Source organism: Candidatus Competibacteraceae bacterium (assembly GCA_016713505.1).
GTDB lineage: Bacteria > Pseudomonadota > Gammaproteobacteria > Competibacterales > Competibacteraceae > Competibacter_A.
Genome location: JADJPA010000001.1, coordinates 2967011 through 3024681, shown reverse-complemented (window position 1 = coordinate 3024681; position 57671 = coordinate 2967011). Strand labels below are relative to the sequence as shown.

General features: G+C 55.7%; 54 protein-coding genes and 1 pseudogene (2 of these 55 running past the window's edge). 40 read left to right on the top strand and 15 right to left on the bottom strand.

Annotation, left to right across the window (positions count from 1 at the left end):
• On the bottom strand, positions 1-45 hold the 5' portion of the coding sequence (locus IPK09_13750) for an O-antigen ligase family protein (protein ID MBK7984671.1). Its footprint begins 1176 nt before the window's first position; only the first 45 of its 1221 coding nucleotides appear in the window; the start codon lies at positions 43-45; its stop codon lies off the left edge, out of view.
• Positions 23-1036, bottom strand: coding sequence for a glycosyltransferase family 9 protein (locus IPK09_13745; protein MBK7984670.1), 1014 nt, complete (start codon positions 1034-1036; stop codon positions 23-25). Before IPK09_13745 ends, IPK09_13750 begins: the two co-directional genes overlap by 23 nt.
• A gap of 151 nt (positions 1037-1187) precedes the next feature.
• On the opposite strand from IPK09_13745, the gene asnB reads away from it, so the two are divergent.
• Positions 1188-3002, top strand: a complete 1815-nt coding sequence (gene asnB, locus IPK09_13740; protein MBK7984669.1) for an asparagine synthase (glutamine-hydrolyzing) — start codon at positions 1188-1190, stop codon at positions 3000-3002.
• Here the strand turns inward: asnB and IPK09_13735 are convergent.
• From IPK09_13735 to IPK09_13710, 6 genes are all read right to left on the bottom strand, one after another.
• A complete protein-coding gene (locus IPK09_13735) occupies positions 2999-4117 on the bottom strand; it encodes a glycosyltransferase family 4 protein (GenBank protein ID MBK7984668.1) in 1119 nt (372 codons plus the stop codon). The genes asnB and IPK09_13735 overlap by 4 nt on opposite strands.
• Positions 4105-5007 carry a mitochondrial fission ELM1 family protein gene (locus tag IPK09_13730; GenBank protein MBK7984667.1) on the bottom strand — a complete coding sequence of 301 codons (903 nt, stop codon included), beginning with the start codon at positions 5005-5007 and terminating at the stop codon, positions 4105-4107. Before IPK09_13730 ends, IPK09_13735 begins: the two co-directional genes overlap by 13 nt.
• 365 nt (positions 5008-5372) lie before the next feature.
• Positions 5373-5579 (bottom strand): zinc-finger domain-containing protein, encoded by a 207-nt coding sequence (locus IPK09_13725; GenBank protein ID MBK7984666.1) that lies wholly within the window; start codon positions 5577-5579, stop codon positions 5373-5375.
• Positions 5580-5657: 78 nt separating this feature from the next.
• A complete protein-coding gene (locus tag IPK09_13720; protein ID MBK7984665.1) occupies positions 5658-6578 on the bottom strand; it encodes a branched-chain amino acid transaminase in 921 nt (306 codons plus the stop codon).
• A gap of 63 nt (positions 6579-6641) precedes the next feature.
• The gene (glnE, locus tag IPK09_13715; GenBank protein MBK7984664.1) at positions 6642-9554 is read right to left on the bottom strand and encodes a bifunctional [glutamate--ammonia ligase]-adenylyl-L-tyrosine phosphorylase/[glutamate--ammonia-ligase] adenylyltransferase; all 2913 of its coding nucleotides are present in this window, start codon (positions 9552-9554) and stop codon (positions 6642-6644) included.
• Between the two features lie 28 nt (positions 9555-9582).
• Positions 9583-11136: a YdgA family protein gene (locus IPK09_13710; protein MBK7984663.1), complete on the bottom strand. Its 1554-nt coding sequence runs from the start codon at positions 11134-11136 to the stop codon at positions 9583-9585.
• Positions 11137-11390: 254 nt separating this feature from the next.
• Here IPK09_13710 and IPK09_13705 point away from each other — a divergent pair, with 254 nt between their 5' ends.
• A complete protein-coding gene (locus IPK09_13705; GenBank protein MBK7984662.1) occupies positions 11391-11513 on the top strand; it encodes a GlsB/YeaQ/YmgE family stress response membrane protein in 123 nt (40 codons plus the stop codon).
• Between the two features lie 30 nt (positions 11514-11543).
• Positions 11544-11912, top strand: coding sequence for a hypothetical protein (locus IPK09_13700; protein ID MBK7984661.1), 369 nt, complete (start codon positions 11544-11546; stop codon positions 11910-11912).
• A gap of 151 nt (positions 11913-12063) precedes the next feature.
• Here IPK09_13700 and groL read toward each other — a convergent pair whose 3' ends face one another.
• Entirely contained in the window at positions 12064-13707 is a 1644-nt protein-coding gene (gene groL, locus IPK09_13695) for a chaperonin GroEL (GenBank protein ID MBK7984660.1), read from the bottom strand.
• A gap of 79 nt (positions 13708-13786) precedes the next feature.
• Complete coding sequence (locus IPK09_13690) at positions 13787-14074, bottom strand: co-chaperone GroES (GenBank protein MBK7984659.1); 288 nt, start codon at positions 14072-14074, stop codon at positions 13787-13789.
• 288 nt (positions 14075-14362) lie between these two features.
• Here IPK09_13690 and IPK09_13685 point away from each other — a divergent pair, with 288 nt between their 5' ends.
• The 11 genes from IPK09_13685 (at position 14363) to IPK09_13635 (ending at position 29109) form a co-directional block, all read left to right on the top strand.
• Positions 14363-14692: a divalent-cation tolerance protein CutA gene (locus IPK09_13685; GenBank protein MBK7984658.1), complete on the top strand. Its 330-nt coding sequence runs from the start codon at positions 14363-14365 to the stop codon at positions 14690-14692.
• Positions 14689-16638 (top strand): protein-disulfide reductase DsbD, encoded by a 1950-nt coding sequence (gene dsbD, locus IPK09_13680; protein ID MBK7984657.1) that lies wholly within the window; start codon positions 14689-14691, stop codon positions 16636-16638. Before IPK09_13685 ends, dsbD begins: the two co-directional genes overlap by 4 nt.
• A 595-nt stretch (positions 16639-17233) precedes the next feature.
• Complete coding sequence (locus tag IPK09_13675; protein MBK7984656.1) at positions 17234-17935, top strand: polysaccharide export protein; 702 nt, start codon at positions 17234-17236, stop codon at positions 17933-17935.
• Between the two features lie 185 nt (positions 17936-18120).
• Positions 18121-20403, top strand: coding sequence for a polysaccharide biosynthesis tyrosine autokinase (locus tag IPK09_13670; protein ID MBK7984655.1), 2283 nt, complete (start codon positions 18121-18123; stop codon positions 20401-20403).
• A 279-nt stretch (positions 20404-20682) separates the two neighbouring features.
• Positions 20683-22071, top strand: a complete 1389-nt coding sequence (locus IPK09_13665; protein MBK7984654.1) for a hypothetical protein — start codon at positions 20683-20685, stop codon at positions 22069-22071.
• 27 nt (positions 22072-22098) lie between these two features.
• Complete coding sequence (locus IPK09_13660; protein MBK7984653.1) at positions 22099-23616, top strand: hypothetical protein; 1518 nt, start codon at positions 22099-22101, stop codon at positions 23614-23616.
• 9 nt (positions 23617-23625) lie between these two features.
• Entirely contained in the window at positions 23626-24750 is a 1125-nt protein-coding gene (locus tag IPK09_13655; protein MBK7984652.1) for a glycosyltransferase family 4 protein, read from the top strand.
• Positions 24734-25807 carry an EpsG family protein gene (locus tag IPK09_13650; GenBank protein MBK7984651.1) on the top strand — a complete coding sequence of 358 codons (1074 nt, stop codon included), beginning with the start codon at positions 24734-24736 and terminating at the stop codon, positions 25805-25807. The genes IPK09_13655 and IPK09_13650 overlap by 17 nt, the downstream gene beginning before the upstream one ends.
• 180 nt (positions 25808-25987) lie before the next feature.
• Positions 25988-27100 (top strand): glycosyltransferase family 4 protein, encoded by a 1113-nt coding sequence (locus IPK09_13645; protein ID MBK7984650.1) that lies wholly within the window; start codon positions 25988-25990, stop codon positions 27098-27100.
• Between the two features lie 103 nt (positions 27101-27203).
• Positions 27204-27962: a DUF2334 domain-containing protein gene (locus IPK09_13640; protein ID MBK7984649.1), complete on the top strand. Its 759-nt coding sequence runs from the start codon at positions 27204-27206 to the stop codon at positions 27960-27962.
• A gap of 4 nt (positions 27963-27966) precedes the next feature.
• A complete protein-coding gene (locus tag IPK09_13635) occupies positions 27967-29109 on the top strand; it encodes a glycosyltransferase (protein ID MBK7984648.1) in 1143 nt (380 codons plus the stop codon).
• Between the two features lie 149 nt (positions 29110-29258).
• On the opposite strand, the gene IPK09_13630 is transcribed toward IPK09_13635, so the two are convergent.
• Complete coding sequence (locus IPK09_13630) at positions 29259-30710, bottom strand: hypothetical protein (protein MBK7984647.1); 1452 nt, start codon at positions 30708-30710, stop codon at positions 29259-29261.
• Positions 30711-31539: 829 nt separating this feature from the next.
• Here IPK09_13630 and IPK09_13625 point away from each other — a divergent pair.
• The 5 genes from IPK09_13625 (at position 31540) to prmA (ending at position 38328) form a co-directional block, all read left to right on the top strand.
• Positions 31540-32703, top strand: a complete 1164-nt coding sequence (locus tag IPK09_13625; GenBank protein ID MBK7984646.1) for a glycosyltransferase family 4 protein — start codon at positions 31540-31542, stop codon at positions 32701-32703.
• A gap of 692 nt (positions 32704-33395) precedes the next feature.
• On the top strand, positions 33396-34931 hold the full coding sequence (locus IPK09_13620; protein ID MBK7984645.1) for an undecaprenyl/decaprenyl-phosphate alpha-N-acetylglucosaminyl 1-phosphate transferase: 1536 nt from the start codon (positions 33396-33398) through the stop codon (positions 34929-34931).
• Between the two features lie 563 nt (positions 34932-35494).
• A complete protein-coding gene (locus IPK09_13615) occupies positions 35495-35971 on the top strand; it encodes an acetyl-CoA carboxylase biotin carboxyl carrier protein (GenBank protein ID MBK7984644.1) in 477 nt (158 codons plus the stop codon).
• Positions 35972-35980: 9 nt separating this feature from the next.
• Entirely contained in the window at positions 35981-37327 is a 1347-nt protein-coding gene (accC, locus tag IPK09_13610) for an acetyl-CoA carboxylase biotin carboxylase subunit (protein ID MBK7984643.1), read from the top strand.
• Between the two features lie 86 nt (positions 37328-37413).
• Positions 37414-38328, top strand: coding sequence for a 50S ribosomal protein L11 methyltransferase (gene prmA, locus IPK09_13605; protein MBK7984642.1), 915 nt, complete (start codon positions 37414-37416; stop codon positions 38326-38328).
• 32 nt (positions 38329-38360) lie between these two features.
• On the opposite strand, the gene IPK09_13600 is transcribed toward prmA, so the two are convergent.
• A complete protein-coding gene (locus tag IPK09_13600; protein MBK7984641.1) occupies positions 38361-38996 on the bottom strand; it encodes a trimeric intracellular cation channel family protein in 636 nt (211 codons plus the stop codon).
• 157 nt (positions 38997-39153) lie between these two features.
• Between IPK09_13600 and dusB the strand changes: the two genes are divergently transcribed.
• The 7 genes from dusB to IPK09_13565 all read left to right on the top strand — a co-directional run bounded on the left by dusB (position 39154) and on the right by IPK09_13565 (position 44359).
• Positions 39154-40149 carry a tRNA dihydrouridine synthase DusB gene (dusB, locus tag IPK09_13595; protein MBK7984640.1) on the top strand — a complete coding sequence of 332 codons (996 nt, stop codon included), beginning with the start codon at positions 39154-39156 and terminating at the stop codon, positions 40147-40149.
• Entirely contained in the window at positions 40146-40415 is a 270-nt protein-coding gene (fis, locus tag IPK09_13590; GenBank protein MBK7984639.1) for a DNA-binding transcriptional regulator Fis, read from the top strand. The genes dusB and fis overlap by 4 nt, the downstream gene beginning before the upstream one ends.
• A gap of 24 nt (positions 40416-40439) precedes the next feature.
• Positions 40440-41105, top strand: a complete 666-nt coding sequence (locus tag IPK09_13585; protein MBK7984638.1) for an HAD family hydrolase — start codon at positions 40440-40442, stop codon at positions 41103-41105.
• Positions 41106-41210: 105 nt separating this feature from the next.
• Positions 41211-42284 carry a 3-deoxy-7-phosphoheptulonate synthase gene (locus IPK09_13580; GenBank protein ID MBK7984637.1) on the top strand — a complete coding sequence of 358 codons (1074 nt, stop codon included), beginning with the start codon at positions 41211-41213 and terminating at the stop codon, positions 42282-42284.
• A 130-nt stretch (positions 42285-42414) separates the two neighbouring features.
• Positions 42415-42744 (top strand): helix-turn-helix transcriptional regulator, encoded by a 330-nt coding sequence (locus IPK09_13575; protein MBK7984636.1) that lies wholly within the window; start codon positions 42415-42417, stop codon positions 42742-42744.
• A 44-nt stretch (positions 42745-42788) separates the two neighbouring features.
• Positions 42789-43874, top strand: coding sequence for an ACR3 family arsenite efflux transporter (gene arsB / locus IPK09_13570; protein MBK7984635.1), 1086 nt, complete (start codon positions 42789-42791; stop codon positions 43872-43874).
• Positions 43871-44359 carry an arsenate reductase ArsC gene (locus IPK09_13565; GenBank protein ID MBK7984634.1) on the top strand — a complete coding sequence of 163 codons (489 nt, stop codon included), beginning with the start codon at positions 43871-43873 and terminating at the stop codon, positions 44357-44359. The genes arsB and IPK09_13565 overlap by 4 nt, the downstream gene beginning before the upstream one ends.
• A 16-nt stretch (positions 44360-44375) precedes the next feature.
• Here IPK09_13565 and IPK09_13560 read toward each other — a convergent pair whose 3' ends face one another.
• Both IPK09_13560 and IPK09_13555 read right to left on the bottom strand, forming a co-directional pair.
• Positions 44376-45224, bottom strand: a complete 849-nt coding sequence (locus IPK09_13560) for a fused MFS/spermidine synthase (GenBank protein ID MBK7984633.1) — start codon at positions 45222-45224, stop codon at positions 44376-44378.
• 34 nt (positions 45225-45258) lie between these two features.
• A complete protein-coding gene (locus IPK09_13555) occupies positions 45259-45813 on the bottom strand; it encodes a fused MFS/spermidine synthase (GenBank protein ID MBK7984632.1) in 555 nt (184 codons plus the stop codon).
• A gap of 259 nt (positions 45814-46072) precedes the next feature.
• Between IPK09_13555 and IPK09_13550 the strand changes: the two genes are divergently transcribed.
• Genes IPK09_13550 through IPK09_13535 form a run of 4 tightly spaced genes read left to right on the top strand, consistent with a single transcriptional unit; the run spans position 46073 to position 48762 of the window.
• Positions 46073-47029 carry a J domain-containing protein gene (locus IPK09_13550; GenBank protein ID MBK7984631.1) on the top strand — a complete coding sequence of 319 codons (957 nt, stop codon included), beginning with the start codon at positions 46073-46075 and terminating at the stop codon, positions 47027-47029.
• A 3-nt stretch (positions 47030-47032) separates the two neighbouring features.
• Positions 47033-47338 (top strand): MerR family transcriptional regulator, encoded by a 306-nt coding sequence (locus IPK09_13545; protein MBK7984630.1) that lies wholly within the window; start codon positions 47033-47035, stop codon positions 47336-47338.
• Positions 47339-47369: 31 nt separating this feature from the next.
• Complete coding sequence (gene trxC, locus IPK09_13540) at positions 47370-47807, top strand: thioredoxin TrxC (GenBank protein MBK7984629.1); 438 nt, start codon at positions 47370-47372, stop codon at positions 47805-47807.
• Positions 47808-47829: 22 nt separating this feature from the next.
• Positions 47830-48762, top strand: a complete 933-nt coding sequence (locus IPK09_13535; protein MBK7984628.1) for a cation transporter — start codon at positions 47830-47832, stop codon at positions 48760-48762.
• A gap of 72 nt (positions 48763-48834) precedes the next feature.
• Here the strand turns inward: IPK09_13535 and IPK09_13530 are convergent, their stop codons facing one another.
• Entirely contained in the window at positions 48835-50157 is a 1323-nt protein-coding gene (locus tag IPK09_13530) for a YihY/virulence factor BrkB family protein (protein ID MBK7984627.1), read from the bottom strand.
• A 235-nt stretch (positions 50158-50392) separates the two neighbouring features.
• On the opposite strand from IPK09_13530, the gene IPK09_13525 reads away from it, so the two are divergent.
• The 10 genes and pseudogenes from IPK09_13525 to IPK09_13480 all read left to right on the top strand — a co-directional run.
• Positions 50393-50869: an SUF system Fe-S cluster assembly regulator gene (locus tag IPK09_13525; protein MBK7984626.1), complete on the top strand. Its 477-nt coding sequence runs from the start codon at positions 50393-50395 to the stop codon at positions 50867-50869.
• A gap of 31 nt (positions 50870-50900) precedes the next feature.
• The gene (gene sufB, locus IPK09_13520) at positions 50901-52349 is read left to right on the top strand and encodes a Fe-S cluster assembly protein SufB (GenBank protein ID MBK7984625.1); all 1449 of its coding nucleotides are present in this window, start codon (positions 50901-50903) and stop codon (positions 52347-52349) included.
• 236 nt (positions 52350-52585) lie between these two features.
• On the top strand, positions 52586-53059 hold the full coding sequence (locus IPK09_13515) for a Uma2 family endonuclease (protein ID MBK7984624.1): 474 nt from the start codon (positions 52586-52588) through the stop codon (positions 53057-53059).
• Positions 53060-53070: 11 nt separating this feature from the next.
• The gene (locus IPK09_13510; protein MBK7984623.1) at positions 53071-53271 is read left to right on the top strand and encodes a hypothetical protein; all 201 of its coding nucleotides are present in this window, start codon (positions 53071-53073) and stop codon (positions 53269-53271) included.
• A 38-nt stretch (positions 53272-53309) separates the two neighbouring features.
• Positions 53310-53405, top strand: a pseudogene (gene sufC, locus IPK09_13505) (Fe-S cluster assembly ATPase SufC).
• Positions 53406-53446: 41 nt separating this feature from the next.
• The gene (locus IPK09_13500) at positions 53447-53857 is read left to right on the top strand and encodes a GFA family protein (GenBank protein ID MBK7984622.1); all 411 of its coding nucleotides are present in this window, start codon (positions 53447-53449) and stop codon (positions 53855-53857) included.
• Positions 53858-53911: 54 nt separating this feature from the next.
• Positions 53912-54682, top strand: a complete 771-nt coding sequence (sufC, locus tag IPK09_13495) for a Fe-S cluster assembly ATPase SufC (GenBank protein ID MBK7984621.1) — start codon at positions 53912-53914, stop codon at positions 54680-54682.
• A gap of 10 nt (positions 54683-54692) precedes the next feature.
• On the top strand, positions 54693-56009 hold the full coding sequence (sufD, locus tag IPK09_13490; GenBank protein ID MBK7984620.1) for a Fe-S cluster assembly protein SufD: 1317 nt from the start codon (positions 54693-54695) through the stop codon (positions 56007-56009).
• Positions 56010-56053: 44 nt separating this feature from the next.
• Positions 56054-57274, top strand: a complete 1221-nt coding sequence (locus IPK09_13485; GenBank protein MBK7984619.1) for a cysteine desulfurase — start codon at positions 56054-56056, stop codon at positions 57272-57274.
• On the top strand, positions 57271-57671 hold the 5' portion of the coding sequence (locus tag IPK09_13480) for an SUF system NifU family Fe-S cluster assembly protein (GenBank protein MBK7984618.1). The gene runs 43 nt beyond the window's last position; the window shows 401 of its 444 coding nt (coding positions 1-401); its start codon is at positions 57271-57273; the stop codon falls past the right edge of the window. Before IPK09_13485 ends, IPK09_13480 begins: the two co-directional genes overlap by 4 nt.

The following is a 57671-nucleotide window of genomic DNA, read 5'->3' as shown; positions in this document are numbered from 1 at the left end:
AAAAAAGCTTTCTTCAACCCGCTTATGGATCGCGGCGAGCGTCATCGAGCCGGTCCAGCCATGCCAGTGCCTCCATTACCTGGGAAACGGTGATTGCAGCCATACCACGCTGATCGGCCGGGGGCACGATAGCCTGAATGAAGCGAGAATGAGTCAATGGCGACGATCCGCCGAACAAGCCGAACGCCGGCACTTGCAGCGCGGCGGCCATGTTGAGCGCACCCGTATCGTTGCCGATGTAGCAGCGACAACCCGCCAACAACGCCGCCGCTTGCTCCAGCGGCAACGCCACGGCATCGGCCACGACGCCATCGCCCGCTGTCGCCCGCGCAAAAATCTCAGCGGCCAGCATCCGCTCCGCCTCTCCTCCGACGACGAACACCGAACCCAACCCTCGATGGCGCAACACCGAGATCAATTCCGCAAAACGCGCCGCGCCCCACTGCTTCCAAGGTTCGCTGCTGCCGACACCCAGGGCGATCCAAGGCTTTGGCCAGGCCGCGAAACGCGCCGCGACAGCCTGCGCCGCTGCGTCCGAGACCACCAAACGAGGTTCCGATTCGCTTTGAGGAATAGCGAGCAACGCCAACAAGGCATCGGCGCGGACCATCGGTTGGGCCAGCCGATAGCTCGCGGGCAGCCGCACCGGCACGTTCAACAGCAGCCGTTGCAGGCCCAGGCCATAACCGATCCGTTCGGGAATGCCGGCCAGCCAAGCCGCCAGCGCGTAACGGGCGCTATCGTGCAACAACCATACTCGTTGATACAGTCCCTGCCGCAACAGCGCCACCAGCCGCATTACTCCGCTCGCGCCGGCGTGCCGCCCGGACTCGCGCTCCAACCAAAACACGCGTTCCACGCTGGGGTCCGCGTCCAACAAACGATCCGCCAGAGAGCGCGGTTTGGTCAGGATATCCACCCGCCCCGAGCGGGTCGTCGCGGCGATGGCGTGAATGTGCGGCAAGTGCCAAACCATGTCACCGATCCCCGGCAAGGGCTGCACTACCAGGGTTCGCCCGGAGGGCGCAAGCTTCATGGGTGGCTCTCGCCCGATCGCTGCAAGGTTGGTCCTGAATGCTCCGACATACCGCGAGTTTCACCGTAAATCCGCACAACCGCGCCGGTTGGATCACTATATCATAGCCGCAGTACCGACCCTGTCGGCAGAAGTCTGGAGCCTGAACAGCATGTGTGGAATCGCGGGTTACTACCTGAAAACGTCGGACGCGGATCGGACGCGGCTGGAGGAAATGGCCCGGCGGCTAGCCCATCGCGGCCCCGACGGACAAGGCTTGCACGCGATGGGTGGAGTCGGGCTCGCTCACACCCGTCTGGCCATCATCGACCTCGCGGGCGGCGCTCAGCCGCTGTACAACGAAGACCGCAATCTTTGCCTGATCGCTAACGGTGAAATTTACAATTACCTGGAATTGCGCCGAGAACTGGAAAAACTCGGCCATCATTTCATCACCCATTCCGATTGCGAAACCATCCTGCACGCTTACGAAACCTGGGGTGAGGCGAGTCTGGAGCGGCTGCACGGCATGTTTGCTTTCGCCTTGCACGATATCCGGCATCAAGAACTACTGCTGGCGCGGGACCGGCTAGGGATCAAACCGCTGTATTTTAGCCAGACGCCGGACAGCTTTAGCTTCGCTTCGGAATTGAAAGCGCTGCTGCCTCTTTTGGGGCGACCTGAAGTCGATCCAGTCGGGCTCGGGCAGTACCTGCAAAATAATTTCACCTGCGCGCCGCACACTTTGCTGGCTGGAGTCAGCAAGCTGCGGCCGGGCGAATGGCTGAAGCTCGATGCGAACGGCTCTGTGCGACGACAGCGCTACTGGTCACCCCTCCACACAACCCCGCTGGATCTCACGCTGGCTGACGCTTTGGAGCGCTTCGATACCCTGATCGAACAGGTCATCGAGATTCATTTGCGCAGCGATGTACCTTGCGGACTGTTTCTATCGGGCGGCGTCGATTCGTCCCTGTTGGCCGCACTGATTACGCGCCGCGCGCCAGAGCCGTTGCGGACCTTTTCCATCGGTTTTCCAGATACGTCAGTGCATAACGAACTAGCGGCGGCGGCGGCGGTCGCGGCGCAATGCGGCACCCGCCACACCGCTTATGAGGCGCGGGCCGAGGAACTGTTGGAGCGGCTGCCGCACGTCGTCTGGGCGGCTGACGACCTGACCGCCGATTACGCCAACCTGCCGGTCTCCTTATTGGCCGAGCGCGCCGGCGCTGAGATCAAGGTCGTCTTCTCCGGCGAGGGTGGCGACGAGGTGTTCGCCGGCTACGGCCGCTACCGCGCGAATTTCTTGAAACGGTTGCTGGGACAGTTACGCTACCCCGGCAGCGGTGGGTTTCGAACGGGCGGGATGTTTTCCAACGAAGCTATCACCCTGTTTCGTCCCGAACTGGCGCACGCCCTGCGCGACTGGCGAGCGCCTTTCGCCCAGGCCTGGAACGAACCGCCCCCGACCTGGAGCCGGCTGATGCGAATGCAATACGTCGATTTGGAAACCTGGTTGCCGGATGACTTGTTGATCAAGGCCGACCGGATGTTGATGGCCTGGGGCGTGGAAGGCCGCGTTCCCTTCCTCGATCACCGGCTGGTCGAATTCGGCCTCGGCTTGCCGGACGCACTGAAGATCGAAGGCCGCAACGGCAAGCGCTTCCTCAAGCTTTGGGGCGAGCGATTTTTCTCCAAGGCACAGCTTTGGAGCCGCAAGAAAGGGTTCACCGTACCGGTGAGGGATTGGCTCCGAGGCGAAAGATTGGCCGATCTCGACCGAGCTTTAAGGGCTTCACCGGGTATTACTGCCTGGTTCGAGCCGGCGGCGGTGCGAGGCTTGATCGAGCGGCAGCGCCAGCGCGGAGATCGCAGCGGGCCGCTGTGGGCCCTGCTCAACTTTGCCATCTGGCACCGTTTGATGGTGGAAAGCGATGGCGATGCGCCTCCAGCCCGGCAAGATCCTTTCGGCTATTTGCTCGGCTAACGAGGCCTCTGGCTGATCTCTTGATACAGCGCCAGCGTTTGATCGAGCATCCGCTGCAACGGATAGGCTGGTTCGGGCGGCACGGACGGCGGATCGCTCAACAACTCGCGTACCCGTTTCACCACCGCCTCCAGATCGCCCGCCGCCACCAGACCAGCAGGATAAATCCGACGCAGAATCTCACCGACCCCACCGTGCTCGTAGCCGATCACCGGCGTGCCGAGACTGAGCGCTTCCAACACGGTCCGCCCGAAGGATTCCGGCTTGGCCGACAGCGATAACACCAGCGTCGAGACGGCATAAATCTCGCGTATATCGCGGCGATGGCCTGTAAAGCAAACAATCCCCTCCAAACCGCGCGACCGAACGGCTTTTTCCAAATGATCGGCGTAAGCCTGCCGGCGAGGTTCCGGGCCGCCGACGATCAAGCCGTAGACCTTCGCATCGCGCTCCCGCAACCGGGCGATCAGTTCGATGAAATCCTCATGACCTTTCAGTCGGCTCAAACGGCCCGGCAAGGTCAGTACCGAGGCCTCTCGCAATTGCGGATAACGCCGGCCCCACTCGTCCAACCACTCGCTAGGTGGCCGATAAGCATAAGGAAAAGCCGCTGGATCGACCCCGCGTTGGATCACCTGAACCCGCTCCGCCGGCAGGTCGGGATAATGCTGTCGCAAGTAGTCGCGCACGGTTTCGGACACGGCGATTACCCGCTCGCCCTGGTTCATGATGGCGCTGTAGCGGGAAACCGAATACAAGCCATGCACCGTGGTGACGAAGCGCGGTCGAACCAGCGGGTCCATGCCCCGCCAAGCCAGCCAAGCGATCCAGGCCGGCAACCGCGAGCGAACGTGCAAGATGTCGATGCGCTGTTCGGTCAACCAGCGCCGCAGTGGCCAGACCCAGCACAAGGTCCACGGCGATTTGGCCCCGAGCGGCCAAGCGAGATGTTCGCTGCCATCCCGCAGCAGTTCCGGCGTCAGTCGTCCTCCGGTGGAAACCACCACGGAACGATGGCCTTGCCGGACCAGCTCCCGCGCCACTTCCAGCGTGCCGCGCTCGACGCCGCCGCCGTTCAAGGCCGGCAACACTTGCGCCACGCTCAACCGAACCATCGTTCGACGATCCAGCGAGCACAGCGGTCGGCTTCGGCAAAGGCGCCCGGCGGACGCGGCAAAGCCGCGCGTTGTCGCCAGTTTGCAAACGGCGTCACCCAGCCTTGTCCGGCCAAGCCTTCGAGTCCCTGGCTGATGCGGCTTACCTGGTTCCGGGGCACCTCCAGCACGCCCACCGCCGCGCCTGCCGTCAGCGCCTCGTAAACCATCGACACGCTGTCGGCCGTCACCCAGGCCTGAGCCGACCGCGCTAGTTGCACCGGCAACCAATCGGGGTCCGTTGCAGTGACCGGAACCACGCTCAGAGCTGGCCCGGAACCGCTTTTGAGTCCGGCTAGAAAAGTCGATGGCGTTCGCCGCGAGGTGGTCAACGTCCACCGCACCTCCGGCATGGCGCTAAGAATCGCGGCGATTTGCCGGTACAGGCCGGCATCGTCCCAGCCGAAATGCGCCGACGGACCACCGATCAACAACAATCCTCGATCGGAGTGCAGCGTGGCGGAAGGTTGAATTCGGTTCAGCGCGCCGCGCGTGGCGAGTACATTGTGGCGGGAAGGCGGCGAGTCATGTTCCGGGATCAGGCACAGATTAAAAAAACCTAGAGGCAGGCTGGGCCGCATCAGCACCACAACCTTACCGCCCTGGCTCCGGCGAGCGGCCAACAAGGAAAGATGGTTGCGATGGCCGGCGCCCACCAGCAAATCCGGGGCCGGTAAAGATCGCCAAGCCTCCGGTATGCGCCCGAGCAATAAAGCGGCCAACGCCACAGAGGTCGGCTGCGATTTCAAGGTGAGGGTTTCGGTCGGCCGCAACCGATACAGCGCTTCGACCAATCCTCGGCTCTGGTTATCATGGCCGGCCTTGCCATCACTGAACCGCCAGACCCGCAGCAACCGTACATTCAAGGCCTGATTCTCGATCTAGGGTGGTGCGGCCGATCCGGCGGCGCGAGTTGTTGTGGCATCCAAGCGCCAGCCCACTCTCTGGAGCCAACGCCTATTCTCCAATCCTAGCCAACAAGGCCGAGGCGCCATCTTGATCTCGCTCCAGGAGCTAGCAACAGGCGCCGAACTGTCGAGCCAGGATAAGAATCCCGCGGCACGCCCCCGAAAAAACCATGGCCCTGCCAACTAACGATTACCAGGGCCTGAGGTGTGGCCCTCACGCCTAAGACGGAGGGCCATTCGGACCTGATCAGCAGCAATTGCCGCCATTCCTCAGTCCAACAAGGAATGATCGGCACTTCCAGTAAAGGCTAATCCATCAGCACGTAATCCGCGCCGCAGTACGGACACTTCGCCTTGCCGGTGGCCTCGATGGGGAGATAAACCTTGGGATGAGAATTCCATACCATCATATCCGGCAGCGGACAGGACACCGGCAAATCGGCGCGTTTGACCTCATAAATCCGATGCGTGTTGGGCATGGCCGTGGCGGAACGGGCGGCGGTAGCGGCAGCCATGACGGCATTCTCCTCGCGTGGTAGTGGTTGGCGGTTATTTCGGCAAAACGCTAGCGGCTGGGGATGACAGCCCGACCGTCAAACCAGCGTCAGCCACTCGGGATAAACCTCCCGGCGGCCGTGAACCTGATCGAAATACATCGCCTGCAAGCGCTGCGTGATCGGGCCGCGCTTGCCAAGACCGATAGCGCGGCCGTCCACTTCCCGGATCGGTGTCACTTCGGCGGCGGTGCCGGTGAAAAACGCCTCATCGGCAATGTAAACCTCATCGCGGGTGATGCGCTTTTCCTTGACCGGAATGTTCAGGTCGGCGGCGAAGCGGAGGATGGTATCGCGGGTGATGCCTTCCAGGGCCGAAGTCAAATCCGGCGTGTAGATGATCCCGTCGCGAATGATGAAGATATTTTCGCCGCTACCCTCGGACACGTAGCCTTCGGTATCCAGCAGCATCGCTTCATCGTAGCCGTCGCGCACGGCCTCGGCCAGCGCCAGCATCGAATTCATGTAGTTGCCGTTGGCTTTGGCCTTGCACATCGTGATGTTGACGTGATGGCGGTTGAAGGATGAGGTGCGGATGCGGATGCCGCGCTCCAGATTCTCCGCCCCTAGATACGCGCCCCACTCCCAAGCGGCGACGATCACATGGGTTTTGAGATTGTCGGCGCGAATGCCCATGCCTTCGGACCCGTAGAAGCACATCGGGCGGATGTAGGCGCTGGCGAGGTTGTTGGCGCTGACGACTTGGCGGGAGGCGTCGTTGAGCCGATCCTTGTCGTAGGGCATCGGCATCCCGACGATATGCGCCGAGCGGAACAGTCGGTCGGTGTGAGCCTGAAGCCGAAAGATCGCGGTTCCCCGGTCGGTGGCGTAGGCGCGCACGCCTTCGAAAACGCCCATGCCATAGTGCAGGGTATGGGTCAGTACATGGGTGTTGGCTTCGCGCCACGGCACCAGCTTGCCGTCGTACCAGATCACACCATCACGGTCGGCCATCGACATAATCCGCATCTCCTCAACACATTAAGATCGCACTTGGCTATCGGCACCCGCACTTCCCGCCTTTCATGCTCCGCGTACCGCCCCGGTTTCAGCAGCTTCCATCAGGCGCTGCCAAATACGAGCCACGCCCTCTCGGGTATCGCTTGCCTCAGCGAACGGGGTACAGGCCGGTTGCTCTTGCAACTTGAGCAAATGAATGCGCCGGCGCAGGCTCCGGTAAGCGTTCCGCAATCGGGCGGCATCGGCGATGGACAGGATGCCTGACCGTTCCAAGCCGTCGAGCTGTCGGATGTTATCGGTGTAGGTCAACAGGTCTGGATAGCGGTGGGCGTTCGCCAGAATTTTATATTGCACCATAAATTCGATATCGGCGATACCACCCTGACCCTGCTTGAGATCGAAGCTGTCGGTCGTGCTGGTATCCAGTTCGGCGCGCATCCGCTCGCGCATCTCGCGGACCTCTCGCCGCAATCCCTCGGGATCGCATTCGACGCTCAGTATCGCGCGGCGCAGGGTTCGATAGCGCTCGCTCAATCCGGCAGGCCCCGCCACCACGCGGGTCCGCGCCAGCGCCTGATGTTCCCAAGTCCAGGCTTGATGGCGCTGGTATTCGGCGAACGCCTCGAAGGAACTGACCAGCAGGCCAGCGCGGCCGCTGGGCCGCAAGCGGGTATCGACCTCGTACAGATCGCCGGCTCCAGTGCGTGTGGTCAGCCAGTAGATGATGCGCTGCACCAGCTTGGCGAAAAAGCTGGGATTGTCGATCTGGCGCGGCCCGGCGGTCAGTTGGCGTTCGCCGGCGCTATCGTGCAAGAACACCAAATCCAGATCGGAGCCGTAATTGAGTTCGATGCCGCCCAGCTTGCCGTAGGCGACGATGGCGAAACCGGCGTCCCGCTCTAATCCATCGATCACGTAGCGGGGCCGACCAAATTTCGGCAGCAAATCCGCCCAGGACAGTTCCAACACCTTGCGCAACAGGGTTTCGGCGATTTCGGTCAAGTGATCGCTAACGATCATCAGCGGCATCGCGCCGCTGATGTCGGCGGCGGCCACCCGCAGCACCTGCGTCTGCTTGAAATAGCGCAAGGCGCTCAGCACTTCCTCCGAGTCATCCGCCGGCACCCGCGCCAGTTGCTGTTCCAAATCCAGCGCCAGTCGCCCCCGATCCAGCGGCGCGTAAAGCACGGCCGGATTCAACAAATCGTCCAACAGCAGCGGATAACGAGCCAAGTGCTTGCCGATCCAGCCGCTGGCGGCACAGAGCTTGATCAGTTGCGCCAAGGCTTGCGGATGATCGGCCAGCAGCGCCAGATACACGGAGCGGCGGGCCACGCCTTCCAGCAAATCGAGCACCCGCTCCAGCGTCGCCGTCGGTTGCGCGGCGGCGGCGACCGTCTCCAGCACATGCGGGATCAGACTGTCCAAGCGCTCGCGACCGCGCAAGCTCATGGTGCGATAGCTGAAGCTGTTCTTAAGCGCCCGCAGCCGGTTCCAGGCCAGCGCCGGGTCCTCGAAACCCTCTTCGGCCAGCACGCGCCGCGCCACCTCCTCATCGGGTTCAGCCTGCCACAACCCCGCCAGGTCAGCCCTGGTAGCCTCCGGTTCCGCGGCGGCCATGCCGCCAAACACTCCCGCGAATTGTTGGGCCACGGCGGCGGTATGCCGTGCCAATTCCCGGCCAAACGCATTCCAATCGGTAAAGCCCATGGCGAACGCCAGCCGCAGTTTCGCCCGTTCGTCGTCGGGTAACAGGTGGGTCTGTTGATCGGACCAGGCTTGCAGGCGGTTTTCCACCCGACGCAGAAAATCGTAAGCGCGCTGAAGCTCAGCGACCGCCGTCGCCGGCAAGCGTCCGCTCGCGCCGAGCATGGCCAGCACCTTCAAAATACTGCGTTCCCGCAAGGCCGGCTCGCGCCCGCCGTAGATCAACTGAAATGCCTGACCGATGAATTCGATCTCACGGATGCCGCCCGGTCCGAGCTTGATGTTGCCCTGCATCCCCTTGCGCTCCATTTCCTGAGCGATCAGCACCTTCATGTCGCGTAGGGATGCGAACGCGCTGTAATCGAGATAACGTCGGTACACGAACGGCCGCAAACCGGCCAACAAGCGCTCGCCGGCTTCGCGGTCGCCGGCCACCACCCGCGCCTTGACCATCGCGTAGCGTTCCCAGTCCCGGCCGTGATTTTGGTAATAATCCTCGAAGGCGGCGAACGACATGGCGAGCGGCCCGGAATCGCCGAACGGCCGCAGCCGCAGATCGACCCGGTACACGAAACCTTCGGCGGTCGGCTCGGCCAGCAGCTTGCTCAAGCGCTGGCCGAGCCGGCGGAAAAATTCCTCGTTGCTGACCGCCCGCGCGCCATCGGTCTGGCCTTGGTGGGGGTAGGTGAAAATCAGGTCGATATCCGAGGAAAAATTGAGTTCCCGCCCGCCGAGCTTGCCCATGCCCAGCACCACCAGCCGTTGCGGCTGACCGTCGGCAGCGCGCGGCTGGCCGTAGCGTTGGCACTGCCAGCCGTGCAGGCGGACCAGGGCGGCGTCGATCAGTTGCTCCGCCAGTTCGCTCAGATCGCCGAGCGTTTCTTCCAGGCTGGCCAAGCCCGCCAGATCGCGCCAAGCGATGCGCGCCATCTCCCAGCGCCGGAAGCGGCGCAAGGCGATACCGAGCTGATTTTCGTCCGCACTATCCGCCAGTAGCCGCTCCAGCCGCGCCGCATAGTCGCCAGCGGCATAAGCCGCCGCCAGATCGCCTCTGACTAGCACATCGTTCAGCGTGGTTGGATCGCGAATGCAGGCCCGAGCGACGAACTCGCTGCTCGCCCAAACCCGGAGCATCTGCTCCAACAGCGTGCCGGTGGGCGGCTCCACACCGGCTTGCCCGGCGGCCGCCACAAAACTCTCCCAGTAGCGGGCAACTTCATCCCGGAAAGCGGCTGGCAAGCGGTGCAAAATCTGTTCGAACTCGCTCATGGGGTAGCCCGATCAGCACTCGCACGCTTCAGGTTCGCGGCTCTCCCTCTGGCGGCATAACGTCCGGTTCCGGCGGTATCTCGATCTCAGCACCGTCATCGGACTCCAACGGCAGCCCATCCCCAACGCCGCTACCCAACCCCAGCGGTATCTCCTTGTCATTGACCAGCAGTTTGCCGTTTTCGAAACGGGCGGTGGACCGGTAGCGATCCCCTTCAAGCTGAATAAAACCGGTGGCGACCATGTCCTTGAGTTGTGCGGCGACCTGTTGCGCCGCCGCATTCTGAATAGCCTGTTCGCCGGTCAAACCGCCCGGCCCCCCTGCCTGCGTCCGGAGCTGTTCCTTGGCCGTGCTCGTCAGTACGGCTTCAGCCAGACTCTTGGCTACCGTCACTTCGGCCACACCCTTTTCCAATGCCCCGATCAGCGCCCCCGGATTTTGTAGCGGGTCGATATCGCCGAAATCTTGGAAATTCAAAACCAGCTTGCTCTGCCAGTCGCCCTGGGTCAGCTTGGCCTGAGTGTCGAGCGCGAATTCGGGCTTGCCGCGCAGCAGGGCCTTCACTAAGCGCAGCAATTCGTTCAGAACTTGCGGGTCGTCGGGGTTGGTGGCTGCTTTCTGTTGCCACTGCTCCAATTTTCCGAGCGTGACGCCATCTAGATTGTGAAAGGCCAAGCGCATGTTGCCGTTGCCGCTCCAAGGCTCCACCACGAATCGATCAGTCTTGAAGAGAACGTCGACATTCACTTGCTGGGGGTTTTGGGCGTTCAGTGCCGCAGTCGCATCCATGGCTAGGTTCGAGAAAACCACGGGATTACCGGTGGATGGATCCTGGACGCGCAACTCACCGATCTTGAAGTTGGAATTGCCGAACATCAACTCAAATTCGCCCTTGCGCTGGTCGACGGTTACGAGCAGATCTCGCAGTGCCATCCGAGGGCCGACGGCGGCTGGCGGGCCTTCGCTGGCGACAGGCGCTTTACCGACGGCTTCCAAGCTGGCAACTGTCATGTTGCCCCGAATGGCGGCACCGTGCGGCGCGACCTGAAACTGGCCCTGCAATCCGGCAAAATTGAGGCTTTGCAATTCGCCGATGTTCGCGGCCGCGAGCGGCGGCATGGTAATGCGAGTGTTGCTGGCTCCGTCGAACCCGACTTGCGCGACCGCCACCACAGGCTCCTGGCCACCATAGAGTTTTGCCAGTTCGCGGGTCCAAGCACTGCTCTCAGGCTCCAGGGTCTGCCGCACCACCGCTCCGGTAACCGCCATCGGCACCCCGGCCACGCCCCAGCCCGCCAAGGGTAGCGGGCCGTGGTAAATTTCTTCCCGGGTCGAAAAAGACAACTCTGGAATTTCCGGCGCTTCCTTTTCCAAGACCAGCTGGTAACGAGTACTGGCTTTGGACGAAAAGACTCCCCGCTCATAGCGAGTCGTCGTTATCTTGAGGTTGGGATGCTTTGAAGCTTCCACCACCGTTTCTTTGTACCAACGCTCCGCCTTCTGGCCGGACCAGTACGCCGCGCCGGTAAATCCCGCCGCCAGCACCAGCGCGACCGCGATCACACCGATCAGTTTTTTCACGCTAAATTATCCCGTTTTGATTTCCAGGAGGCATTATTCCATAAACCCGTTCGGTTTTATCGACCCCATGCGCTGCGAACAGAGTCCGCCGACGCAGTGCAATCCATGTCGAGTAGCCTCAATAATATCTTAAAAAATTATGGCCTTAGAAAACTTTTCAACCAACCTTTCTATAGGCTTAAGCCGCAGCATCAAAAATTTCAGCCAGCCCCGTTACAAAAAAGGAACATCGGGTGCAACTTAATAGCCCTTTTATGGGTCTGCCTTTTTGGTTACAACCTGACTCGACCAAGGGTGGCTCGCTCGGTTCGATTATTATGGCGACGATCGGAGCAGTGGTTCTCCCGTTCCTGATCGGTTTGATCAAGAAAGCCTAGACACCCCCACCTCAAGAGGAGCTGCGAAACATGATCGATAAAGATAGTTACATGAAAAAGCTGGAGGCCGATCTCGAACAGGCCCAAGCCAAGCTGACTGAATGGAAGGCGAAAGCAAAATCAGCGGCCGCCGCTGGCGGTATCGAATCCCAAAAAGCAGCCGATAAAGTCGCTGATAAAGCCAAAGATCTGTCTGCGGACGCGGCGGCCGGCGCCAGAGACTTGTATGCGAAAGCCGCTTCCGAAGCCGAAGACATTTATGAGTCGCTAAAAGTCAAAATGACTGAGTTGGCTGATGCCAGTGATGATGCCTGGGAGCATCTGAAAGATGGTGTTGAGAGCGCTTGGGATAAATTAAGCGCCTCAATCCGCGATTCGGCCAACAAGTTCAAAGGTTGACCGATTGCTCTTTCGCTAGGCATCGGTCAACCACGCGGCAAGCCCTCGCCACCGCTGTCGGCGTTTCGTTGGCCGCTCAAAAAAAAAAGCCCCGCGCTAGCGGGGCTTTTTTCAGCCGGTCAGCGTTGCGCGACCGGCTTGATGGGTCGTTTTACATCATATCGCCCATGCCGCCCATGCCGCCCATGCCGCCACCCGGCATGGCAGGCTCGTTCTTCTTGGGCAGCTCGGCCACCATCGCTTCGGTGGTGATCAGCAAAGACGCCACAGAGGCGGCGTTTTGCAAGGCAAAGCGGGTTACCTTGGTCGGGTCCAGCACGCCCATTTCCACCATGTCACCATATTGGTTGGTGGCGGCGTTGTAACCGTAGTTGCCGCTGTTTTGCAGCACCTTGTTCAGGATGACCGAAGGTTCCTCACCGGCGTTGGCGACGATCTCGCGCAGCGGCGCTTCCATGGCGCGCAGGGCGATGGCGATGCCGTGGTTCTGATCTTCGTTATCGCCCTTGAGGCCCTTGATGGCTTGCAGCGCGCGAATCAAGGCCACGCCGCCGCCGGCCACCACGCCTTCCTCGACCGCCGCGCGGGTCGCGTGCAGCGCATCTTCGACGCGCGCCTTCTTTTCCTTCATTTCGATTTCAGTCGCCGCGCCGACCTTGATGACGGCCACGCCGCCGGCCAGCTTGGCCACGCGCTCTTGCAGCTTCTCTTTGTCGTAATCGGAGGTGGCTTCCTCGATCTGGCGGCGAATCTGTTCGACCCGACCCTTGATCTCGTCGGTCTTGCCGGCGCCGTCGATGATGGTGGTGTTTTCCTTGGCGACCACCACCTTGCGGGCAGTGCCCAGATCGGCCAGGGTGGTTTTCTCCAGGCTCAATCCGACCTCATCGGAAATGACCTGACCGCCGGTCAGAATGGCGATGTCCTGCAACATAGCCTTGCGGCGGTCGCCGAAGCCCGGCGCCTTGACGGCGGCCACCTTGACGATGCCGCGAATGGTGTTGACCACCAGGGTGGCCAGCGCCTCGCCCTCGACATCTTCCGCCACGATCAACAGCGGTTTGCTGGCCTTGGCCACGCCTTCCAGCACCGGCAGCATGTCGCGGACATTGGAAATTTTCTTGTCATAGAGCAGGATGTACGGTGAATCCAGCTCGGCGTTCATGCTCTGCTGATTGTTGATGAAATAAGGGGAGATGTAGCCACGGTCGAACTGCATGCCTTCCACGACATCCAGTTCGTTGTCCAGACCCTTGCCTTCCTCGACGGTAATGACGCCTTCCTTACCGACTTTCTTCATCGCGTCAGCGATGATGCGGCCGATGGCTTCGTCGGCGTTTGCGGAAATAGTGCCGACCTGAGCGATGGCTTTGTCATCGGCGCAGGGCTTGGACAGCTTGCGCAGTTCGTCGACGGTGGCGACGACCGCCTTATCGATGCCGCGCTTGAGATCCATCGGGTTCATGCCGGCGGCGATGGCCTTCATGCCTTCGCGGACGATAGCCTGAGCCAGTACGGTAGCGGTGGTGGTGCCGTCGCCGGCCACATCGGAGGTCTTGGAAGCGACTTCCTTGACCATCTGCGCGCCCATGTTCTCGAACTTGTCTTCCAGCTCGATTTCCTTGGCGACGGACACGCCGTCCTTGGTCACGGTGGGAGCGCCGAACGCCTTGTCCAGCAGCACGTTGCGGCCGCGCGGACCCAAGGTCACCTTGACGGCGTTGGCCAGAACATTGATGCCGCGCACCATGCGCGAACGGGCATCATCACCGAATTTAACGTCTTTTGCAGCCATGGAGAAATTCCTCTAAAACAAGCTTGATCAGAGACAAGCGTCAGAATTGAAGAAAAAATCGGAAGTAACGGAGAAAGGATTATTCGATAACCGCCATGATTTCATCTTCGCGCATGATGATCAGCTCTTCGCCGTCCACCTTCACTTCGCTACCGGAATACTTGCCGAACAGGATTTGATCGCCGGCCTTGACATCCAAAGACCGCACCTCGCCATTGTCCAGCAGCTTGCCGCGGCCGACCGCTTTCACGGTGCCGCGCGACGGCTTCTCGGCAGCGGCGCCGGGCAGGACGATGCCGCCTGGGCTCTTGGTTTCTTCCTCAACGCGCTTGACCAGCACCCGATCATGCAAGGGCCGAATGTTCATCAGTGACATCTCCTAAGTTTTAATGAAAGATTCATTGCAGAGGTTAGGGCCAACACTGTTAGCACTCGCCTTCAATGAGTGCTAATAATAGTCAGTAGCGCTCCTCTGTCAAGAGGTTGACCGTGAGGTGGGGCGGGATTGAGCCATTTCAAGGGGGAAATAAAGAAAATTGCCTGTTCCGAGGTCCAACATTATGCTGGTAAATATCAATTGAGAATCGGGCTTGCGCCGCCATTGGGGCGCCTTGCCCTACCCTGAATCAATCGAGATCGCCTTGGAAGAGACCTCATGGATAGCCAACCGCTCGTCGTTTATTGCACCTGTCCCGATCAGACGACCGCCGAACGCATCGCCGAGGCCCTGGTGATCGAGCGGCTGGCGGCCTGCGCTAATATCGTGCCGGGCTTGATCTCCATTTTCCGCTGGCAGGGCCAGATACGCCGCGACCCCGAGCTTCTGCTGATCCTCAAAACCCGGGAAGCGGTCTATTCCCTCTTGGAGGGCCGCATCCGCGAGCTTCACCCCCATGAGGTACCCGAAATCGTGGCGCTACCGATTCAGGCCGGTGCGGCGGACTATCTGGGCTGGCTCACCGACAATACCGGAGCGCCGGTATGAGGCGTTCCCAACGCCCGTGGCCCTGGTTGCCGATCGTGCTGCTCGCACTGCTGGCGGGACCCGCCACGGGTGGCCTATTCGACCGCTTCGGTAGCGCTTCGCGGGAGCGCGTCCTCTCCGCCGATCAAGCATTCCAACTTACCGTCAACCCGCTGGATGCCTCGCTGATCGAAGCTCGCTGGATCATTGCGCCCGATTATTACCTGTACCGCGATAAATTCCAGCTCAGCTTGCCAGATGCCCAAGGCGTTGGAATCACCGCTCTTGAAGTGCCTTCCGGCGAACCGAAAGACGATCCCTACTTTGGCCGGCAAGAGGTCTTTCATAACGAGGCGGTGATCGTGGCCCGCTTGCGGCGCGACAGCGCGCACGAGCAAACCGTCCGCATCAAGGTGGACTATCAAGGTTGCGCTGAGATCGGCGTCTGCTATCCCCCCTTGAGCCAGATCGTAACGGTCAACTTGCCAACATCGCGGCCCCAGCCGACGGCCAGCCCGCTCGCGACAGAGCCGCGAGCTGATCCGGCCGCCGCGACCGCGCAAGCGGCGCAAGCGGTGGTGCGGGTCGAAAATTCAAACATCGCTCCCCCGGCCGTCCCTCCTCCCTTCACCCAAACGGGACCGCGACTCGCCAGCAACGAACCCGAACAAGACCGGTTGGCGCGGTTGCTGAGCGAACAGCGCTTCTGGGCGATCCCGGCTTTCTTTGGCTTTGGCCTGTTGCTGGCGTTCACGCCCTGCGTGTTTCCGATGATTCCGATTCTATCGGGTTTGATCGTCGGCCAAGGCGCTCGCTTGACGCGGCAAAAGGCGATACTGCTCTCGCTGATCTACGTATTGGCGATGGCCTGCGCCTATACCATCGTCGGCCTGCTGGCGGCGCTGCTGGGTCAGAACATTCAGGCTTGGTTCCAAAATCCGTGGGTGGTCGGCCTCTTCAGCGGGCTGTTTATATTGCTGGCGCTCTCCATGTTCGGGCTATACGACCTGCAACTGCCGGCCTACTTGCAAAACCGTTTGGTCGATTGGAGCAATCGCCAGCGCGGGGGCCATTATCTCGGGGTAGCGGTCATGGGCCTCCTGTCGGCCTTGATCGTCGGTCCTTGCGTCGCTCCGCCCCTCATCGGCGCTTTGACATTCATTACGGTCACCGGCGATCTTCTGTTAGGTGGTGTGGCTTTGTTTGCCCTGAGTCTGGGTATGGGGCTGCCGTTATTGTTGATCGGTGCCTCCACCGGTCACTGGCTGCCGCACGCCGGCCACTGGATGGAGCGCATCAAGTTAGTATTTGGAGTGCTGCTGCTGGCGGTCGCGATCTGGCTGCTGGAGCGCATTCTGCCAGCAGCGGTCGTCATGGTACTTTGGGCGACCCTGCTCATCATGACCGCCACCTATATGGGAGCGTTACAACCGCTGATCCAAGGCGCGCCCGCTTGGCGGAGCCTGGTCAAGGGGCTGGGGCTGGTGCTGTTGGTTTACGGCGTTTTACTGTTGGTCGGTGTAGCGGCCGGAGGCCGAGATCCCTGGCAACCACTGCGCGGCGCCAGCTTCATCACCCATACTACCCACCAACTTCCTGCACCGCTATTCCGCCCGATCAAAACCGTGGCCGATGTCGATGAAGCCTTACAGGCTACCGCCGGCCGGCCGGCATTGTTGGATTTCTACGCTGACTGGTGTGCGAGTTGCAAAGAGATGGAGCGCTATACCTTCAGCGATCCTGATGTGCTGGCGACCCTGACCGCTATAGTGGTGCTACGAGCAGACGTCACCGCCAACGATGCAGCGGACCGGGATTTGTTGAAGCGCTTCGGCGTCGTCGGACCTCCCGCCCTGCTGTTCTTCGGTCCAGACGGAGGAGAGCGCCGCGATCATCGCGTGGTCGGCTTTATTGAAGCAGATGCCTTTAACAAGCACCTACAGTCAATGCTAGGGCAAGGCGGCTGAAAAAATGATCCGCATGGCCAGAGGTGACGTACAGCGTCAGGCAACCGTACCAGCCTCGGCCATCCTCGCCCACTTTCAGGTCACTGAGCCGACCCCTCCGCCTGTGTACTTCCGGCCGAGAACCAGTTTGATTCCGGTCGTTCAATAAGACTTGTACCCTATTTGATCGGCCAGCTCGCCCACCACTGATTACCAACTTCTATACATTGGATTTACCATGGCATTAGAGAGTACCTATAATGTCAATTTAATATTACATCTCAGCCCATCTAGTTCGCTAAGCCTCTTTCAAAGCTAATTTTTTAGCACCTGAGAAACTTCGTTTGGAGCCGAACTTTTCTGCTTGTTTTGGTTCGAATTATGCTTAAAAGTCTCAGGGTGACGGGGATATGTTACTTGGTAGAAACGCTCTCACCGGGTATACTGGCTCATATCTAGTCAGTAGCCGCCAGAAGACTCTAGTCCCTTATAATCATAGTATCCATCAGTACAGGCGGGGCGTTGGGCGCTTTGGGGTTATCACTACTGGCTGACTTAGAAACCTATTGGATAAGGAATTGCTAAGAGGTGGACAACGTTGTCGACTAGCAGAATTGTGACCGGTCTAGCCCTACTGACGATATCGCTGCTTTTAGGTGCTTGCGCCAATAACCAAAACGCTGCGGGCGCAAGCCCTCCAACAGCCAGCGGATCGGCCAGCGCCCCCCCAAGTTTCGCTCAGTCCGCATCGAGCTCCGAAGACTACCGGATCGGCGCCCAGGACTTACTGGAGCTTCAAGTATTCGGAGCGCCCGACCTTAACCGTACCGTTCGAGTCAATTCGCGCGGGTTGATTTCCTTGCCCCTGATCGGCATGGTGCAAGCCGGTGGACTGACCAGCGAGCAACTGGAATCTTCCCTCGCTGAGAAGCTTTCAAAACAATACTTACAAAGCCCGCAAGTCAGCGTATTTATCAAAGAGTATACAAGCCAGCGCGTCACGGTCGAAGGCGCTGTTAAAAAACCGGGCGTCTATCCGCTCAAGGGCAAGGCCACGCTGCTGCAAACGCTCGCTATCGCCGAGGGTCTAACTACCGTGGCGAATCCAAACGACATCAAGGTCTTGCGAACCGACCAGCAAACGGGCAGCCGCACTACCCTGATATTTGATCTAGAAAAAATTCGTATCGGCGAATTGCGGGATCCCGATGTGCGAAATGACGATATCGTGCAGGTTTCTGAATCCACTGGCAAAGCAGTCGCCAAGGAATTAATTGAATTCATCCTTCCCTTTCGTCTTTTGAGTCCCGCTTTTTGATTAAAGGCTAGCGAGAAGCCTCAATATTTTTCAATTTTTATTGAAAAATAGTGAATTTTTAAGCCATAACCCTTTTGTAGAACTTACCATCCCTAAACATACCTTGTCATATTTTGGGCCCGCTTATGCTGGGTGTTCTTGCATAGTTCAGTTTCTGGTCTTTGATTTTTTATGATCGAGTATTTATGAACAACTCTGAATTACCGATTTATGAAAGCACTATCCAATCCAATGCCAGCCAATCGCTGATCGAGCGAGCAGCGGCACGAATAGGGCCGGTTGCTGCGTTTGAATCCCCAATGGGCGCGGCCGAAACTAGAAACGCCGAGATCGATCTTCGTGAATTATGGCGTGTCATTGTCAATAGGCGCTGGACTATTATTCTGATTACACTACTGTTTCTGCTCATTGTGTGGGCAGCAGTCTATCTGATGACGCCTACTTACCGGGCTAGCCTGACTCTGCAAATTGATCGAGAGGATATCAAAGTCGTCAAGATTGAAGAGGTGACTCCGGTTGAATCAGCGGGTTCTGGATTGGATTACTATCAAACCCAATATGAACTGCTCAAAAGCCGCAACTTGGCCCAGCGGGTGATCGATCAATTGGATTTGAGCAATAAGCAGCCTAAAAAATCGCTATTGTCGCAAATCAAAGGCTCGTTAAAGGAGTGGTTGGGGATAGGAAAATCAGAACAGAGAGTGGAGACGCTCTCCGAAGCTGCCCGCAAAGAGGCCGTACTTAGCGCTTTTTTACGCAATTTAACTGTCGATCCGGTGCGCAATTCACGGCTAGTCAAGTTACGTTACGATAGCCCTGACCCTCAGTTAGCGGCGACCATTCTTAACGCCTTGGCGAAAGCTTACGTTGACTTCAACCTTGAGCGCCGATTCGACGCTTCGGCTTATGCGCGCAATTTTCTACAAGAACGCCTACAACAAGTTAAAACACGCTTGGAAGAGTCGGAACGGGAAATGGTTGAGTTTGCCACCAAACAGGGCATCGTCAACGTCAGTGGCAATGAAAACCAAAACATTGTTGCTCAGCGGTTGACGGAGATCAATTCGGGATTGGCGACGGCAGAAAAGCAACGCTCCGCCGCTGAAGCAATCTATCGGAAAATGCTTGACACTCGCGGTCATGGGCTTAGCCAAGTATTGGATAGCAAGATCATTCAAACTCTTAAAGACTCTAAAGCCAAATTGGAAGCCCAATACCAAGAAAAGCTGAGTCTTTATAAACCAGCTTATCCAGCAATGGTACAACTGCGCGAACAAATCGATCAGCTTGACCGGCAAATTAATCAGGAAGTCGCCAATATTCGTGGAGCAATTACCGCAACCTACGAGGCGGCTAAGACAGAGGAAGCGTTGCTGCGAGCCAATCTCAATCAAAGCAAGCGGGATGTCTTGGAACTACAGGGTCGCAGCATTCAACTCAGTATTTTACGCCGAGAAGTTGACACCAACCGCGAGCTTTATAACGGCCTGTTACAGCGCTTTAAGGAAATTGGAGCAGCGGCTGGAATCGGCACTAATAATATTTCGTTAGTCGATGAAGCCACTCCGCCGATTTTTCCCTATAAACCAAACTTACCTTTATACACTTTACTGGCGTTGGGAATCGGTTTGTTAAGTGGTATCGGCTTAGCATTCTTGCGAGAGCATTTCGACGACACCTTTAAGCAACCTGAAGACGTTGAAAAATTACTGGGTCTGCCGGTGCTAGGCATAGTGCCTTGGCTCTCACAAAAGCGGAGCGAAACCCGCCCTCTTGCTTTAATAGGATACGATGATCCGTGCTCGCCGCTTGCCGAAGCCTATCGCTCCTTAGGTGCCACTTTAAGCTTTTCCACGACTAGCGGCGTACCACGATCACTAGCGGTAACCAGCGCCACGATTGGAGAAGGTAAGAGCACCTCCGTGCTTAATCTAGGGATCCAATTCGCGCGAGCCGGTAAGAAAGTACTGCTCATCGATGCTGACTTACGTAACCCGTCATTGCATCGGGTCTTGGAATTAAACAACGAGGTGGGTTTGACCAATCTTCTTACCGGCGATCAGGCTCGGTCGGTAAATATCGCCAAACCGACGCAGATTCCCGATCTATTTGTCATCCCGTCAGGACCGATGTCTCCTAACCCCGCCGAGTTGTTGGCCGGCTCCAAGATGGCTGACTTATTGGCGCTGGCAAGCGAGAAATTTGATCAAGTGCTGGTCGATAGCCCCCCGGTAATGGGTTTGGCCGACGCGCTCATTTTGGGCAATTTGTGCGACGGTATGCTATTGAGCGTTGATATGACCCACACTCAGCGTGATTATGTACGAGCCGCATGCAAACGCCTGCGCAGTGCGCGAGTCCGCTTGATCGGAGTGATTTTGACCAAAATTCAGCTCCGTCACGGCTCTTATGGCTATTACCACGACTCACGCTATTATGGTGCTTCTCGTTTGTTGCCAGGAGGTTAAAGAGACCCGTTTGAATGAAAGGCACTCCATAGTATCTGCTCCAACCTTTCTTAATATACGGCCTCAATGCTGTAGGATTTAGTATTGCATCGGCTAGAAATGTAGCCGAGCAATTTTACGTTCTAATGAAATTAGTCGTCTTCAAAGGTATTTCTAAATAGTCCTTTTTTATCTTAATCTTAAGCCAGATAATTATTTTAGCGAAACGTCAAACGACGATACAACTTACACTTAAAATTAATACAAAAGACGCATAACGATTTTTAATTGCCCATATTTATGAAAGTCATCCCATACCAAATCCGTCAATGGCTCTCTACACTTCATTCTGATCATAAACGCATCGCCCGAGGAGCCGCTTGGATAGCGCTGTTTGTTCTAATTGGAAAGCTCGCTGGGGCGGCAAAAGAGATGGCAGTTGCTTATCGTTATGGGGTCAGCGGTATAGTAGATGCTTACCAGCTAGCCTTTACGATTGTTATCTGGCTGCCTAGTACACTAATCTCAGTAATTTCCATGGTGCTGATTCCAACCTTAGTGCGGCTACGACAGCAGGATCCTGCTGATCGAGACCTATTTCTAAAAGAAATGCACGGTACCACGCTGCTAGTAGGCTGTTTATTCATTCTGGTTAGCATTTTTCTGGGCCCACAAGCAGTAACGTATCTAGCGTCCACCCTATCGAGCAGTACCCAGCAGATGGCGCAACACCTTATCCTCGGGATGGCGCCGGTAGCGCTGTTGTCCCTGATAATAGGAGTTTGCGCCGCTCGTTTACAGGCGCGTGAGAAACAGGTCAATACCCTACTGGAAAGTGTTCCAGCTGCTGCAATCCTCAGCTTCGTTCTACTTTGGCCCGCAGGATCCGACGTTGCCCCATTGCTTTGGGGGTTCCTATTAGGCCATGCCTTACAAGCAATTTGGTTGGCATATCTAGCACGTCAAGCGGACGGCCAATCCATCAAGCCGCGCTGGTCGTGGCACTCGCCACATTGGCCAGAGGTCTATCAAGCGGTGGGCATCACGGCGATCGGGCAGTATATCTTGAGCTTTATTACTCCTATAGATCAATATTTCGCAGCCCAGTTGGGCGATCATGCCATTGCCACTTTAAGTTACGCTTACCGCATCATCACCCTATTACTTGGACTTGGGAGCATGGCTATCGCCCGAGCTACTCTTCCAGTACTTTCTGGAATCGCTGCCTCAGGCAATTTATATCGAGCTCGCAGCGTAGCCTTGAAATGGTCAGGGTTAATGCTTTTTGTTGGTACAGTAGTCACGGTCATTAGTTGGTTGGCTGCACCTTGGATTGTTCATTTATTGTTCGAACGAGGTGCATTTACCGCTGAGAACACTACAACAGTGGCTACAGTCTTGCGCTGGGGCTTGGTACAAGTACCCTTTTCCTTCGCTAGTTGGGTTTTGGTGCAACTGCTAGCTAGCTGTGGTTATTATTGGATTATTTCTCTCATTGCCACAACAAATCTATTAATGAAGTTATTGATGAACGTTTTATTGACTCCGATTTTAGGAGTATCAGGAATTGCACTGGCATTTGGGATCACAAGCATTATCGGGCTTTTATTATTTTTCATAGCATCGTACTTTATGCCAAAACTTGGCAACCCAACTGGTCGCCCTAAAGATATCAGTAATAGAAGCTGATGATTTCTTAGAAAGGAGAAGGATAGAGTGAAAAAAACCATTACCTGCGTTAAAGCACAAGATTTAATTGAGACTAATCTAGAGCTGAAAGCTGATCTGGCTGCCGAATTTCCACTCTATTTATATCTCGATGAAAGCAAGGAACACCTCTATTATTCAAATAATATCAAGGACCTTCTCGATTCGCCAGACATAAAAAAACCACTTTCGGTTTCTTCTGAGGGTTTATCATTTTTGCTACAGAGTGGAGTGATTCCTCCCCCCAATACAATTTATAATAATGTATTTGCTCTCGGTATTGGCGATAAAATTACAGCCAGCGAACAGAATGGAAAAATCAACCTTGATTTTTCTCACCAGTTTCCTTTTATGAATGCTAATCGCTTACATGAAAAAGAAATTATTCCTGACGAGAACTTGATTTTAGAGCTACTTTCAAAAGCAGCTATTTCAAGGATAAACCCCGCCAAACCTACATTTTTATTTCAAAGCGCTGGCAAAGATTCTAATACTATTCTTCTCGCATTAGCTGAGGCCAATTGGCAAGATAAGGTTGTTTGCGTTTGCCAAAAATCGAAAGGTGACAATGACGAGAGCGAGATATCTAAATCAATCGCGGAAAAACTTGGTTTTCAGCATATTATACTTAAGCAATTGGATAGTATTTCAGAGGATTATCTGAATTCGATCATCGAGCATTTTTCAAATACTCCTTTACCGTGGACTGATGAGGTCACGCTGGCTTTTCCTGCTTATCCACTACAAGTGCCAGGCTTTATCGGAGCTAATATCATTGATGGATCAGGAGGAGACGTTTTTCTGAGCTGTATTCCTCCGCTTTCCGAATATCGTAAACAATGGCTGGCAAACCTGACTTGGAGTGTTGCATGGCTTGCTGACCGAATGAACTCGGCAAGCATGTTTGCTTCAATTCGAAAAACCAGAGCAGAATGGTGTGGGTTGGGAGGGTTTTTGTTTTCAGATGTGAAAAAAATTTATCCTCCAGCAACCCCGGTATTACCCTATTGGAGCGAGCAATCTAAGGCAAGACAATCTTGGGATTATCTGGATTTCAGATCGGATATAAGAGCTTCAATTATTGATGTATTTATCTTTAATCAAAAAATACGAAATGCTGCTGACGTATGGCAATCAAATATCATTTTCCCTTGGAGTAATTCTGAGGTAGCGACATACTGCTCCAAATTACCTGAAAAATATCTGTTTGATCGTAAAACATTAAAAAATAAACTAATTTTGAGAAAAATGCTTAATGAAAGAATCGGTTTAGATTCTGATGTAATTGGTAAGCGCGGTTATGGGATTGATACGCTTGCGATTCTAAATTTGCTGATGGATCATGTTACAAGTGAAATTGCAGCCTGCTCATATTGGAATAAAAAAGCGGCTATCGAACAAGCTAATGCTTTGCGGAAAAAAGCTAATTCTAACGCCAAATACTATGATTTAGCTCGTAAATTATTACAGCGCCTTTACCTTTTGTCCATGTGGCTTAATCATAATAGCTATCTCAGATCCCGCTAGGGTTTTATTTTGAAAATTGTTATTGTTATTGCGCATCTCTCTCTCGGTGGAGCAGAGCGAGTTACTTCACATCTTGCTAGCGCTTGGGCTAGACGGGGTTGGGAAGTGACTGTAGTAACATTGGCCTCACCCGATCTAGATTTTTATATTCTTGATCAATCAGTACGCCGAATTGGCCTTGATCTTTCAGGTAATTCTAACAACCTATTCCAGGCGATAACAGCCAATCTACGCCGATTAATGACATTGCGCCGGATATTTCGAACATACCAGCCTGATTTGGTACTAGGAATGATGACTGAAATTTCGGTGCTCACCATCCTTGCAAATACAGGTTTATCAAATTGCGTCTTGATCTCTGAGCGAAATCATCCTCCTAGACTCCCTCTCGGAAGGGTATGGAATTGGTTGCGTCGTCGTGTTTATCCACTAGCCACCCGCGTAATAGCTCTGACCAATGAGACGTCCCAATGGCTACAGGCGCATGCACCAGGCTGCCAAGTAACAGTTATTCCTAATCCGGTGTCATTCCCTTTACCAATAACCGAACCCATATTGATTCCCAGAAAAGTAGTACCGGAGCAGCGACGAATTCTCCTGGCTGTAGGACGATTGGCGGAGCAAAAAGGTTTTAATCATCTTATTAAATCTTTTTCAAGTATCGCGGCTAGATGGCCTGACTGGGATTTGGTGATTTTGGGTGAGGGACCGAAGCGACCAGTCTTGGAAGCTCAGATTAATGCTTTGGGACTAAACCACCGTGTTAAATTGCCCGGCCGGGCCGGCAATGTGACAGACTGGTACCAACAGGCAGATTTATACGTGATGAGCTCTCTCTTTGAAGGGTTTCCCAATACATTGGTGGAAGCCATGGCCCATGGTTGTCCGGCAGTAAGCTTCGATTGTGACACCGGTCCACGTGACATTATCCGCCACAAGATAGATGGCTTGCTAGTCCCTGCCATCGATGGACCTGCATTAGCTGAGGCCCTGAATCAATTGATGAGTGATCCTCGTCTACTAATCCAATATGGTAATCGGGCAATAGATGTACGGCAGCGTTTTTCCATGGAACGGATCCTTGGCTTATGGGACTGCCTATTTGAGGAGGTAGTTAGTGAATCGACGAGATAATATTACAGGATGGCGACCTTTTCAGGCCGATTTAAAGTCACCTCATGTCTGGATCACAAATCCAATTCGATGGGACCATGTTGTTTTTTGGGTCATTTCCTTTGTTCTCCTTATCCAAGTAGGAACTATAAACCGCTCCGGCATGTTAGACTATGAAAACTATATTAACTATTTTCGAGAAACTGATTTAAACTGGTTTATAAATTTCTTTTCTTCTCAAAAAAATAATCTTTCACTTCTTTTCGGGTTTTTTACCGAAGAATTTTTATGGCGCATATGGGCTTTGACTTTGGGATTGTTTTTTTCGGAAGAACAATCAGTTTTGGTTACTGTATTATTACTAAATTTTCTGATTATATTGGCTCTTTCCAAGACCTCACGCCCTCTATTTGGAATTCTATTATGGATTCTGATTCCACCAGCGCTGGCAACTATTGGCACTTTCCAAATAAGGCAGGGTTTTTCTTTCGCTATTTTATTGTATATGACTCTTAGCTTAAGGAGGCCAATTTTAGGCTGTTTTATTGCTGCGACCATCCATACTACATTTGCCGTTATTCTAGTATATTCCCTGATCTTTAAAGTATTTAAAAATCAAAGTATACGCTTGCTTATCATTTATCTATTGGTTTCATTGCTGCTAACCATCATAGGCAATCAATTATTTCACGACTATGGTGGACGCAGAGCTGAACAGTATTCAATTCAAGAAGGTGCTGCGAGCATCAATTATGTGATCGGCTCATTGATATGTTCAGTATCTTCTTTCATCTATTTAATTCAGTCCAAAAAAAAATTGACGCTAATAACAGAGTTAGCCGCCGTCCATATTGGGTGCATATTTTTTATTGTATTTAGTTGGTTTTTTTTGCCGATCGGTACTTCACGCAATGGTTATTTTGCTCTTCTTTTTTTGATGGTTATCATCCCTGAAATTCAAAAAAGGAATTATTTTACGTGGTCTCTTTGGGGGCTGACATTAATATATTTAACTTATATTATTATGAAAGCCTACTTTGTTGATGGTGACTATGATGAATTATTACAAGCATGGTGACTAGATTTTAGCCTCAAGATTAAAATCTGAAGTTTACAAGGCTAAAACATTTCTGAAAGCGTAAGAGTATTTGGCATGTTAGTGAATCTTTGCTACGTTTCCAAAAATTTCAGCTTTGTCGGTTAAAAAATTTTAGAATCCAAAATGGATCTTGGCCGAGAGTAAATAGCACGAATAATAATGTCTAAAAGAATCATGCTTTTGACAAGCTCTCTAAACAGCGGTGGCGCTGAGCGAGTCGCTGTTACCTTGGTCAATGCCTGGGCTGAACGAGGCTATCAGGTTACTCTGGTAGCTACTTTCTCGGGTCGTGGCGAATGTTTCTATCCAGTTTCGAATCAAGTACAGCTTATATATTTGGCCGATGTAGCCGGAAAAGTCGGACGTAGTGCCATTACTTATGGTGCGCGCTTTTTAGCGTTGCGGCGATTAATTCATAAAATTCAACCTGATATACTGGTGTCTTTTCTCACTAACGTCAATGTGGCAGCTATCTTGGCCACTCGAGGATTGAGAGTACCTACGATTGTTTGTGAGCATACTAACCCAAAATTTGCAAAAATAACCGGACGCGGCCTGCCGTTACTACGTCGTTTAACCTATCCACTGGCTGACCTAGTAACCTTATTAGGCCACGATATGGTACCTGCATTCCGTGTTATGGTACCCGGTATAAAACGCCTGGAAGTCATCGCGAATCCACTACCTAACGAACTTCTAGGAATCAACAAGACGATAGTGACGGAACAGAATCATTATCGAGTGATTGCGATGGGACGCCTGATTGCGTCAAAACAATTTAGTGGGTTAATTGAAAGCTTTGCCTCACTTGCTGTTGATTTTCCCAATTGGAATTTGTGGATATGGGGTGAGGGACCCCTACGTATGCAATTAGAAGAACAGATCGATAGAAACGGTCTCAATGAGCGTGTTTTTTTACCAGGCCGGACCAGCACGCCTTGGGAAGAGTTAGTAAAAGGAGAAATTTTCGTTTTATCCTCAGCTTATGAAGGCTTACCTATGGCTTTGTTGGAAGCCATGGCCCTAAAATTGCCTTGTGTTGCTTTCGATTGTCCTAGTGGGCCTCGGGAAATAACGCAAGGCGGTCAGAATGCCTTGTTAGTTACACTGAATGATTGGCAGGGATTGACGGAAGCATTGCGCCAGCTAATGAGTAGCTTTGCACTGCGTGAGGAGCTGGGGAAAAAGGCCGCAGTGTCGGTGCGCGAGCGGTACGCCCTTGACGGCATCCTGCAGCGTTGGGATCAACTTTTTTCCATGGTGAGTCCATGATTCGCTGTTTTCAGCAGATAGAGAATTTTGACTTGTTGATATGGATTTTGCCCATAAATGAAGAGTTTTCAAATGAAGAGTTTTCTGAGAGTTGGCTACTCATATGAGCGCGCGATTCATCGTTCGTTTCGACGACCTTTGCCCAACAATGAATTGGGTCGTTTGGGATCAGATTGAGACTATTCTGGCCCGATATAACGTTTCTCCGATTTTAGCGGTTGTTCCCGAAAATCGAGATCCTTATCTGATGGTGGCTGAACCTAATCCTAATTTTTGGAATAGAGTTCGAGATTGGCAGTCTAAAGGCTGGACCATTGGGCTGCATGGCTGGCAACATTGCTATACTACCTTTGATGCAGGTCTGATAGGCATCAAAGCGCACAGCGAATTCGCTGGATTACCCTTGGAAGTACAAGAAGAAAAAATAAGGAATGGGTTAAATGTTTTTGAGGCCCAAAACGTTCGGGCTGATATTTGGGTCGCCCCTGGTCATTCATTCGACCAAAATACGTTGTTGGCTCTAAAAAAGAATGATATCCATGTCGTAAGCGACGGCTACTTTCTCAAGCCAGTGAATCGATATGGCATGATTTGGTTACCCCAGCAACTATGGCGATTTCGCAACAAACCTTTTGGTATTTGGACGGTTTGTTACCATCATAATGCTTGGGGTCAGCAGGAGTTGGCTGAATTTGAAAAAGATATTAGGTCATTTCAAACACGAATAATCTCAACTAGTGCGGGCATCACAGATAGTCACTCTTATGCTTGGACTGACCGTTTGTTATCTCGCTCATACTTACTAACACTTCAATCCTTGCGCTTTTTGTCATCCGTAAAAGCCGCCTTAGCCAGCCACTAATAAAATGCGCGTTTTGCATGTCATTACCGGCCTTGCTCAGGGAGGTGCTGAAGCGGTGCTATATCGGTTGGTTTCGGCGACCGCGCCAGAGGTCAGTCCAATAGTCATCTCGCTTACAGACGAAGGTGTATATGGCGCCAAGTTGCGAGAGTGCGGCGCATGGGTACACGCTTTGAACATGCCACGGGGTCGGCTGACCTGGGCGGGAGTACGCACGCTTGGGCATCTGATCGCCAAAATGCGGCCTGATCTCGTGCAAACCTGGATGTATCATGCTGATCTGATTGGTGGCTTAGTGGCGCGCTGGGCCGGCGCACGGTCGGTGATATGGGGGATTCGCCACGCTAATCTGGACGCCGATAAGAACAGGTTCTCGACGCGGTTGACGATGCGGGCCTGCGCCCTACTTTCAAACAGGATCCCCGTTGCCATTGCCTGCTGCTCCCAGCAAGCAGCGCGAGTGCATCAGGCTTTAGGCTACCAAGCCAATAAATTTACCATCATTCCCAATGGTTACGATCTCACCCAATTTCGTCCAGATCTAGTTGCCCGAGCAAAAATCCGTCAAGAATGGAAGGTCGCACCGGAAGAAATACTGCTAGGACTGGTGGCTCGTTGGGATCGGCAAAAGGACCATCCTAATCTACTACACACCTTGGTCTTACTTGCAAAAAAGGGCCTTGAGTTTCGTTGCGTGCTGGTAGGAACGGGTATGAGCCGAGAAAACCAACAGTTAGCAAAATTGATTCGCCAACTTAGCCTCGAAGATCGGCTTATCCTTACAGGGCCGCGGAACGATATACCCGATGTTATGAACGCCTTGGATTTGCATGTGCTTTCCAGTGCTGGAGAGGCTTTTCCCAACACTGTGGCCGAGGCTATGGCGTGTGGCACGCCCTGTGTAGTGACCGATGTCGGGGATGCGGCACTCATCGTGGGCGATACCGGTTGGATAGCCCCACCTCAGAACCCTGCGGCATTAGCGGAACGAGTGGAACAAGGATTGGTGACTTTACAAAGCGAGGGGCATGAAGCATTGAGACAACGTTGCCGAACGCGGATTACAGAGCATTTCAGCTTGGAGCGGATGGTGAGCGCCTATCGAGATCTATGGGAAGCCACGGTAATGCCCCGAAAGATGACTTGATAAGTGTTCATTAACATTCGTATAGCACTGAAGTTAAAGGTCGCATGGCGAAAAAGCTTCTTGGTCGCTGAATTGCTTTGGACTAGAACCACATCACCCCAACATCCCAGAGGCGAAATCGAAATAGATTCGCCTCCAGTTAGCACAAATTATGGAAGAAATCTAACGTTTTTGGGTGAGGATAGCCGCATCTCAGCAGGAGAAGAACCGCCCAAATATTTTTCAACATAGGTATATCCATCCGCGCCCACTCGTGGACCATCCGAAGGATCGTTCTTGTTAAGCCCTTTGGCATCTTCCCACTGATCGGGCATTCCATCATGGTCAGTATCAGTGCAAGGCGTACCATTACTGATGACTGGAAATCCGCCCACATCACTTTCAGTATTCGGCACGATTCCCTTGCCAGTCTGATATTCCTGAACAAGCCTAGCATCTACTGTATCGCGATTGAAAACCCAATTCCCCAAACAGTCAAGCCTTTGTGAAGCCCCAACCGTAGGGAACAGCAAAGCTTCCAATTGATTAGCCGGTTGAGCCTCAATCGGAACAGGGAGAGCTGCCAAGGGAACAGATCGCCTATACGTTGCTGAAAGCGGCCCAATCTCAGGATTGCCTTCAGTAGTTACTTCTCGTACCATCCCCCAGTTATCGCTTTCGGGATTGGAGTTGTGCGGACCCATATTGCCAGCCACATAAACTGATGGATTCCCTGATGGAGTAGTATCATTCGGTGCCACAAAAGCTTGAATCTCGTACAATCTTCTGTTTTCAGCCGACAAATACATTGGGCCGGGCTTATATAAATTCCCGATAATATCGGCTTGTACTCCACCACCAAGCTCAGTAGCGGAAAGACTCCAATTATAAATAATATTATTTACGAGACGAAAGGACTTATTTTTAATGAGCGGATTACGATAGAAGCTGTTTGCAAAAAAACCATGATGCGCATCAATATTCAACATGTTTTGAGAAGCATTGGCGTTTGACCCCGTGATAAGATTTGTCGGATGTTTCGCCAATGGCTCAGCAAATATACTCCATGAATAGGTTATATCATGCGGCTGTGGGCCGCTAGAGTTTCCCCAAACTTGAGCATTTTCATCCTGAGCCCAACTCATCGAGCAATGGTCAATAACCGATGTTGAAGCCACTCCAAAAAAGGAGAATGCATCTCCATCTTGTGAGACGGTTCCGCTATTGTATCCTTTTCTAAAACGAACATATCTAATAATGACGTCATGAGTGCTTATATTAAATACATCACCTACCGTATTTTTTCCAGAAATCGTAATTCCTCCACCGGGTGCGGTCTGCCCGGCAATGGTAATATATGGATTACTGATATGTAGGGTATGTTCGATTTCAATAGTTCCACCCACGCGAAACACGATAATCCGTGGACCGCTCATCTCAACACCTGCACGAAGGCTTCCTGGTCCGCCACCATTTAAGTTTGTCACTTCATAAATCACGCCTCCGCGCCCGCCAACAGAAATGGCGCCAGCGCCGCTTGCGCCTGGGAAAGCCGGCAGCGCCTCCACGACAAGCGGGATTTCCAACAAAAGCGAGCAAATCAATAACCTTATGTTCATCATTAGTTTCATCCTTCGATGGTTAGATTCGGTGATCAGACTTAAGCAGGTCGTAATAATTTGCCTATTTTACGCATTCAAATAAAATAGTGTTTTATACTATGACATATGTTAGCATAAATTTTTCACGAAATGGAATCTTTCTTATACTATTGCCTTATAATATAGCAATTTTAGCCATATTATCGATCTTGCCATCAACGAAGCATGAAGAAGCTACGGAACGGCCCTAAAGCCAGCCAATTCCTAACCAACTATTTGATTATTTTAAAAATTTTAAATGCCCGCCAAAATCTCAGTCATTTTAATAAATAGACATCAAAAATAACTAAAAAATAACTATTTGAAATATAAAAATATTATTTTTATCGGCTCTAAAGCCCGGCTACGCCAGAGTATGCTTCGCCGAGTTTTCAAGGCGGTGGCTGACAACTTGGCAGCGATCCTTTGGGCGCGCGGAAAAAACCAGCTAACGAGGAGCCTCAAAGCACCGCGATAGGCCTTCGTTAAAGTAGGGGTAATTACTAGAGAACAGGGATACGGCAAGACATTGAAGGTTTTTTCGAGCCCAAAAACCGGAGGCTCCAGGACAGAACTCAACTCCAGGCAGCAGATCGTATGGGCTAACCAAATCTCGTTATGCTGTTGTTGATCCGCCGCCGCACATAATCATCAAAAATTTAACATTAAAATTCAAATATTTATTATCAATTGCCGTCCGCCATGAGAAAAGCGCTGACAATTTCCCCGCCGGCTTTTATCTCGTGCCCACCACCCTTCGATTATGGGACGACTTGTCCTAATTAGCCTTGCTTCAGTAAGGAGAAAATGAGTGAGTGCTACTCAAAAAACCTTAAAAATCATCTTTTTTGCCAACACGGATTGGTATCTTTACAATTTTCGGCTCCCATTGGCGCTAGCTCTCAAAGCACAAGGTCATGAAGTGCTTTTTATTTCTCCACCCGGTTCTCACGGGCCCCGTCTTGAAGCAGCCGGCTTTCGCTGGATATCCTTACCCATGGAGCGACGCAGCTTGAATCCGTGGGTTGAAGCCCGCGTACTCCAACATCTCATATCCCTCTATCGTCGGGAACGCCCCGATTTACTGCATCACTTCACTCTTAAAAGTGTGATTTATGGCGCTTTGTCCGCCCGCTTGGCCCGCACCCCTCCTTGCATCAATTCCGTAGATGGAATGGGGTATATCTTTACCAGTCAGGATACCAAAGCCCACTTGTTGCGTCCGGCAGTACGTAGCCTACTACGGCTTTGCCTTAATACTTCCCGGAGCCGACTGATCCTACAAAATCCCGATGACTATCAGGAATTCCTAACCCAGCAGTTGGCCCCTCGTGAGTCCATCCGCCTGATTCGTAGTGCTGGTGTCAGCACCCAGCGTTTCCAGCCTCGATCCAACGCGCGTCAACCTGGCCCGTTCCGGGTGCTGCTAGCTGCTCGCCTGCTTTGGGAGAAGGGAATAGGCGAGTACGCTGAAGCCGCTCAGCGATTGCGCCGGGAAGGCTTATCTATCGAATTTAAGTTGGCTGGGGCTCCCGATCCTGGCAATCCTGCGTCAATCCCGCAGAAAACCATAGATGAATGGCAGCAACAGGGATGGCTCAGCGTGCTCGGTCATGTGGACGATATGAAATCGCTGCTTGCGGAGACCGACTTAATGGTGCTGCCCAGCTATCGCGAAGGCACCCCATGCAGTCTGTTGGAAGCGGCCGCTTGCGGTCTGCCCATCGTTACCGCCGATAGCATTGGCTGCCGTGAAGTAGTCGAGCATGAGCGCAATGGGCTATTGGTCCCACCACGCAATGCGCTTGCCTTAGCTGAGGCAATCCGACAACTCTATAATGATCCCGAGGCCTGCAACCGCATGGGCCAAGCCGGACGAGCCAAAGTACTGGCCGAGTTCGACGAACAGCTCGTTATCGACCAAACGCTGGCTGTTTACTGGGAACTTTTGGGTCATCCCCTACCGCGAAACTGACCATGTCTGTAGTCGAGTTTGGATGATTTAGACTATCCCACTGCTTGATCTCACGGCTTAGCTGGGTGGCTCACACTAGGCCCGAACTCGTCCATATTTCGAATATCACCGCGGCCGACACTGCCAAAACATATTTTTTAAGAAATATCAATATATTGAAAAAATAACCTGCCGCTAAACTAGCTTATCCACATTTATTGGATCACGGGAACCAACTTAAGCGACCGCGGTCATCATCAGCATTCGCTCGGACTAACACATCCCAATGTCTATGCAGGGCCAAGCACCTTAACCTTGCTTGTTAAGTGTAAATATAGTCCTAGCCGCTCGCCCTCCAACACGACCTTGACACCCTCATTAAAACCATTCTCATCTCAAGGGCTCTAAAATAAGATTTTGAATTATAAATTAAAAATTTTAAAAAATGGCTAAAATTGAGTTTTTCTGGTAATTTAATCGGAGTTTAAAAAAATGAATGTCGGAATGGCAAAATGAGATATACCCCCAAGCCTTTAAAATAAGAGCTAGCGACCTTGGCTATTATCCAAGTAGGCCATAATTTTTATAATGATTAACCTGCTGGCGCCGACTTATTAGCCTTGCAAGCTACATTTACTTGCCCGAAACAAATTAGCGCCAAAAATTAATGCTAAAACCGATTGGGCACAAGAGATTCTAAAAGAGGAAAACTCATGGCTTTATTGGTCACCTCCCTGTTGGCTTTATTTACTTTAAGCTTAGCAATTTCTTGGATTGTGATTGGAGTTGGGATTCCATTATCTCATTACTTCAACATCGCTGATCATCCTGGAGGTCATAAGGAACATGATACGATTACGCCATTTATTGGAGGAACAGGGATATTTTTCGCGATCATCATCGGCCTAAATATAATCGACGGTTCTCACCTGTTGTCCAATATTCCCTACGCCTGCATGATACTTTCGGCCATCACCATTTTTTTGACCGGTTTTGCCGACGATGTCTTGCATCTCGATTATAAGATAAGATTCCTAGCGCAAACGATCGTGGCACTTGTCATGGCGCTTTGGGGCGGCGTAATTCTTCTGGATTTGGGCAAAGTTTTTTTCAGTGATGTTTTAGAGCTCAACACCATCGCCCTGCCCTTTACAGTATTTGCCACCATCGGCGTCATTAACGCCCTGAACATGATCGATGGGCTCGATGGTTTGGCTGGATCGCTTTCTTTTGTCAGCCTGCTATTGATCGCTATTGTCACGTTTGTTGCTGGTGAAGAAGCTTATTTGGGTTTGGTCGTCACCATGATGGGCGGTGTGAGCGGCTTTTTGTACTACAACTTGCGTTATGGAAGCCGCCGCCGGGCTGCCGTTTTCTTGGGCGATAACGGCAGCATGTTGCTTGGGTTGCTTTTTTCTTGGCTGTTCATTCACTTGAGCCAAGGTGAAACGCGCGCCATGACGCCGGTCACCGCGCTTTGGATCTTAGCTGTACCACTTATGGATGCAGTGGGGGTTATGATCCGACGGCTTTACTACCGCAATTCTCCTTTCTATCCCGATAGAAACCATCTACACCATCTGCTGGTTCGAGCCAGTTTTCGGACGCAAGATATCGTCTATATTATTTCATTGATTCAGCTCGTGCTAGGCTCTATTGGGCTCGCAGGCCTGTACTTAAACATCCCTGAATTTTGGATGCTTGCCGGCTTCACAGGAGTATTCCTGGTTTATTGCTATATCATTGCTCGGCCTTGGCGTTTTGTTCTTTTCTTACGCAGCCTCCACGCTCGAATGGGCTTTACGTCGGCGGACTGTCATGGTGTTTTCGTCGGAAACTTTCCCATGAAAGATACACCGAGTTTCGTTCATACTCTAGTCGGAGAGCTACACTCAAATTACGATTATGATGTGCGTATCTATGAAGATCATGCCAATACAAACGAGCCATTGGCTTATGCAGTCATCGAGCTGTTTTTGGAAAGAGATGACATGTCATCAGCCAGTCAAATTAGACCCCTGATAACCTCGCTTAAAAAGCAACTGCAAGATTATACCGGTATTCGAATCCGGCAGTTCATCAAACGAGATGACCAACACGACCGCAGAATCGGTCATAAACCAGTCAGCGCGGACTTTCGAAATACGGATAGGCGTTCGAAGTCTAAGAGTGCTTTGATATACAGAGCGTGCAGCGATGGCTCGGTAGCAACTCCACATTATCCCTTGACCCGACCGATGTTTCGATGATTCACCTTGTTGCCGGCACGGTTGAGAGATCGGTCGGTGAAAACAGCGTCCAAGGGCAAGAGGCGATTCTCTACCGTTTTGACGGGTATCCTCCCAAAAAGCGAGGCCAGGCTCACCGCTACACTGGATCGGTGTGGGGTGAGCCTAGTCCAGATGCTCGTATCATCCAGATAGCTCACTCTCTCATAGATCAGGCATAGAACAGCTGATTCCGCAACTGTGGCTGGACACCTCATTCAGCTTCATGCAGAATTCGCCCTTCGTTTCGTATGGATGACCGCTTGACTCATGGCTAACCTGTTGTTACTGAACGGATCGACTCCGACGTTGCCAGGAATTCGCGAGTTCGCCTCCCAATGTCTAGCTGTGCTGGTCATTCTTGAAAAAGGCCACCTTCGATCCGTTTTGCCCGCTCCGCCCGCCCGCCCGCTGTTTCGTTGCTGCCACCTATCGAACATCGCGACCAGTGCTGTTAGCCGATCGGGCACGCGAGGCTACCCGCTGGCGCCTCGCGCCGATACCAGTCACCATGCCGCCAAGTCAAGCCGGTAGCCGCCATGCCGATGGACATCCGCAAGATCAAAAAACTGATCGAGTTACTCGAAACCTCTGGCATCGCTGAAATAGAAATCAAGGAAGGTGAGGATTCAGTACGGATCAGCCGCCATCCGCAGACAGGTCCGGCCGCCCTGCCGCCGCAGCCGGTGTGGGCCGCGCCGGCCTACGCTCACCCAATCACTCCCTCGATTCCCGGCCCTGCTCCAGCGCCGCCGCTTGCGGCGGCGGTCGAACCGGAGCCGATCAAGGGACATGTGCTGCGCTCGCCGATGGTCGGCACGTTCTATCGATCCGCCTCACCGGGTTCCAAGCCGTTCGTTGAAATCGGCCAGCCTGTCAATGCCGGCGATCCGGTCTGTATCATCGAAGCGATGAAGATGTTCAATCAGATCGAAACCGATCAGGCGGGTACGATAACCCGCATTCTGGTCGAAAACGGCCAGCCGGTCGAATACGATCAACCGCTGCTGGTCATCGAATAGCCTTTAATAATGCTCGACAAAATCGTCATCGCCAACCGTGGAGAAATCGCCCTGCGCATTCTGCGCGCCTGTCGCGAGCTGGGCATCCGCACCGTAGCCGTGCATTCCACGGTGGATCGTGATTTGAAGCACGTTCGCCTGGCGGATGAAACCGTCTGCATCGGCCCGCCACCGGCTGCCGAGAGCTATCTGAACATGCCAGCGCTGATCAGCGCCGCCGAAGTCACCGACGCGGTGGCGATTCATCCGGGCTACGGTTTTCTGTCCGAGAACGCCGATTTCGCCGAACGGGTCGAACAGAGCGGTTTCATCTTCATCGGCCCCCGCCCCGACACCATTCGGTTAATGGGCGATAAGGTGTCCGCGATCAAGGCCATGAAAGATGCCGGGGTACCCTGTGTGCCGGGTTCCGACGGTCCGCTGGGCGACGACGACCGAGAAACCCTGCGGCTGGCGCGCGCGATCGGTTATCCGATCATCGTCAAAGCGGCCGGCGGCGGCGGCGGGCGGGGTATGCGCGTGGTGCACGGCGAAGCGGCTTTGTTGACCACCATCGACCTGACCCGCAGCGAGGCCAATGCCGCCTTCGGCAATCCGACCGTCTACATGGAAAAGTATCTAGAACACCCGCGCCATGTCGAAATTCAGGTGCTGGCCGACACCTACGGTAACGCGATTTATCTCGGTGAACGCGATTGCTCGATGCAGCGCCGCCATCAAAAAGTCATCGAGGAGGCTCCAGCGCCGGGCATTACCGCCCAGCAGCGCCGCCGCATCGGTCAAACCTGCGTGGACGCGTGCCGGCGGATCGGCTATCGGGGAGCCGGCACTTTCGAATTTCTATATCAGGATGACAAATTCTACTTTATCGAGATGAACACCCGAATTCAGGTCGAACATCCCGTCACCGAATTGATCACGGGGGTCGATATCGTCAAGGAGCAACTGCTCATCGCCGCCGGTGAGGCGTTGGGCTACCAACAAAAAGACATTCGCATCACCGGTCACGCCATCGAATGCCGCCTCAACGCCGAAAATCCCGACACCTTTGCTCCCTCGCCCGGCACCATCACCCAATATCACGCGCCGGGCGGACCCGGCATTCGCGTGGATTCCCACATCTACAACGGTTATCGGGTGCCGCCGAATTATGATTCGATGATCGGCAAACTGATCGCGCACGGCGAAACCCGCGACGCCGCCATCGCCCGGATGCGCAACGCGCTGGCGGAACTGGTGATTGAGGGCATCAAGACCAACGCGCCGCTGCACCAGCGCATTCTGGGTGATGCCCGCTTCATCGGGGGCGGCACCGATATCCATTATTTGGAAAAGCAATTGTTGGCGACCCGTTAAGCCCGCCCTCACCACCAAAGCGCGACGGCTCGCCCAGGAATAGGTTAAGCTTGAGCAACCCTGAGTGGCTGTAAGGTTAATACCCCATGCGCGACGCTGCCACCGCCCCCTGGCTGCAACTGACCCTTGAAGCTATCGACCATAGTCCAGACCAACTGGAAGACGCCCTGCTGTTGGCCGGCGCGCTGGCGGTCACCTTGGCGGACGCCGGCGATCAGCCGTTATTAGAGCCGGCGCCCGGCCAGACGCCTTTATGGGAGCACACCCGGGTCACCGGCCTGTTCGACGCGCAGACCGATATTGAAGTAGTAAAAGGGCAACTACGGCGGTTCCTGCGCGCGCCGGCTTTGCCGGAATGCCGCTTGATCGCCTTGGAGGAGCGCGATTGGGTCCGGGCCTGGATGGAACATTTCCATCCGATGCGTTTTGGCCGACGGCTGTGGGTCTGTCCGACCTGTCAAACGCCGCCCGCACCGGCGGCGGTCAACATTCGGCTCGATCCCGGACTCGCCTTCGGCACCGGCACCCACCCAACCACGGCGCTGTGTCTGGAGTGGCTGGACGGCGCGGAGCTACCCGGTAAAACGATTCTCGATTACGGCTGCGGTTCCGGCATTCTGGCCCTCGCCGCCGCCAAATTGGGCGCGGAACGGGTTTGGGCGGTGGATATCGACCCGCAGGCCCTGATGGCCAGCGACGATAACGCCGCCGAAAACGAGGTCGAGGATCGGATCGAATTGAGCCATCCGCAGGAACTCCCCGCGGCCTTGCAGGTAGATATTCTGCTAGCCAACATCTTGGCTGGAATATTGATACAACTGGCTCCAGAATTCGGACGAAGGATCAAGCCGGGCGGTCGGCTAGTGCTTTCGGGCATCCTTGAGCAACACGCCGATGCCGTACAAGCCGCGTTCGCCCGCGATTTCAGTTTTGCGACCCATTCGTCGCGGGAGGATTGGGTGCTGTTGGAAGGGACGCGCAAACAGCCCGCGCGGCACTAGGGCGGCTCCCCATTACCCGAGCGACGCCACCGTCAAATCTTGAACGTGCTCGGCCATGTTGGAATCCGCCACCCCCATGCCAACGCCAGCAGACGCAATCCGGTTGTGGTTGCAACTCCAACACTCAACTTCAGCCAAGACTCCACCCCGACGCCGTGCAGCAGCCAATAAACCAGACATCCAAAAACCGCGCATAGGGCATAAGGATGGCGATTGTGAAACACCGCTGGAATCTGGTCGCACACTACATCGCGCAGCACGCCGCCGCACACGCCGGTAATCACGCCCATGAGCACCACCACAACCAGCGGCATACCCGCCGCCTGCGCGATCGAGGCCCCGGAAATGCTGAACAAGCCCAAACCCACCGCATCGGTCGCTTCCATCAGCCAGCGGGCCGGTCGATGGCGGCCTATCCGCAGCAAGGGCGGGGCCATGACCGCCAGCGCCAACACCAGCCAGACGTATTCCTGATGCTGGACCCAAAACAGCGGCCGACGATCCAGCAGCACATCTCGCACCGTGCCGCCACCGAACGCGGTCACAAAAGCGATGGCAAAAATGCCGACCACATCCATTTGCTTGCGGACCGCCTCGATCACCCCGGAAATGGCGAAGGCGATAGTGGCGGCAATTTCGACGAAGGTCATCAAGGGTTCGAGGGTCATCTGAAAAATGGCACAATCGATGGTCGAGCGGGCGCAAAAATAAAACACTTTCCGTCATTTTTCATGAAAATCAGGTTCATATTCAAAAATTTTTCATAGATTTATTTTTATATATTGCTTCATATTAAAGACGAAGCTCGATGCTAAGCCCGCCCTCATGCAGATCGATCCATACCTTCTCAACCCGCCCGTGCTGCTAGCGCCGATGGCCGGTGTCAGCGACCGGCCGTTCCGGCTGCTATGCCGGCAATTGGGCGCGGGGTTGGCCGTTTCGGAAATGGTCAGCGCCGATCTCCGGCTCAAGGATAGCCGCAAAACCCGGCTACGGCGGGATCACGGCGGCGAACCCGCCCCGCGCAGCGTGCAAATTTTCGGCACCGACCCGCGCGCCATGGCCGAAGCCGCCCGACTCAATGTCGAACATGGCGCTCAGATCATCGATATCAACATGGGCTGTCCGGCTAAAAAAGTGTGCGGAACCCTGGCCGGCGCGGCATTGCTGCGCGACGAAGCGCGAGTCGGCCGCATCTTGGACGCCGTGGTCGGCGCGGTAGCGGTACCGGTTACCTTGAAGATTCGCACCGGCTGGGATCTTGAGCATCGCAACGGCGTTGCCATCGCGCGCATCGCCGAGCGAGCCGGCGTCAAAGCGCTGGCCGTTCACGGCCGCACCCGCGCCTGCGGCTACAGCGGACCGGTCGATTATGCGACCATCCGCGCCATCAAGCAGGCGGTGACGATCCCAATCATCGCCAACGGCGATATCGACGGTCCTGAGAAAGCGCGTCAAGTGCTCGAGGACACGGGCGCGGACGCTCTCATGATCGGTCGGGCCGCCCAAGGCCGCCCTTGGATTTTCCGCGAAATCGCTCATTATCTGACGACGGGCCAGCGCTTGCCTCCGCCGACCGTGGAGGACATCGGCCGTTGGGTTTTAAGTCATCTGGAACGCTTGCACGCCTTTTACGGCGAAACGGCCGGCGTGCGCATCGCCCGCAAGCATTTGGCCTGGTACAGCCGCCATTGGCTGGACAGCCCGGCGTTTCGCGCCCGTATCAATTCTGTCGAACTACCCCGCGAGCAGCTCGAACTGACCCGCGATTTCTTCCAGCGTCTGGCGGATAAAATGAATAAGGAGCGCCTGGCTGCATGAGCATTCATACCCCCGATTCCCCGGTCGATCTGTTGCCGGCCACCCCGTTGCGCGAGCATGTTTTTGAAACCTTGCGCATTTATTTTCACAATCTCGGCGGCCAAGCGCCCAGCAACCTGTACGATCTGGTGCAGCGCGAGGTAGAGCCTCCGCTGTTGGAAATCGTGATGCAATTCACCGGCGGCAATCAGACCAAGGCGGCCGATATTCTCGGCATCAATCGCGGCACGCTGCGCAAGAAATTGCGCCAGTACAGCCTCAATTAAGCCCTGTGGCTTGATGGAGATGGCATGAGTCTGGCGATTTTCGATCTCGACAACACCCTGTTGGGCGACGACAGCGATTACCTGTGGGGCCGGTTTCTGATCGAACAGGGCTTGGTGGACGGGGATGGCTACGAGCGTGAAAACCAGCGTTTTTACGACGCTTACCGGGCCGGCACGCTCGACATACAGGCGTTTCTGCGCTTCATGCTGCGGCCGCTGAGCGAACATCCAGCCGCGCAATTGTGGGAGTGGCGGGCGCGGTTTATGAAAGACAAAATCGAGCCGATCCTCCTGCCCAAAGCGCTCGCTCTACTGGAGCGGCATCGCGCGGCCGGCGACACGCCGCTCATCATCACCGCCACCAACCGCTTCATCACCGAACCCATCGCCGAACGGCTGGGCGTGCCTAACCTGCTGGCGACCGAGATCGAGTTCAGCGATGGGCGCTACACGGGGCGGCCACTCGGCATCCCCTGCTTCCAGCACGGCAAGGTCGAACGGTTGCGGGCGTGGCTGGCTGAAACCGGTCACGATCTGACCGAAAGCTGGTTTTACAGCGATTCCCACAACGATCTGCCGTTGCTAGGCGCGGTGACGCATCCGGTGGCGGTGGACCCCGACGAAGCGCTGGCCCGGCACGCGACGGAACACGGCTGGCCGATCATCAGCCTGCGGGACAACGCCCCCTAACAAAGCCGATCCTCGCGTCCGCCGGATTTCCCTTGGAACGCCACTCCACTATCATGATCGCCTTTCGATAGCGCCTTGCTTTTTTCACTTTCCGCAGGAAGACCCATGGATCCGAATTTAATCCACAACGTCAACATCGCCGCTCAAGACCTACTGCTGACGCCCGATGAAATCAAACAGCGGTTGCCGATGACCGACACCGCCGAAACCACGGTGCTCCAAGGCCGCCAGACCGTACAGCGCATTCTCGACCGGCACGATCATCGGGTCTTCGCGGTGGTCGGTCCTTGTTCCATCCACGATGTCAAAGCGGCGAGCGACTACGCCCAGCGCCTGAAGACGCTGGCCGATGAAGTCAGCGATACGCTGGTCGTCATCATGCGGGTGTATTTCGAGAAGCCGCGCACCACGGTCGGCTGGAAGGGCTTGATCAACGACCCGCGCATGGACGATTCGTTCCACATCGAGGAAGGCTTGCAGGTGGCGCGCGGCCTGCTGCTGAAACTGGCGGAAATGGGCCTACCCGCCGGCACCGAGGCGCTCGATCCGATCAGCCCGCAATACGTCGCCGATCTGATCGCCTGGACCGCCATCGGCGCTCGCACCACCGAATCCCAGACCCATCGTGAAATCGCCAGCGGGCTATCAACCCCGGTCGGTTTCAAGAACGGCACCAACGGCAGCCTGGAGGTGGCGATCAACGCCCTGCAATCGGCCGCCCGCCCCCATAGCTTCCTGGGGATCGACCAATTCGGCCGTTCGGCGGTGACCCACACGCGCGGCAACCGCTACGGACACATGGTGCTGCGCGGCGGCGACCGGCCGAACTATGATTCGGTATCCGTCGCCTTGTGTGAAAAAGCGTTGCGCGAAAAGAAGTTGCCGGTGAATATCGTGGTGGATTGCAGTCACGCCAACTCCTTCAAGGACCCCGCCATGCAACCGCTGGTGATGCGTGATTGCGTCCATCAGATTTTGGAAGGCAATCAGTCCATCATCGGTTTCATGATCGAGAGCAATCTCGACTGGGGCAGCCAGTCGATTCCGGCCGACCGCAGCCAGCTTAAGTACGGCGTGTCGGTCACCGACGCTTGCGTGGACTGGCCGACCACCGAAAAGATGCTGCGCGAAGCCCACGCCAAATTGAAAGCGGTATTGCCGGGGCGGATGACGGCCTGAGTCTCGCCGCTGCAAGCGCCAGGGTGCCGGACCTTACCCGGCCACCCTCCTGCTGTCTCATTAAACGGTCGTCGCTAACAACTCTCATAGGGAATTGCCTCCGCTTCTATATTTCTATATATTTGGAAATATGGAAACATCGGCCGCGATCACCATTCTCAGCGCGCTGGCCCAAGAGACCCGCCTAGGAATTTTTCGTCATTTGGCTCAATCTGGCCCGCAGCCCGCCGGGCAGATAGGCGAAAGTTTCAGCCTGCCGCTGGCGACGCTGTCCTTTCACTTGAAAACCTTGCAGCAGGCTGGGCTGCTCGCTTGTCGTCGCGACGGCCGGCAGTTGATCTATCAAGCGCGCTGTGACGCCATCGCCGAATTGATGACCTATCTGACCGAGCACTGCTGCACTCTACCCGTTCTGCTGCTGGACAAGCGCGGTCAACCCACTTTGGAGACCAAGGAATGAGCGCTGTTTGCGAAGTCAACGCCAAGCAGGTCGGAGGCGTACAACTGAGCATCTTCGAACGCTACCTGACCGTATGGGTGGCGCTATGCATCGTGACCGGCATCGTGCTGGGCCACTTTTTGCCGGGACTGTTCCAAACCATCGGCAAACTGGAAATCGCGCGGGTCAACCTGTCGGTCGCGATACTGATCTGGTTGATGATTATTCCGATGCTGGTCAAGATCGATTTTACCGCGCTGCGCGAGGTCGGCCAGTACTGGCGCGGAATCGGCGTCACTCTGTTGATCAATTGGGGCATCAAACCTTTTTCGATGGCGCTGCTGGGCTGGCTGTTCATCGGTGGTCTGTTCGCGCCGCTGCTGCCCGCCGAGCAGATCGAATCCTATATCGCCGGGCTGATCCTGCTGGCCGCCGCGCCTTGCACCGCGATGGTGTTCGTGTGGAGCCATCTGACCAAGGGCGAACCGCATTTTACCCTGACCCAGGTTGCCCTGAACGACATCATCATGGTGTTCGCCTTCGGCCCCATCGTCGCACTGCTGCTGGGCATGACCTCGATTGTGGTGCCGTGGGAAACGCTATTGTTATCGGTGGTGCTGTATATCGTCATTCCCTTGATCATCGCCCAGGTGGTGCGCGGCATGGTGCTGAACGCGCGAGGACCAACGGGGTTGGCGCGTCTGCTGGAGGTGTTTGATCCGGCTTCGCTGGTGGCGCTGCTGATGACGTTGGTGCTGCTGTTCGGCTTCCAGGGCGAGCAAATCATCCGCCAGCCGCTGGTGATTTTGCTGCTGGCGGTCCCGATTCTGTTTCAGGTGCTCGTCAACGCCGGGCTGGCGTACTGGCTGAATCGAACGGTCGGCTCGCCGCATTGCGTGGCCGGCCCCTCCGCTTTGATCGGGGCCAGCAATTTCTTCGAGCTGGCGGTGGCGGCGGCCATAGCCTTGTTTGGCTTCAATTCGGGCGCGGCGCTGGCGACCGTGGTCGGCGTGTTGATCGAGGTGCCCGTCATGTTGCTGGTCGCCAGCATCGTCAACCGCAGTCGCGCATGGTACGAGCAGGGCCTCAGCAGCGCGGCCGGCGAACCGCGGCCAAACCCGATCCACTCCAATCAGAGCACGGAATCATGAACGTTTTGTTTCTCTGCACCGGCAATTCATGCCGCTCGATCCTGGGAGAGGCCACCTTCAATCACCTGGCCCCACCGGGTTGGAAAGCGTTGAGCGCCGGCAGTCATCCCGCCGGAAAAGTTCACCCGCGCTCGCTGGCTCTGCTGGAACGCGAGAGCATCCCGACCGAGGGCTATCGCAGCAAATCCTGGGACTCTTTGTCGGTGACGCCGGATATCGTGATCACGGTCTGCGCCAGCGCGGCGGGCGAAACCTGTCCGACCTATCTGGGCTCGGTGCTGCGAACGCATTGGGGGGTAGACGATCCAGCTCACGCCACCGGCACCGCTGCCGAGATCGACGCCGCCTTCATGCAAGCTTATCGGATACTGCGCGCCCGCATCGAAGCGTTCTTCGCGCTACCGCTGAACGAATTGAAAAATGATCGGAATCGCCTGAAAGTTGAACTGGACCGCATCGGCACTTTGCTGCCGGCACGGCGATAGCGTCGGTCGGACGCCGCTAAAAAACACTATTGAGCAAATTCGACGGCGAATATTGATCGGTCAGGATGCGGGCGTCGGCTTTCCAATCGGGCTTGGTCGAAAACAGCGGCAACAGCCAATCGCGGCCAAAGCCGAGCGGTTTGAGTTTCTCCTCCAGCGCGGCGGCGTTACGGTCGATGGCGTCACGGGCGAGAACACCATCCAGCTTGGCGAGAACGATGCGATTTTTATATTGCACCCGAAGGTTGTAAAACTCGCCGAACACCGACTGATAAGTGGTCGATTCGTGGTCGTAAAGCCGGCTGGTCGAAAAGGTGTTCGCGGCCAGGACGCCATCTGGAGTCAGCAAATTTTTGATTTCAAAAAGAAATTCTTGAGTCAGCAGATGCTCCGGGATGTATTGATGATCGAAGGCGTCCAACATGATCAAATCGTAATGTTGCCCGGCCTTGCCCGCGCGCTTGGCGAACACGCGCCCGTCTTCCTCGATGACGTGGAGGTGCTGGCCGGACTCGAAACCGAAGAACTGCTTGGCGACCTTGACCACCGCCGGATCGATTTCCACGATGTCGATGGCGGCGTCAGGGTACATTTTCGCCAGCGCCATCGGCAGCACGCCGCCGCCCAGCCCGATGATCAAGACGTTTCGGGGATTCGGATTGAGATACAGCGCGCCCATCATCATCTTGGTGTAGGTGAAGACGAACTGATTGGGATCGTCCAGGGATTTGCAGGTCTGGCGGGCGCTTTGATCCCGCTGGCTGAAACTCATGCACCGTTGATCGCCTTCTTCATAAATGAGGATATTCCGATACAGCGACTTTTCGGTATGGATGACGTTGCTTGCGGTGGAATGGGTGGCCATGAGCGAAGCGAACAGCGCGAACAATGTCTTGAGGCTAGGGACCGGACGCATTTTCACGGTTTCCGAGGACGGTGGCGAGCGAGCCCAGAATCAGCGAAACGCCGATGAGGCCGGCCAGAATTTGATGGATTTCAAAGTAAAGCACCAGATAGAACGAGGTCAGGATAGTTCCCGCCGCGCTGCCGAAGGTCGAAAAAAAATACAGCAATCCGGCAAACTGCCCGCTTGAGCGCGGATCGCGCACCAGCAAGCGCACCGCGTAAGGCGACACCATGCCGGCGATGGCGGTCGGAATGAAGAAGAACAGAGTCGCCGCCAACAGCGAACCGTACCGGGGATCGCTAACCCGGTCGAATACCGCATCGAGCACGGCATTGCCGAATAGAATCACCGGGCTGGTCGTCAAGGACGCCAACAGTAACAGCAAGGCCAGCCGCCGCAAGCTCGGCTGGTACAGCGACAGCCGACCGCCCAGCAGGTAACCAACCGACAAGGCGAGCATGAACACGGTAATCACCCCGCCCCAGACATAGATGCTGTTACCAAAATTAGGGGCGAGAATCCGCCCGCTTAGCAGCTCGATCGCCATCACGAAAAAACCGGACCATCCCGCGATCAGAAAGATAAAAACGCGCTGCAAACTCGGAGCCTCGACAATGTAGAAGGATCGTGCCAGGCGGTCGGAGACCGTCGGGCAAGCTTACTATGAAACAGAGCGCGCCGACGGTTTCACCGCGCGCGATTTCCCGCTTGAAAGGAATGACAAGCGCTTGATATCCAGGAAATGGCGCATACATTGTTGGAATGAGACTTTCGGCTGACCGATCCCGTTGATAGGAGGGCCTCCCTTGGATTTCAAGGACTATTACCAAACGCTAGGCGTGGCCCGCGACGCCACGCCGGAGAACATCAAGAAAGCGTTCCGCAAACTCGCCCGCCAATACCATCCCGACGTTTCCAAGGAAGCAGACGCCGACGCGCGCATGAAAGAAGTCAACGAGGCTTACACCGTACTCTCGGACCCGGAAAAGCGCACCGCCTACGACCAAATCGGCCAAGGCTACCAGTCCGGTCAGGATTTCCGGCCGCCGCCGGATTGGCAGGGTGATTTTCAGTCCGCGTCCGGCCGGGGTTATTCCCAAGCGGAAGCCGCCGATTTCAGCGACTTCTTCGCCGAACTGTTCGGCAGGCGAGCGGGCGCGGCGGGCACTGGCGCGGCGGGGCCGGGTTTCCACGCGCGCGGCCAGGACCAGCACGCCGAGGCGCTGCTCGATTTGGAAGACGCTTTCAATGGAACGACCCGCCAGATCAGCTTGCGCGTGCCGAAACTGGACGACAAAGGCCGGATCGCGCTCGATACCCGCACCCTCAACGTCAAGATCCCGAAGGGTGTCCGCGAAGGCCAACTGATCCGGCTGGCCGGTCAGGGCAGCGCGGGCTACGGCGACGGTCAAGCCGGCGATTTGCTGCTGGAAATCCATTTCAAACCGCACGCCCGTTGTCGGGTGGACGGGCGGAATCTGTACCTGACCTTGCCGGTGGCTCCCTGGGAAGCGGCGCTGGGCGCGGTTGTTCCGGTCGATCTGCCCGACGGCGGCCAGCTCAAGGTACGGATTCCAGAAGGCGCGCAGAGCGGCCGGCAATTGCGGGTGCGCGGCAAGGGCATCCCCAGCGAGCCACCCGGCGATTTGCTGCTCGATATTCAGGTGGTGCTGCCGGCGGCGGCGACCCCGCGAGCGCGGGAACTGTACGAAACCATGGCGCGCGAGCTGGCGTTCGACCCCCGCGCTGAGACGAGGGCTTGAGCCATGCGCGATGACGATATTTTGACCGGCGTCCTTCTTGAGGAAGCCTGCCTGACCCTGGAGGAATTGGCGGGCGTCTGCTCGGTCGCACCTGAGTGGGTGCGGCTTCACGTCGAGGAAGGCTTGCTGTCCAATCAAGACAGCGGCGGCGAATGGCGTTTCAGCCGCCGCGAACTCTGGCGCGCCCGCCACATCCATCGGCTAGAGCGCGATTTCGACGCCGCGCCGGAACTGGCCGCGCTGGTCGCCGATCTGTTGGAAGAGTTGGACAGCTTGCGGGCCCGCTTGCGGCGAGCCAGTCCGCGCTAGCGCGTGGCTTTCCTGGTCGGAGAGAATACCCATGCCTGAATCCCTGCATCTGGTTTGCCCGCATTGCCAGGCGATCAATCGCTTGCCTGCCCGGCGGCTCGGCGAGCAACCGAGCTGCGGCCAATGCCATCAACCGCTGTTCACCGGCCACCCGGTCGAGCTTACCACCGTCACCTTCTCCCAGCAGCTCGCCCGCAACGACATCCCCTTACTGGTGGATTTCTGGGCGCCCTGGTGCGGCCCCTGCAAGATGATGGCGCCGGCTTTCGTCCAGGCGGCGGCGCAACTGGAGCCGCAAATTCGCTTGGCCAAGGTCGATACTGAAGCCGAGCCGGGCTTGGGCGCGCAATACAACATCCGCAGCATCCCGACGCTGGCTTTATTCCAAGGGGGCCGGGAAGTGGCCCGGCAGGCGGGCGCGATGGGGGTGGCGGACATCGTGCGCTGGACCCGCGCGAGCTTGGTTTGAAAGCGTTGCGGACCACTCTCAAGTGAGCCACGGTCACGAGCGTTCCCATCCTCATCCTCACGGTGAAGCCGCCGATCATACGTTGTGGCTTGCCACTGCTCTGACCCTGATATATGCCGGCGTGGAGGTGGCCGTCGGCAGGTGGGCGGGATCGCTGGCGCTGGTCGCCGACGCCGGCCACATGGTCAACGATGCCGCCGCGCTGGGCTTGGCGGCGGTCGCGGCGTGGCTGGCGCGGCGGCCCGCGTCGGCCCGGCACAGCTACGGTTTCGGGCGGGCCGAATTTTTGGCGGCGCTAATCAACAGTCTCGCCTTACTGGTGCTGGTGCTGTGGCTGAGCGTTTCCGCCATCCAACGCCTGCACGACCCGCGGCCGGTCAGCGGCGAGGCGGTCTCGCTGGTCGCCGCCATCGGGCTGGGACTCAACATTCTGGTGGCCTGGCTGCTCGGTCGCGGCGAGCGTAATCTCAACACTCGCGCCGCGCTGCTGCATGTGCTCGGCGATCTGCTGGGATCGGTCGCCGCGCTACTGTCTGGCGTCGTAATCGCTGTTACCGGCTGGACGCCGGTCGATCCGCTGTTGTCGCTCGGTATCGGCGCGTTGATCGTGGTTTCCAGCTTGCGCCTGCTGCGCGAGGCGCTGCGCGGCCTGATGGAAGGCGTCCCCCCGACGCTTGCGCCCGAAACCGTCGGGAAGGCGTTGGCGACCGTGCCGGGCGTCGCCTCGGTCCACGACCTGCACATCTGGAGCGTGGGACCGGAACGAATCATGTTGACCGCGCATCTGGTGGTGCGGGATCTGCGGCAATGGGAAACGGTGCTCGACGCCTGCCACGCCCTGCTGATCGCCCAATTTGCGATCCGGCACACCACCTTGCAACCGGAACCCATGACCCGGACCGTGCGCTGGCTAGGTGGCTCGCACCATAGCCACCATCACGAAAACTCGCGCTGAACACAGCGCCACCCATCCCGCGCGCATTGTGGGTTGGTGCAAACACGTGTAGCCCGCGGCCCGGCACGCTGTTTAGGCTTCGCTTTTCCCTTCGACCAGCACGATATCCTTCAACGTCTTATCTTTCAAAGTTTGCTCGATTGCGGCGTCGATCCGATTCATGATGTCGCGGACGGTATCGGACTGTTTGCTCTTATCGCCCTCCTCTCGCATCGCCATCACGATATCTCGCAACTGGATGGCGCCGATATCGTTGGCGGGCAGATACACCGGCGGCTGGTGGTTGCTGGCGACGATCAGCCCTTTCTCCTCAAGCGCGCTCACGATCTCGGCCACCGTTTCGCGCGGCGCCCCCTCACATTGAACCGCCAGTCGGTCCAAACTCCACAGCGGCTCGCGGTGGTAATGGGCATCGCCGACCAGCAGCATGATCGTCAGCGCCAGCGCGGTTTGTTCGCTGGCGCTCGTTTTGCCTTCGATCGACCGCGGCAGCAACCAATGGGGATTTTGCCAGTAACAAGCGACCTGCGCGCCCACCAAGACGATCAACCAACCGATGTTCACCCAAATCATAAACAGTACCGCAGCGGCAAATCCTGAGTAAATCGCCGAATAACTGGAAGAATTGGCCACGAAATTAGCGAAAATCAGGCCGGTCGCGAACCAGAGCACGCCCGCGAAAAACCCGCCGATCAACGCCGGCGGCACCCGCACGCGGGTGTTGGTGAGAAAGCCGTACATGAACGCAAAGGTCAGACAGATCAGCAGATAAGGTATCAGCCGCCCCAATCCGAAGATGAGTAGGCCGAAGGGCTCGATAGCCGCCAGGCGCTGGACCCATTCGTTGTCCAACGCCGATACGCTGATGCCAAGACCGGCGAAGATAAAAACCGGCCCCACCAGAATGACGCTGAGATAGTCGCTGAAGCGCCGCGTCCAACTCCGACCAAGGGGTGTCCGCCAAATTTGATTGAACGCCTCCTCGATTTTTTGCAGCAAGCTGAGCACCGTGTAAAACAAGAGCGCGATGCCCAACGATCCCAGAACGCCCACTTGTAGGTTATTGACAAAATCGAGAATTTTAGCGCCCGCTTCTAGACCCGGTTGGCCCATCGGCTCCAGATAGCTCATCAACGTGGGTTCGAGCTGGTTTTGCACGCCGAACCCCTTGAGCACCGAAAAAGTGACCGCCAGCAGCGGCACCAGCGACAGCAAGGTGGTGTAAGCCAAGCTGCTGGCCTGTTTGTTGAGCTGGCCGTCGAGAAATTTGAGCGCGATGCCGTGGACCAACCGGGCGAGAAAAATCCCGAGCCGATAAAGGCGGGACCGATCGGTGTGATCGTCCTCAAAGACCCGCCGATGCCACTGGTCGATTAAGGAATGACTATCAGGCATGATGATTTATTAATATGATATTGAATTTATTATTTAATTTAGCGTCTTCCACGCCTCGGCGACTTTCTGGCGCGGCATGAGTTTCCTCGCACTTTTTAGCGCAGTTTAAAGTAAAAAACTTCCTAGGAACGCAGTCGAACAAACCCGCGCCCCTTGGCAAACCCCGCGTTTGGAACTATTCTATTTTCATATAGTACTAATCAAGTACAGATTAGACGAGCCGCACGGAGCGTCCATGATCCGAATCACTCGGGAAGCCGACTACGGAATTTTGCTGATGACTTATCTGGCACAAACCGACGGTCAAGCGTATAGCGCCGCCGCACTGGCGCAGCAGCGCCGGCTGCCGTTGCCGATGGTCAGCAAGATCTTGAAAACCCTGGCGCGGGCCGGTTTGCTGGTTTCGCAGCGCGGCGCGCAAGGCGGCTACAGTCTGGCGCGGCCGCCGGCCGCCATCACCGCCGCCGACATCATCGGCGCGCTGGAAGGCCCCATCGCCATCACCGAGTGCAGCGGGGACCATCACGACGGCTGTTCGCGGTTAGAACACTGCGAGGTCAGCGGACATTGGCCGCGCATCAATCAGGCGATCAACGTCGCGTTGCAAAGCATCAGTTTGTTGGAGATGAGCCGGCCCGATCCGCCGCGACCGGTGCATTTTTACCCCTTGCACCACACCGCCACCGCCAACACCGCCGGCCATCCGATTTGAGCCGCCGCATTCAGCCACAGGATTCCGACTCATGAGCGACAGCACTCAAGCCCTCGAACGCCTCGCCGCCAGCGATTACAAGTATGGCTTCGTGACCGACATCGAACAGGAAACCGTGCCGCCGGGGTTGAACGAGGACGTGATTCGCTTGATTTCGGCCAAGAAGGAAGAGCCGGACTGGCTGCTGGAATGGCGGCTGGAAGCCTTCCGCTTCTGGTTGACGCAGGAAGAGCCGACCTGGGCGCGGGTCCATTATCCGCCCATCGACTATCAGGCGATTTCCTATTACGCCGCGCCCAAGCAAAAAGGCGACGGTCCGAAGAGCTTGGACGAGATCGACCCGGAATTGCGCCGCACCTATGAAAAGCTCGGCATTCCGCTGGCCGAGCAAGCCATTCTGGCGGGCGTGGCGGTTGACGCGGTGTTCGATTCGGTGTCGGTGGCGACCAGCTATAAAGGCAAGTTGGCCGAACAAGGGATCATCTTTTGTTCGTTTTCCGAGGCGGTGCGCGAGCATCCCGATCTGGTGAAAAAGTATCTCGGTTCGGTGGTGCCGTATCGGGATAATTTTTATGCGACGCTGAATTCGGCGGTATTCTCGGATGGTTCCTTCGTCTACATCCCGCCGGGCGTGCGCTGCCCGATGGAATTGTCCACCTATTTCCGCATCAACGCCAGCAACACCGGCCAGTTCGAGCGCACCCTAATCATTGCCGACGAGGGCGCATCGGTGTCGTATCTCGAAGGCTGCACCGCGCCGATGCGCGATGAAAATCAACTACATGCGGCCGTAGTGGAACTGGTGGCGCTGAACAACGCCACCATTAAATATTCGACGGTGCAGAACTGGTATCCGGGCGATGCGAACGGTAAGGGCGGCATTTACAACTTCGTGACCAAGCGCGGGTTGTGCAAGGGCCGCGATTCCAAGATTTCCTGGACGCAGGTGGAAACGGGTTCGGCGATCACCTGGAAATATCCGAGTTGCATCCTGCGCGGTGAAAACTCGGTCGGCGAGTTCTATTCGGTGGCTTTAACCCGCGATTATCAGCAGGCCGATACCGGCACCAAGATGATCCACATGGGCAAGAACACCCGTAGCACCATCGTTTCCAAGGGCATTTCCGCCGGTCATGGCCAGAATGCGTATCGGGGATTGGTAAAAATCCTGCCGACCGCCGAAAACGCCCGCAATCATTCGCAATGCGATTCGCTGCTGATGGGCGACCGCTGCGGCGCGCATACCTTCCCGTATATCGAGGTGCAGAACCCGACCGCGCAGGTCGAGCATGAAGCCAGCACCTCGAAAATCAGTGAGGATCAGCTTTTTTATTGCAAGCAACGCGGCATCAGCGCTGAGGATGCGGTGAGTTTGATCGTCAATGGTTTTTGCAAGGAAGTATTCAAGGAATTGCCGATGGAATTCGCGGTTGAAGCGCAGAAGCTGATTGAGTTGAAGTTGGAAGGAAGTGTGGGTTAATTGAAACTCAGGTTTAAGTAAAGGCATGTCACGTTGGCCTTGGCTTAAAGACCGCACTCAACGCCTTAAGTTTGGCACACTCGAACAGTTGTACGCTGACTTAGATTATTGTCGTTGGAGAGAAAATTTAAGCACTTGGAAATCCCATCTGAAAAGCTGGAAAAAAAGAAGATAGAAGCACTTGGAAATCACTGTAAACCTTGTCAAGCTCGAAGTAACTGATTGAGATAATGCTAATGCAATGGCAAGAAGTTTGTGAACATCCCAGTTTGCAGGATTTGCCCTTTAAGATCGAACTCAATGAAAAGGGGCAAATTTTAATGTCTCCCGTAAAGGTTTATCACTCCGCCTTTCAAGGAAGAATCACACAATTATTGCCAACGCATGGCGTGGTTCTGGCCGAATGCGCCATCAAAACCGCAAAAGGAACCAAGGTTGCTGATATTGCTTGGTGTTCGGAGCAACGATTTAAGCAGATCGAGCGGGATACGGAATGCTCTATTGCTCCAGAAGTATGCATAGAAGTGCTTTCGTTCAGTAATACGAGTAGCGAAATCGAGGAAAAAAATACTCTTTATCTTGAGGCGGGCGCTCTGGAATTTTGGGTTTGTCAGGAAAATGGGAATATGAGTTTTTTTGATTCGAGTGGATGGTTAAAAGTATCCGGCTTAATTCCTAGTTTCCCGAAAACAGTAAAAATTGTTGGTTAAGGCATTCAATCATGAATATTGAAGAACTCAAATCAGCGGTTGCTCAACTATCGAGTGAAAAGTTAGCGGAATTCTCGAAATGGTTTGAGGAATTCATGGCTGATGAATGGGATCGTCAGATTGAAACCGACATTTTAGCGGGACGTTTGAATGCGGCGGGCCAACGGGCTGAAGAGGATTTTATGGCTGGTCGCGCAAACGCTCTGGCTTAATTAATTACAGGCTATTGGCTTACAGGAACTCATCCACCATGCTGGAAATCCGCAACTTACACGCCACGGTCGAAGGCCGGGAAATTCTCAACGGCATCGACCTCACCATCCGCCCCGGTGAAGTGACCAGCATGAGTATAGGCACGCTGGCGAACGTTCAGCGAGGAGTTTACCAATGAGTCTTTCAGGAAGTTGCCTTTGCGGCTTAGTCACTTACACCTGCACGAGCGATCCCGTGATCTCTGGAAACTGTCATTGTCTCGACTGCAAAAAAGCCTCTGGAAGTGGCTACGCGGCGACCTTTTTCGTTCCAGAAAATGCCATCTCTATTACCGGCGAAGTGAAGTACTACGAGCGAATGGTAAGTAATGGAAAATTGGCTAGGCGAGGCTTCTGTCCTCATTGTGGCTCTCAATTATTTGGAAAACCTGAAGCGATGCCCGGACTGATCGGCGTGCGTGCCGGTTCGCTGACAGACCTCTCACAATACAAACCCCAAGCCGATATTTTTGCGAGCCGGGCACCCGCTTGGGATTGCATGGATGCCGCGTTGCCGAAATTTCCAGAAATGCCACCACTCGATTGATCTCGCGAAAACGAAAATTTATACAGATTATTGGCTTACAGGAACTCATCCACCATGCTGGAAATCCGCAACTTACACGCCACGGTCGAAGGCCGGGAAATTCTCAACGGCATCGACCTCACCATCCGCCCCGGCGAGGTGCACGCCATCATGGGGCCGAACGGCTCCGGCAAGAGCACGCTGGCGAATGTCATCGCCGGGCGCGAGGGCTATGTCGTCACCGAGGGCGAGGTGCTGTTCGACGGCAAAAACCTGCTGGAAATGGAGCCGGAAACTCGCGCCTGTGAAGGCGTATTTCTGGCCTTTCAGTATCCGGTCGAGATTCCCGGCGTCGCCAACCTGTATTTCCTGAAAGCCGCCGTCAACGCCATCCGCAAATATCGCGGCGAATCGCCGGTGGATGCGATGGATTTCTGGGATTTGGTCCACGAGCGCATGGAACTGGTCAAGATGGATGAATCCATGCTCAAACGCTCGGTGAATGAAGGCTTTTCCGGCGGCGAGAAAAAGCGCAACGAAGTCTTTCAAATGGCCGTCTTGCAACCGCGTTTCGCGGTACTGGACGAAACCGATTCCGGCTTGGACATCGACGCCCTGCGGGTGGTGGCGGATGGCGTCAACGCGCTGCGCGGTCCCGAGCGCGGCTTTCTGGTCATCACCCACTATCAGCGGTTGCTGGAATACATCGTGCCGGATTACGTGCATGTATTGGTGAACGGCAGAATCGTCCGCTCCGGCGACAAGAGTTTGGCGCTGGAACTGGAAGAACAAGGCTACGCCCTTTACAACGAGGAACCGGGCCGCGCGCGCCGGGCCGCCGCGTGAGACCGCGACCATGACCGCCGCCGCTCCCGTGTTATCCGACCGCTACCGTCCGGCGTTTGACGCTTTTCTGGCGAACCGTCACGAACCGGAAACCATCACGCGCGCCCGTCGCGAAGCGTTCGAGCGTTTCGAAGCGTTGGGCTGGCCGAGCCGCCAACAGGAAGCCTGGCGCTTCACCGATTTGAGCGCCTTACAGACGCTCGACCTTCAGCGACCCGCCGACGCGCTGGTCGAAGCCTCGATATTGCCGACGCTGGATGCGGCAGCGTATCGCTTGGTGTTTATCAATGGCCGCTTTGCGCCGGGTTTGTCGAAGCTGACGCCATTACCGGAACGGACGGTCATCGCCAGCCTCGGCCAAGTGTTGGCCGCCGATCCGCAAGCCGTTCGGAATCCCCTCGACCCGCTGCCCGGACTCGCGCAACATCCCATCGCCGCGCTCAACGGCGCGTTTTGGGAAGATGGCGCATTCATCTATCTATTACCCGGCGCGGTGCTGGATCATCCGATTCACATCATCTTCCACGCCACCGGCGGCGATACGGCGGTTTATCCGCGCCTGGTGTTGACGCTGGACGACGGCGCGCAGGCCACTGTGGTCGTCGAATATCGAGGTCAGGGCCGTTATTTACAGGCACCCGTCGTCGAATTGTCCATCGACGATGGTGCGGTGCTGGACTATCACCAACTCCAGGAAGAAGCGCCGCAAGCCTTTCATCTAGGCGGCATCAAACTCCGCCAGGGCCGTAACAGCCAAACCCAATTGCATCTGCTGTCCTTCGGCGGCCAACTGGCCCGCACCGACTTGGAGGCGCTGCTGGACGATGAACACGCTTCCTGCCTGCTGAACGGCCTGACCGTCGGGCGCGGCAATCAGGCGAGTAATTTCTATGTCCGAGTCGATCATGCCCACCCGCACGGCAGCAGCCAGCAACTGTTTAAGAGCGTGCTGGACGGCAAGGCCCGGTCGGTGTTCGACGGCATGATTCACGTCCGCCCGCACGCCCAAAAAACCGACGCCCGCCAAAACAGCCGGAACTTGTTGCTTTCCAAACAAGCGGTGGCTCATTCCAATCCCCGCCTGGAGATTTTGGCCGATGACGTGAAATGCGGCCACGGCTCCAGCACCGGCTTTCTCGACCCCAACGCCGAATTTTATCTGCGCGCGCGCGGCATTCCCGTCGCCCAAGCCCGCGCCTTATTGGTTTACGCCTTCGCTAACGACAACCTCAATCAAATCCGCCTGACGCCGTTGCGCGAGCGCCTCGCCCGCCTGCTCGCCGACCGTTTGGCGCTCGACAGCACCGAGGAGGACCCGACATCATGAGCGCCCCGCACGCGCTTGCCCTCGCGCCGGAGAATCGTACCGGACTGAATCTCGACCGCATCCGCGCCGATTTTCCGATTCTGCGCCAGCGCGTCCACGGCAAACCGCTGGTCTATCTGGACAACGCCGCTTCGGTGCAAAAACCGCAGGCGGTGATCGACGCCGTCAGCGGCTGTTACAGCGGTTATTACGCCAACATCCATCGCGGCGTGCATCTGTTGTCGGAGCGCTCCACCGCCGCTTACGAAAGCGCGCGGGAGAAAGTGCGAGCCTTTTTAAACGCGGCCAGCGTCCAGGAAATCATCTTCACGCGCGGCACCACCGAAAGCATCAATTTGGTGGCGAGCAGCTTCGGCGGCAGCCGGCTCAAGGCCGGCGATGAAATTCTGATCACCGGCATGGAGCACCATTCCAACATTGTGCCGTGGCAGTTGTTGTGCGAGCGCGCCGGCGCGACGCTCAAAGTCGTCCCCTTCACCGACGCGGGCGAGTTAGTGCTGGACGAATGTGAGCGGCTGCTAGATAGCGGTCGGGTGAGACTGTTCGCCTTCGTCCACGTTTCCAACGCGCTCGGCACCATCAACCCGATCAAAACCCTGATTGATTTGGCCCACGCCCGCAACGTCCCGGTGTTGGTGGACGGCGCGCAAGCGGTCGCGCATCTGCCGGTGGACGTGCGGGCGTTGGATTGCGATTTCTACGCCTTCTCCAGCCACAAGATTTACGGGCCGAGCGGGGTCGGCGTATTGTACGGCAAACAAGCGCTGTTGGAGGCGATGCCGCCGTATCAGGGCGGCGGCGACATGATCCGGCTGGTGACCTTCGAGAAGACCGAATTCGCCGACCTGCCCAACAAGTTCGAGGCTGGCACGCCCAACATCGCCGGCGTGATCGGCCTGGGCGCGGCGCTGGATTGGTTGAACGCTGTCGGCTTGGACGCGGCCGCCGCCCACGAACACGACTTGTTGCAATACGCCACCGCCCGGCTGATCGAAATTCCCGGCCTTCAGATCATGGGCACGGCGCGCGACAAAGCGGCGCTGGCGGCATTCACGATGAAGGGCATCCACCCGCACGACATCGGCACCATCCTCGATCGCGAAGGCGTCGCCATCCGCGCCGGCCATCACTGCGCCCAGCCGGTGATGCAACGCTACGGCGTGGCCGCTACCGCGCGGGCCTCCTTCGCCGTTTACAACAGCCGCGACGAGGTGGACGCCTTGGTCAAGGCCCTTTGGAAAGTCAAGGAGTTATTCGACTCATGAGCGATCTGCGCGACCTGTATCAAGAAGTCATCCTGGACCACAACAAGCGGCCTCGCAACTTCCGTATCCTGCCGCAACCGACCCACCGCGCCGATGGAGTCAACCCGCTGTGTGGCGATCGGATCAGCGTCTACCTCGACATTGAGGACGGCATCATCAAGGACATCGCCTTTCAAGGCGCGGGTTGCGCGATTTCCAGCGCCTCGGCCTCGCTGATGACCGAGGCGCTCAAAGGCAAGCCGGTCGCGGAAGTCGATCATCTGTTCGACACTTTCCATAACGTGGTCACCACTGACTGCGATTGCCCTAAAGGCTTGGGCAAACTCGGCGTGCTAGCCGGGGTACGCGACTATCCCAGCCGGGTCAAATGCGCCACCCTGGCCTGGCACGCGGTGCG

Bases quoted from the DNA above. Each gene is read 5' to 3' on its own strand.
- IPK09_13745 (MBK7984670.1), bottom strand. From the start codon at position 1,036: ATGAAGCTTGCGCCCTCCGGGCGAACCCTGGTAGTGCAGCCCTTGCCG.
- asnB (MBK7984669.1), top strand. From the start codon at position 1,188: ATGTGTGGAATCGCGGGTTACTACCTGAAAACGTCGGACGCGGATCGG.
- IPK09_13735 (MBK7984668.1), bottom strand. From the start codon at position 4,117: ATGGTTCGGTTGAGCGTGGCGCAAGTGTTGCCGGCCTTGAACGGCGGC.
- IPK09_13725 (MBK7984666.1), bottom strand. From the start codon at position 5,579: ATGGCTGCCGCTACCGCCGCCCGTTCCGCCACGGCCATGCCCAACACG.
- IPK09_13720 (MBK7984665.1), bottom strand. From the start codon at position 6,578: ATGTCGATGGCCGACCGTGATGGTGTGATCTGGTACGACGGCAAGCTG.
- glnE (MBK7984664.1), bottom strand. From the start codon at position 9,554: ATGAGCGAGTTCGAACAGATTTTGCACCGCTTGCCAGCCGCTTTCCGG.
- IPK09_13705 (MBK7984662.1), top strand. From the start codon at position 11,391: ATGGGTCTGCCTTTTTGGTTACAACCTGACTCGACCAAGGGTGGCTCG.
- IPK09_13700 (MBK7984661.1), top strand. From the start codon at position 11,544: ATGATCGATAAAGATAGTTACATGAAAAAGCTGGAGGCCGATCTCGAA.
- groL (MBK7984660.1), bottom strand. From the start codon at position 13,707: ATGGCTGCAAAAGACGTTAAATTCGGTGATGATGCCCGTTCGCGCATG.
- IPK09_13690 (MBK7984659.1), bottom strand. From the start codon at position 14,074: ATGAACATTCGGCCCTTGCATGATCGGGTGCTGGTCAAGCGCGTTGAG.
- IPK09_13685 (MBK7984658.1), top strand. From the start codon at position 14,363: ATGGATAGCCAACCGCTCGTCGTTTATTGCACCTGTCCCGATCAGACG.
- dsbD (MBK7984657.1), top strand. From the start codon at position 14,689: ATGAGGCGTTCCCAACGCCCGTGGCCCTGGTTGCCGATCGTGCTGCTC.
- IPK09_13670 (MBK7984655.1), top strand. From the start codon at position 18,121: ATGAACAACTCTGAATTACCGATTTATGAAAGCACTATCCAATCCAAT.
- IPK09_13665 (MBK7984654.1), top strand. From the start codon at position 20,683: ATGAAAGTCATCCCATACCAAATCCGTCAATGGCTCTCTACACTTCAT.
- IPK09_13645 (MBK7984650.1), top strand. From the start codon at position 25,988: ATGTCTAAAAGAATCATGCTTTTGACAAGCTCTCTAAACAGCGGTGGC.
- IPK09_13640 (MBK7984649.1), top strand. From the start codon at position 27,204: ATGAGCGCGCGATTCATCGTTCGTTTCGACGACCTTTGCCCAACAATG.
- IPK09_13635 (MBK7984648.1), top strand. From the start codon at position 27,967: ATGCGCGTTTTGCATGTCATTACCGGCCTTGCTCAGGGAGGTGCTGAA.
- IPK09_13630 (MBK7984647.1), bottom strand. From the start codon at position 30,710: ATGATGAACATAAGGTTATTGATTTGCTCGCTTTTGTTGGAAATCCCG.
- IPK09_13620 (MBK7984645.1), top strand. From the start codon at position 33,396: ATGGCTTTATTGGTCACCTCCCTGTTGGCTTTATTTACTTTAAGCTTA.
- IPK09_13615 (MBK7984644.1), top strand. From the start codon at position 35,495: ATGGACATCCGCAAGATCAAAAAACTGATCGAGTTACTCGAAACCTCT.
- accC (MBK7984643.1), top strand. From the start codon at position 35,981: ATGCTCGACAAAATCGTCATCGCCAACCGTGGAGAAATCGCCCTGCGC.
- prmA (MBK7984642.1), top strand. From the start codon at position 37,414: ATGCGCGACGCTGCCACCGCCCCCTGGCTGCAACTGACCCTTGAAGCT.
- IPK09_13600 (MBK7984641.1), bottom strand. From the start codon at position 38,996: ATGACCCTCGAACCCTTGATGACCTTCGTCGAAATTGCCGCCACTATC.
- dusB (MBK7984640.1), top strand. From the start codon at position 39,154: ATGCAGATCGATCCATACCTTCTCAACCCGCCCGTGCTGCTAGCGCCG.
- fis (MBK7984639.1), top strand. From the start codon at position 40,146: ATGAGCATTCATACCCCCGATTCCCCGGTCGATCTGTTGCCGGCCACC.
- IPK09_13585 (MBK7984638.1), top strand. From the start codon at position 40,440: ATGAGTCTGGCGATTTTCGATCTCGACAACACCCTGTTGGGCGACGAC.
- IPK09_13580 (MBK7984637.1), top strand. From the start codon at position 41,211: ATGGATCCGAATTTAATCCACAACGTCAACATCGCCGCTCAAGACCTA.
- IPK09_13575 (MBK7984636.1), top strand. From the start codon at position 42,415: ATGGAAACATCGGCCGCGATCACCATTCTCAGCGCGCTGGCCCAAGAG.
- IPK09_13565 (MBK7984634.1), top strand. From the start codon at position 43,871: ATGAACGTTTTGTTTCTCTGCACCGGCAATTCATGCCGCTCGATCCTG.
- IPK09_13560 (MBK7984633.1), bottom strand. From the start codon at position 45,224: ATGGCCACCCATTCCACCGCAAGCAACGTCATCCATACCGAAAAGTCG.
- IPK09_13555 (MBK7984632.1), bottom strand. From the start codon at position 45,813: ATGGCGATCGAGCTGCTAAGCGGGCGGATTCTCGCCCCTAATTTTGGT.
- IPK09_13545 (MBK7984630.1), top strand. From the start codon at position 47,033: ATGCGCGATGACGATATTTTGACCGGCGTCCTTCTTGAGGAAGCCTGC.
- trxC (MBK7984629.1), top strand. From the start codon at position 47,370: ATGCCTGAATCCCTGCATCTGGTTTGCCCGCATTGCCAGGCGATCAAT.
- IPK09_13530 (MBK7984627.1), bottom strand. From the start codon at position 50,157: ATGCCTGATAGTCATTCCTTAATCGACCAGTGGCATCGGCGGGTCTTT.
- IPK09_13525 (MBK7984626.1), top strand. From the start codon at position 50,393: ATGATCCGAATCACTCGGGAAGCCGACTACGGAATTTTGCTGATGACT.
- sufB (MBK7984625.1), top strand. From the start codon at position 50,901: ATGAGCGACAGCACTCAAGCCCTCGAACGCCTCGCCGCCAGCGATTAC.
- IPK09_13515 (MBK7984624.1), top strand. From the start codon at position 52,586: ATGCAATGGCAAGAAGTTTGTGAACATCCCAGTTTGCAGGATTTGCCC.
- IPK09_13510 (MBK7984623.1), top strand. From the start codon at position 53,071: ATGAATATTGAAGAACTCAAATCAGCGGTTGCTCAACTATCGAGTGAA.
- IPK09_13500 (MBK7984622.1), top strand. From the start codon at position 53,447: ATGAGTCTTTCAGGAAGTTGCCTTTGCGGCTTAGTCACTTACACCTGC.
- sufC (MBK7984621.1), top strand. From the start codon at position 53,912: ATGCTGGAAATCCGCAACTTACACGCCACGGTCGAAGGCCGGGAAATT.
- sufD (MBK7984620.1), top strand. From the start codon at position 54,693: ATGACCGCCGCCGCTCCCGTGTTATCCGACCGCTACCGTCCGGCGTTT.